The sequence below is a fragment of the Streptomyces capparidis genome (assembly GCF_054782095.1).
In genome coordinates, this window is sequence record NZ_BAAGTD010000007.1 from 115,343 (window position 1) to 173,013 (window position 57,671).

Annotated in this window: 40 protein-coding genes and 1 pseudogene (2 of these 41 running past the window's edge); 17 read left to right on the forward strand and 24 right to left on the reverse strand. The window is 76.4% G+C overall.

The window, feature by feature from the left end; translation table 11 throughout:
* Together ACYVO2_RS08500 and ACYVO2_RS08505 are read right to left on the reverse strand one after the other, a co-directional pair.
* Positions 1-1,939, reverse strand: partial view of a DUF4132 domain-containing protein gene (locus ACYVO2_RS08500; protein WP_461007011.1) — the 5' portion only. Its footprint begins 1,400 nt before the window's first position; 1,939 of the gene's 3,339 nt are visible here — the first part of the coding sequence; the start codon lies at positions 1,937-1,939; its stop codon lies beyond the left edge, outside the window.
* A 69-nt stretch (positions 1,940-2,008) separates the two neighbouring features.
* The gene (locus ACYVO2_RS08505) at positions 2,009-2,470 is read right to left on the reverse strand and encodes an ATP-binding protein (protein ID WP_461007012.1); all 462 of its coding nucleotides are present in this window, start codon (positions 2,468-2,470) and stop codon (positions 2,009-2,011) included.
* A 67-nt stretch (positions 2,471-2,537) separates the two neighbouring features.
* Between ACYVO2_RS08505 and ACYVO2_RS08510 the strand changes: the two genes are divergently transcribed.
* Positions 2,538-3,365, forward strand: coding sequence for a helix-turn-helix domain-containing protein (locus ACYVO2_RS08510; RefSeq protein ID WP_461007013.1), 828 nt, complete (start codon positions 2,538-2,540; stop codon positions 3,363-3,365).
* Between the two features lie 4 nt (positions 3,366-3,369).
* Positions 3,370-3,627, forward strand: a complete 258-nt coding sequence (locus tag ACYVO2_RS08515; RefSeq protein WP_461007014.1) for a DUF397 domain-containing protein — start codon at positions 3,370-3,372, stop codon at positions 3,625-3,627.
* Between the two features lie 33 nt (positions 3,628-3,660).
* Here the strand turns inward: ACYVO2_RS08515 and ACYVO2_RS08520 are convergent, their stop codons facing one another.
* A complete protein-coding gene (locus ACYVO2_RS08520) occupies positions 3,661-4,917 on the reverse strand; it encodes a multicopper oxidase domain-containing protein (protein WP_461007015.1) in 1,257 nt (418 codons plus the stop codon).
* Between the two features lie 330 nt (positions 4,918-5,247).
* Between ACYVO2_RS08520 and ACYVO2_RS08525 the strand changes: the two genes are divergently transcribed.
* Together ACYVO2_RS08525 and ACYVO2_RS08530 are read left to right on the forward strand one after the other, a co-directional pair.
* The gene (locus ACYVO2_RS08525; RefSeq protein ID WP_461007016.1) at positions 5,248-7,710 is read left to right on the forward strand and encodes a ThuA domain-containing protein; all 2,463 of its coding nucleotides are present in this window, start codon (positions 5,248-5,250) and stop codon (positions 7,708-7,710) included.
* Positions 7,707-9,359, forward strand: a complete 1,653-nt coding sequence (locus ACYVO2_RS08530) for an OmpL47-type beta-barrel domain-containing protein (RefSeq protein ID WP_461007017.1) — start codon at positions 7,707-7,709, stop codon at positions 9,357-9,359. The genes ACYVO2_RS08525 and ACYVO2_RS08530 overlap by 4 nt, the downstream gene beginning before the upstream one ends.
* Positions 9,360-9,962: 603 nt before the next feature.
* Here the strand turns inward: ACYVO2_RS08530 and ACYVO2_RS08535 are convergent.
* The 4 genes from ACYVO2_RS08535 to ACYVO2_RS08550 all read right to left on the reverse strand — a co-directional run bounded on the left by ACYVO2_RS08535 (position 9,963) and on the right by ACYVO2_RS08550 (position 15,255).
* The gene (locus ACYVO2_RS08535) at positions 9,963-10,529 is read right to left on the reverse strand and encodes a snapalysin family zinc-dependent metalloprotease (protein WP_461007018.1); all 567 of its coding nucleotides are present in this window, start codon (positions 10,527-10,529) and stop codon (positions 9,963-9,965) included.
* Positions 10,530-10,632: 103 nt separating this feature from the next.
* Positions 10,633-11,982 (reverse strand): GDSL-type esterase/lipase family protein, encoded by a 1,350-nt coding sequence (locus tag ACYVO2_RS08540; protein WP_461007019.1) that lies wholly within the window; start codon positions 11,980-11,982, stop codon positions 10,633-10,635.
* 188 nt (positions 11,983-12,170) lie between these two features.
* A complete protein-coding gene (gene recQ, locus ACYVO2_RS08545) occupies positions 12,171-14,072 on the reverse strand; it encodes a DNA helicase RecQ (protein WP_461007088.1) in 1,902 nt (633 codons plus the stop codon).
* A 193-nt stretch (positions 14,073-14,265) separates the two neighbouring features.
* Positions 14,266-15,255: a hypothetical protein gene (locus ACYVO2_RS08550; protein ID WP_461007020.1), complete on the reverse strand. Its 990-nt coding sequence runs from the start codon at positions 15,253-15,255 to the stop codon at positions 14,266-14,268.
* A 24-nt stretch (positions 15,256-15,279) separates the two neighbouring features.
* Between ACYVO2_RS08550 and ACYVO2_RS08555 the strand changes: the two genes are divergently transcribed.
* Together ACYVO2_RS08555 and ACYVO2_RS08560 are read left to right on the forward strand one after the other, a co-directional pair.
* Entirely contained in the window at positions 15,280-15,966 is a 687-nt protein-coding gene (locus ACYVO2_RS08555; protein WP_461007021.1) for a hypothetical protein, read from the forward strand.
* Positions 15,967-16,369: 403 nt separating this feature from the next.
* The gene (locus tag ACYVO2_RS08560; RefSeq protein WP_461007022.1) at positions 16,370-16,951 is read left to right on the forward strand and encodes an AAA family ATPase; all 582 of its coding nucleotides are present in this window, start codon (positions 16,370-16,372) and stop codon (positions 16,949-16,951) included.
* Positions 16,952-16,963: 12 nt separating this feature from the next.
* On the opposite strand, the gene ACYVO2_RS08565 is transcribed toward ACYVO2_RS08560, so the two are convergent.
* Both ACYVO2_RS08565 and ACYVO2_RS08570 read right to left on the reverse strand, forming a co-directional pair.
* Positions 16,964-18,298 carry a 6-phospho-beta-glucosidase gene (locus tag ACYVO2_RS08565; protein ID WP_461007023.1) on the reverse strand — a complete coding sequence of 445 codons (1,335 nt, stop codon included), beginning with the start codon at positions 18,296-18,298 and terminating at the stop codon, positions 16,964-16,966.
* Positions 18,295-19,053 carry a DeoR/GlpR family DNA-binding transcription regulator gene (locus ACYVO2_RS08570; RefSeq protein WP_461007024.1) on the reverse strand — a complete coding sequence of 253 codons (759 nt, stop codon included), beginning with the start codon at positions 19,051-19,053 and terminating at the stop codon, positions 18,295-18,297. Before ACYVO2_RS08570 ends, ACYVO2_RS08565 begins: the two co-directional genes overlap by 4 nt.
* Before the next feature lie 313 nt (positions 19,054-19,366).
* Between ACYVO2_RS08570 and ACYVO2_RS08575 the strand changes: the two genes are divergently transcribed.
* Positions 19,367-20,470 carry a carbohydrate kinase family protein gene (locus tag ACYVO2_RS08575; protein WP_461007025.1) on the forward strand — a complete coding sequence of 368 codons (1,104 nt, stop codon included), beginning with the start codon at positions 19,367-19,369 and terminating at the stop codon, positions 20,468-20,470.
* Between the two features lie 6 nt (positions 20,471-20,476).
* Here ACYVO2_RS08575 and ACYVO2_RS08580 read toward each other — a convergent pair whose 3' ends face one another.
* The 12 genes from ACYVO2_RS08580 to ACYVO2_RS08635 all read right to left on the reverse strand — a co-directional run bounded on the left by ACYVO2_RS08580 (position 20,477) and on the right by ACYVO2_RS08635 (position 35,041).
* The gene (locus ACYVO2_RS08580) at positions 20,477-21,886 is read right to left on the reverse strand and encodes a HEAT repeat domain-containing protein (RefSeq protein WP_461007026.1); all 1,410 of its coding nucleotides are present in this window, start codon (positions 21,884-21,886) and stop codon (positions 20,477-20,479) included.
* A 126-nt stretch (positions 21,887-22,012) separates the two neighbouring features.
* Positions 22,013-22,570, reverse strand: coding sequence for a DUF1062 domain-containing protein (locus ACYVO2_RS08585; protein WP_461007027.1), 558 nt, complete (start codon positions 22,568-22,570; stop codon positions 22,013-22,015).
* 217 nt (positions 22,571-22,787) lie between these two features.
* A complete protein-coding gene (locus ACYVO2_RS08590) occupies positions 22,788-24,056 on the reverse strand; it encodes an MDR family MFS transporter (protein ID WP_461007028.1) in 1,269 nt (422 codons plus the stop codon).
* 10 nt (positions 24,057-24,066) lie between these two features.
* The gene (locus ACYVO2_RS08595) at positions 24,067-25,962 is read right to left on the reverse strand and encodes an ABC transporter permease subunit (protein ID WP_461007029.1); all 1,896 of its coding nucleotides are present in this window, start codon (positions 25,960-25,962) and stop codon (positions 24,067-24,069) included.
* A 5-nt stretch (positions 25,963-25,967) separates the two neighbouring features.
* The gene (locus tag ACYVO2_RS08600; protein ID WP_461007030.1) at positions 25,968-27,458 is read right to left on the reverse strand and encodes an ABC transporter substrate-binding protein; all 1,491 of its coding nucleotides are present in this window, start codon (positions 27,456-27,458) and stop codon (positions 25,968-25,970) included.
* A gap of 160 nt (positions 27,459-27,618) precedes the next feature.
* Complete coding sequence (locus tag ACYVO2_RS08605; protein WP_461007031.1) at positions 27,619-28,152, reverse strand: GNAT family N-acetyltransferase; 534 nt, start codon at positions 28,150-28,152, stop codon at positions 27,619-27,621.
* 229 nt (positions 28,153-28,381) lie between these two features.
* Positions 28,382-29,893, reverse strand: a complete 1,512-nt coding sequence (locus tag ACYVO2_RS08610) for an FAD-dependent oxidoreductase (RefSeq protein WP_461007032.1) — start codon at positions 29,891-29,893, stop codon at positions 28,382-28,384.
* A 567-nt stretch (positions 29,894-30,460) separates the two neighbouring features.
* Complete coding sequence (locus tag ACYVO2_RS08615) at positions 30,461-31,936, reverse strand: SulP family inorganic anion transporter (RefSeq protein ID WP_461007033.1); 1,476 nt, start codon at positions 31,934-31,936, stop codon at positions 30,461-30,463.
* Positions 31,937-32,016: 80 nt separating this feature from the next.
* Positions 32,017-32,616, reverse strand: a complete 600-nt coding sequence (locus ACYVO2_RS08620; RefSeq protein ID WP_461007034.1) for a carbonic anhydrase — start codon at positions 32,614-32,616, stop codon at positions 32,017-32,019.
* Positions 32,617-33,098: 482 nt separating this feature from the next.
* A complete protein-coding gene (locus ACYVO2_RS08625) occupies positions 33,099-33,491 on the reverse strand; it encodes a hypothetical protein (RefSeq protein ID WP_461007035.1) in 393 nt (130 codons plus the stop codon).
* Positions 33,492-33,817: 326 nt separating this feature from the next.
* On the reverse strand, positions 33,818-34,555 hold the full coding sequence (locus ACYVO2_RS08630) for a Mut7-C RNAse domain-containing protein (RefSeq protein WP_461007036.1): 738 nt from the start codon (positions 34,553-34,555) through the stop codon (positions 33,818-33,820).
* 18 nt (positions 34,556-34,573) lie between these two features.
* Entirely contained in the window at positions 34,574-35,041 is a 468-nt protein-coding gene (locus ACYVO2_RS08635; protein ID WP_461007037.1) for an NUDIX domain-containing protein, read from the reverse strand.
* A gap of 84 nt (positions 35,042-35,125) precedes the next feature.
* Between ACYVO2_RS08635 and ACYVO2_RS08640 the strand changes: the two genes are divergently transcribed.
* Positions 35,126-35,977, forward strand: a complete 852-nt coding sequence (locus ACYVO2_RS08640; protein ID WP_461007038.1) for an aldo/keto reductase — start codon at positions 35,126-35,128, stop codon at positions 35,975-35,977.
* Between the two features lie 294 nt (positions 35,978-36,271).
* On the opposite strand, the gene ACYVO2_RS08645 is transcribed toward ACYVO2_RS08640, so the two are convergent.
* Positions 36,272-37,318: an ADP-ribosylglycohydrolase family protein gene (locus ACYVO2_RS08645; protein WP_461007039.1), complete on the reverse strand. Its 1,047-nt coding sequence runs from the start codon at positions 37,316-37,318 to the stop codon at positions 36,272-36,274.
* Positions 37,319-37,920: 602 nt separating this feature from the next.
* On the opposite strand from ACYVO2_RS08645, the gene ACYVO2_RS08650 reads away from it, so the two are divergent.
* From ACYVO2_RS08650 to ACYVO2_RS08680, 7 genes and pseudogenes are all read left to right on the forward strand, one after another.
* Positions 37,921-44,922, forward strand: coding sequence for an SDR family NAD(P)-dependent oxidoreductase (locus tag ACYVO2_RS08650; protein WP_461007040.1), 7,002 nt, complete (start codon positions 37,921-37,923; stop codon positions 44,920-44,922).
* Entirely contained in the window at positions 44,916-49,415 is a 4,500-nt protein-coding gene (locus ACYVO2_RS08655) for a beta-ketoacyl synthase N-terminal-like domain-containing protein (protein ID WP_461007089.1), read from the forward strand. Before ACYVO2_RS08650 ends, ACYVO2_RS08655 begins: the two co-directional genes overlap by 7 nt.
* A 64-nt stretch (positions 49,416-49,479) precedes the next feature.
* Positions 49,480-49,728, forward strand: a pseudogene (locus ACYVO2_RS08660) (acyl carrier protein); the annotation flags it as partial.
* An 84-nt stretch (positions 49,729-49,812) separates the two neighbouring features.
* Positions 49,813-50,643: an alpha/beta fold hydrolase gene (locus ACYVO2_RS08665; RefSeq protein WP_461007041.1), complete on the forward strand. Its 831-nt coding sequence runs from the start codon at positions 49,813-49,815 to the stop codon at positions 50,641-50,643.
* Positions 50,640-51,827, forward strand: a complete 1,188-nt coding sequence (locus tag ACYVO2_RS08670; protein WP_461007042.1) for a glycosyltransferase — start codon at positions 50,640-50,642, stop codon at positions 51,825-51,827. Before ACYVO2_RS08665 ends, ACYVO2_RS08670 begins: the two co-directional genes overlap by 4 nt.
* Positions 51,824-52,891, forward strand: a complete 1,068-nt coding sequence (locus ACYVO2_RS08675) for a class I SAM-dependent methyltransferase (protein WP_461007043.1) — start codon at positions 51,824-51,826, stop codon at positions 52,889-52,891. The genes ACYVO2_RS08670 and ACYVO2_RS08675 overlap by 4 nt, the downstream gene beginning before the upstream one ends.
* Before the next feature lie 117 nt (positions 52,892-53,008).
* Positions 53,009-53,563, forward strand: a complete 555-nt coding sequence (locus tag ACYVO2_RS08680) for a TerD family protein (RefSeq protein ID WP_461007044.1) — start codon at positions 53,009-53,011, stop codon at positions 53,561-53,563.
* 31 nt (positions 53,564-53,594) lie between these two features.
* On the opposite strand, the gene ACYVO2_RS08685 is transcribed toward ACYVO2_RS08680, so the two are convergent.
* On the reverse strand, positions 53,595-54,251 hold the full coding sequence (locus ACYVO2_RS08685) for a maleylpyruvate isomerase N-terminal domain-containing protein (protein ID WP_461007045.1): 657 nt from the start codon (positions 54,249-54,251) through the stop codon (positions 53,595-53,597).
* Between the two features lie 230 nt (positions 54,252-54,481).
* Between ACYVO2_RS08685 and ACYVO2_RS08690 the strand changes: the two genes are divergently transcribed.
* Complete coding sequence (locus tag ACYVO2_RS08690) at positions 54,482-55,456, forward strand: fibronectin type III domain-containing protein (protein WP_461007046.1); 975 nt, start codon at positions 54,482-54,484, stop codon at positions 55,454-55,456.
* Positions 55,457-55,759: 303 nt separating this feature from the next.
* A complete protein-coding gene (locus ACYVO2_RS08695; protein ID WP_461007047.1) occupies positions 55,760-56,563 on the forward strand; it encodes a helix-turn-helix transcriptional regulator in 804 nt (267 codons plus the stop codon).
* Between the two features lie 28 nt (positions 56,564-56,591).
* Here the strand turns inward: ACYVO2_RS08695 and ACYVO2_RS08700 are convergent, their stop codons facing one another.
* Positions 56,592-57,671, reverse strand: the 3' portion of a protein-coding gene (locus ACYVO2_RS08700) for a 2Fe-2S iron-sulfur cluster-binding protein (protein ID WP_461007048.1). It continues 60 nt past the right edge of the window; the window shows 1,080 of its 1,140 coding nt (coding positions 61-1,140); its start codon lies off the right edge, out of view; the stop codon is at positions 56,592-56,594.

A 57,671-nucleotide genomic window follows, 5' to 3' on the forward strand; every position in this document is an offset into this window, starting at 1 on the left:
GGTCGAGCATGTTCGTGGGGACCTTCTTCGGCAGCCGCTCCAGCGGATCCGCGTTCAGGACCTCCTCCAGGCCCGCGACCGCCGCCTCCCCGTGGAAGCGGGCCGCCGCCGCGACCTCCTCGACGTGCCCGGCCAGCACCAGCATCCGCAGCGCCGCGTCCGCCGCGTTCCGCTGCCTGCCCGCCTTGCCGAGCGCGGCCGGGACCAGCGCGCGGGCGGCGTGCGCCGGGTGGCGCAGGAACCACTCCCGCGCGACCTCCTTCGCCTTCTTCAGCCGCGAGAACCAGTCCGCCATCATCGTGGCGATCTCGGGGGTGAAGAACGGCAGGACCACCCGGCCGCCGTCGCCCGCCGGGTTGGCCTTGGCGAGCGGCAGCAGCGCGGGCACGGCGTCGAGTTCGAACCGGGCGGCCACCCGCTCCGGCACCCCCGTCCACCAGCCCTCGATGGTCATCAGGGGCAGCAGCGGACGCACCAGCTCCTCGGGGCCGTCACAGGCCAGTTCCTCGTCGCCGTGGTGCGGCAGGGAGCCTTCGCGCTTCAGCCGCTCGGCCATCTCCCGCCAGTCGCGCCGCCCGTCGTTCCAGCGCGCGCCCCGCTTGTCGAGCCACTTCTCGCGCTCCCCCGGCAGCCACACCACCGCCCGCTCCTCCGGAGCGGTCAGCCCCTTGACGACGACCGGCTTCGCCGCCTGCCGCCGCCGCGTCCACGGCGGCTCCACCAGCAGCCCGGGCAGGGCGTCCGCCGGGGCCACCGGCGCCCAGGTGGTGTCCTCCGGGGCGGCCTCCACCCGCCTGCGCGCCTCGCCGGGCAGCCCGGGCGCCAGCTCCCCGGCCAGCTCCGGGCGGGCCAGGACGTGGTCGCGCAGCAGGCGGCGGGCGAACCCCGCCCGCCGCGAGGTGCCCGTGGCGGCCTGCGCCAGCAGCCGCAGCGCCCGCGCCGGGAACCGCCCCATCGCCGTGATCGCCCCGGTGTGGAAGCCGCGCTGGTCCAGCCGGGCCAGCAGCAGCCCGAGCGCCTCGTCGGTGGGGAAGGCGGCGAGGGCGTCGATGATCTGGTGGTACTCCGCGCCGCCCCGGATGATGCCCTGGTCGATCAGGTCGGCCAGCACCGGGGCCAGCGCCGGGCCGACGGCCTCCGCCACCGTGTACGCGTCGTCCCGGATGCCCCACCAGGCGCGCTCCTGGTGCTCGCGCAGCAGCGCGACGTGCTGGACACCGCTCAGCACGCACGGCAGCAGGTCGGAGTACCGCGCCCGCTCCTCGCTCATCGGAGTGGCGAGGATCTCGTCCACCCAGTCGGTGCGCGTGGGCACCAGGTAGGAGACGATCACCCGCGCCAGCTCGGTGCGGCGCAGCCGGGCCAGCGCCTCGACCGCCGCCTCGTACTCGGCGTCGCCCGCGGCGGCCAGCATCGAGCGGACCCGCCGGGCGACCGCCTCGCCCCCCTGCGTGATGCCCGAGTTGTAGTCCCGCTCCCGCCACGGCCGCAGTCGGCGCGGGTCCTTCTCCTCCCCGTAGTAGTACCCGTGGACGTAGATCCCGCCCATCGCGACGGCCGCCTCGGCGGCGAACACCAGGCCGTGCTCCACCGCCCACAGGTCCGCGAACCCCCGCGACACCATCGAGCCCCGCCACCACTCCTCCTTGGCGCTGGAGAGGGTCGCGGCCACGGCCGCGCCCAGCGGGTCCGGCTTGCCGTCCAGGTGGGCGCGGGCCGCCTCGGCCATCTCCCGGTCGCTGTCCGGGTTCCCGACCGCTTCCTCGAGCTCCTCGCGTATCTCCGCCAACCGCTGCCGCGCCGCCTCCACCAGGGCGGGCACGGGCTCCGGTTCAAGGCCCGGAGCCCCGCCCCGCCGGGGATGGAGGTGCTCACGCCAGTGCTCGGGGACGACGAAGACGCTCTCGTCGGGCAGGGCGGAACCGCTGTCGTTTCGCATGGTGCTGGCCTTTCGGTCGTTCGGTGCACGGCACCATACGAGGCCGCTCCGACAGCGGTTGACGCGACGTCAGCCTACCGACGGCTGCACGCGCATCCGGAACCACACCACCTTCCCGCCGCCCTCGGCGGGCTCCGCGCCCCACTCGTGCGCCAGCAGGTCCACCGTCGCGATGCCGCGCCCCGACTCCTCCAGCAGCTCCGCCCGGCGCAGCGTCGGCAGCACCGGCGAGGAGTCGCGCACCTCCACCAGCACGCCCCCGTCCTCGCGGAACACCCGCACCGTGCACCTGCGGTCCGGCACATGCCGCATCACGTTGGTGACCAGCTCGGTGACGCACAGCTCCGCGTCGCCGGACAGCCCGCTCATGCACCACAGGTTCAGACAGGCCCGGACGAGTCTGCGCATGTGCCGGACGAAGTGCGGAGCGACGGTGAAGGACGCCCGGCAGGAGTGTCCGGGATATCCGTGGGGGGCGTGGATGAGGGCCTTGCGGGGGCCGGATGTCGGATTCACGCCACAAGAGTGCATCTGGCCAACTACCCTGTGCCATCAGGCGTGATCAACCCGTCATCACGTGAGAATGGAGGGGGCAGGCATGGGAAAGACACGCGAACTCGACCCGGGCTCCTCGGCGCTGGCGTTCTTCGGCGCGGAGCTGAGGCGGCTGCGCGAGGCGCAGGGGCTCGACCAGAAGCAGTTGGGCGAGATCATCTACTGCACGGGCTCGCTGATCTGCCAGATCGAGCGGGCCCAGAAGGCACCCACCCTGGACTTCACGCAGCGCGCGGACACGGCACTGAACGCGCAGGGGGCACTGCTGCGGCTGTGGGAGCTGGTGAGCCGGAGTGCGCTGCCGCCGTGGTTCCGCGCGTACGCGGAGCTGGAGGCGCAGGCGGTGTCGATCGCGACCTACCAGGCGCAGTTGGTGCATGGGCTGCTACAGACGGAGCAGTACGCACGCGCCGTGTTCAACGCCGTCCACACACAGGACTTGGAGGACCAAGTCGCCGCTCGCCTGGAGCGCCAGCGCATCCTTGCGCGCGAAGATCCCCCGGTGATGTGGCTCATCTTGGATGAGGCCATCCTGCACCGCCCGATCGGGGGCTGGGAAATCATGCGCGAGCAACTGGCCCGCCTGTTGTCGTTCCGCCACAACAGGCGAGTGCACATCCAAATCCTCCCGTTCGCAGCCGGAGGCCACGCCGGTATGCCCGGCTCTTTCACCGTCCTGCGATTCGACGACCACCCCGATCTGGCCTACACCGAGAGCTACACGCACCCGCACATGACCATCAATCCGAAGGAGGTGAGAGAGCGCACGCTTCGTTACGATCTCCTCCAAGCCGCCGCCCTCTCCATCGAGGACTCGGCGGACCTGATCGCCAGGGTGATGGAGGAACGCTATGGGGAAGAGCACCCCTAACCTGTTGGGCGCCCAGTGGCGCAAGTCCTCCTACAGCAGCGACACCGGTGGCGAGTGCGTCGAGGTTGCCGCCCTCAATGGCGCCACCTGGACCAAGTCCTCCCACAGCGGCTCCACCGGCGGCGACTGCCTCGAAGTCGCCGCCGCTCAAGGCGTCGTCGCCGTTCGGGACTCCAAGGACCCCGACGGCCCGGCGCTCACCTTCACCCCCGAGGCGTTCGCCGCCTTCGTGCGGGCCGCCGCCGACGGCGACTTCCGCTGACCGGACGGCCGCGCCCCGGCCGGGGCGGGGCCGTCAGGGGCTCGCGTGCCCCCCGTGCCCGCCGTGGCCTGCCATGTGGTGCCCGGCCGAGGCGGACGGGGAGGCGGAGGCCGAGGGGGAGGCCGACGCCGAAGGAGAGGCCGAGGCCGACGGGGAAGCCGACGAGGAGGGGGACGCCGACGCCTTCGGGGAGGCCGACGGGGTCGCCGACGGCGGGGCGGGGTCCGGTGCCGCCGGGGCGGCGTCGTGGGCCGCCGGGGAGTCGGCGGTCGCGTGCGACATCAGGTGGTGGGGGTCGTGTCCCGGCACGGTGCCGTTCTCGTCGGCGACCAGGAACAGCCCGGCCATGCCCATGTCCGAGTGGCTCTGCACATGGCAGTGGTACATCCAGGCGCCCGCGCCGACCCGCTCCCCGGCGATGACCTGGAAGCCGAAGGAGTGGCCGGGTCCGGTGACCTTGGTGTCGATCACGGGGCTGACGTCGTCGGGTCCGGAGAGCAGGCCGGTGCGGTTGTCGGCCCAGCGGTGCCCGTGCACATGGAAGGTGTGGAACATCTCGCCGTGGGTGATCACGACGAACTCCACCCGCTCCCCGATCGTCGCCTCGAACTGGGGCGCGGTGGCGCCGCGCAGGTTGTTGACCGACAGGTCGTTGAACACCACCGTGAACGTGCGGTCGGGCAGCGGGTCCCCCGCGCGCCGCACCACCAGGCCCCCGTACAGGCCCTTTTTGAGGCCCTCGGTGCCGTGGGCGGTGCCCACGGCGTGGTCGTGGTAGTGCCAGTAGCCCGCGCTGCCCGGCTCCCAGGTGCCGTCGGGGCGCCGTCCGGGCTTGTGGGTGCGCCAGGTGTAGGTGCGGCTGTCCCCGGCGGGGACGATGCTGCGGGCGAGGGCGGTGCCGTCGTTGTCGATGTCGTAGTCCACGCCGTGGACGTGGAGGCTGGCGGCCACGTCGAGGTTGTTGACCATCTCGATGTGGAGGGTGTCGCCCTCGTTCATCTCGATCAGCGGGCCGGGGACGGTGGCCGCGCCGGGCTCCAGGCCGTAGCCGAACTGCCCGTTCGCCAGTTGCTCCGCGTACAGCGTCAGATGGCGGATCTCCCCGCCCCCTGTGGCCGCCGACTTACTTGACTTGTCCTTGTCATCCTCGGGAGTGGTCCCCGCGGCCCGGGCCTCGACGGCGCCGGGGGCGGCGGAATCAGCCAGCAGCGCGGCGGTGGCGGCCGCCGCCCCCGCGAACGCCCGGCGGCTCAGGAATCTTCGAGGGGTACTGGGGGCTGGCTCGGTCATCGCTCTCCAATCAACGCCGGAACCGCCGCCTCGAGTGGGGCCGCACAGGGTTCACGGATGCTGCATCAGGCCGAAGATTGCCTCACCATAACCGCGCTGCCTGCCTTAATCCAGGAACGGGACAAAGCTTGTCGTGTCGAGGTCATAGCCATTGGCGGAACGGCGAAAGCGGTCTAGCGTCAATGGGCGTTGCCGCAACCGACAGGGAGTGAGTGGACGATGCGGATGACTCCGCGAGCACCATCCGCCAGACGGAGCGCCAGGATGTCCACCGGAAGAGGGACCCGCGCGCGGCGCGGGGCGTGGCTCACCGGACTGATTGGCATGGCCATGACTATCGCTGCGCTCGGTGCCGTGCCCGCCGCCTCTGCGGGTCCCGGCGGCGCGTCGCCCGGTGGCTCGTTACGCGTCCTGGACGACCCGCCGGGCGGCGCGGACGTGAAGGTGCTCGTGTTCCACGGCCGCGGCGCGGACGGCGCCCCGCCGCCGCTCGCGCGGGCCGCCGTGGACGCCGTCCGCGAGATCGGGCTCACCGCTCCGCTCAGCAGCAGGTTCACCACCGAGGCCACCGGCGACCCGAAGGTCTTCACCAGCCGGAAGCTGTACGACTACAACGCGGTGGTGTTCGCCGGGACCGGCGGCGACGTGCTCGACGACCGGCAGGAGCGCGCCTTCCGCGGGTACGTCGAGTCCGGCGGCGGCTTCCTCGGCCTGCACGACGCGGCCCGCACCGAACCCGGCTCGGCGTGGTTCACCGGCCTGCTCGGCACCCGGCCCGCCGCCTCGCCGCAGGCGCCGCAGGAGGCCGTGGTCGAGGTGGGCGACCGGGTGCACCCCGCCACCAGGGGGCTGCCGCTGGAGTGGAAGCGCTCCGACGTCTGGCTGAACTGGTCGCCGAACCCGTCCGGGGACGTGCACACCGTGGCACGTGTCAGGGAGGGCACCTACGCGCCGGGCGAGACCTCGAACGGCTGGGATCACCCGATCGCGTGGTGCAGGGACTACGAGGGCGGCCGGTCGTTCTACACCGGCATGGGCGGCACTGTGGCGAGCTACGCGGAGAAGGAGTTCCGGGCGCACCTGCTCGGCGCGCTCCAGTGGACCACCCGCATCGCCCGCGCCGACTGCCAGGCCACCATCACCGCCAACTACGAGGCGGCCCGGCTGACCGTCCCCAACCAGCCGGGCGAGGCCGACCAGATCGGCGAGCCGCACGGCCTGGCCACCGCGGCCGACGGCCGGGTGTACTACATCGGCCGGGGCGGCGGCTCCGGCGCCGACCCGGTGGTCACCGACTGGAACGACCCGGACGTGGGGCTCGGCCAGGGCACGGTGCACGTGTGGAACCCGGCGACCGGCGCGGCGAAGCTCGTCGGGTCGCTGGACGTGTTCGGCAACAAGGGCGGCGGCGGCGAGCTGGTCAAGAACGAGGAAGGGCTGCTCGGCATCGCGCTCGACCCGGACTTCCTGGAGAACGGCTGGATGTACCTGCACTACACCCCGCACTCCCGCGTCGACCGCGAGCGGCACCTCGGGGAGCGGCGGGTGTCCCGGTTCACCGTGGACCCGGCCACCGACCGGCTCGACCTGGACTCGGAGAAGGTCCTGCTGAAGTGGCCGGTGCAGATCCACAGTTGCTGCCACGCCGGAGGCGGCATGGCCTGGGACGCGGACGGCAACCTGTACATCGCCACCGGCGACACCAACTCCTCCGGCTTCTCCGGCGGCTACTCCGGCAACAACCCCGAGCCCGCCCACCAGGGCGTCTCCTTCGCCGACGCCCGCCGCACCGCCGGGAACACCAACAACCTCAACGGGAAGATCCTGCGCATCCACCCCGAGGACGACGGCACCTACACCGTCCCGGAGGGCAACCTGTTCACCGGTCAGGAGGGCGGCGGCGGCAAGGCCAGGCCCGAGATCTACGTCATGGGCGTGCGCAACCCGGCGCGCATCTGGGTGGACCGGCGCACCGGCAACCTGTACGCCGGATGGGTCGGCCCGGACGCGAGCGGGCCCAGCACCACCTGGGGCCCCGCCAAGTACGACACGTTCGCCGTCATCACCCACGCGAGCAACCGAGGCTGGCCGTACTGCGTGGGCAACAAGCAGCCCTACCGCGACCGCAACCTGCCCGACCCGGGCCAGCCGCTCGGCTGGTACGACTGCGACAACCTCAAGAACGAGTCCCCGCACAACGACGGCCTGGTGGACCTGCCCCCCGCCGAGCCCAACAACATCTGGTACTCGCCGCAGGGCGGCGCGCCGGACTACCCCAGGAACGCCGACGGTGTGCCGTCCTACGTCGCGGGCGAGACCCGGCTGCTGCTGCCGTGGCTGAAGGGCGGCGGGCAGGCGGCGATGAGCGGGCCGGTGTACCGGTACGACCAGCGGGTCTCGGCGCCCGGGCAGTGGCCGCGCTACTGGGACGGCAAGTGGTTCGTCGGCGACTTCTACGACGGTGAGCAGCCCCGGCACGCCGTCCTGATGGACCCGGCCACCGAGGGGAAGGGCGGGCTGCCGGTGCACGCCGAGAACCTGGACCGGATCATGCCCGGCGGGCAGGGCGGCATCCGCAACCTGATGGACTGGAAGTTCGGCCCGGACGGCGCCCTGTACGTCCTGGACTACGGGCGGGGCTTCTTCACCCTGGACGACAGCTCCGCGCTGTGGCGGGTGGTCTACACGGGCGGGCCGCCGACGCCGCTGCCGGAGAACCGGGTGACGGTGCGGACCGCGGACCGCGCCGGTGACGACGGGAGCCCGAAGCGGAAGAGGGAGGCGAAGCGGTGACGAAGCGACACGCGCCATCGGCGCTGGTTCCGGTGCTGGCCGTGCTGTCCGTGCTGCTCGGCACGCTGGCGCTGACCGCTCCCCCGGCGCAGGGCCGGGCCGGGGCGGCGGACCGGGCCGGGGCCGCCGCGGCCCAGGTGCTCACCTGGACCGCCGACGACGACATGACCAAGTACCGCAGCGCCCCCGCGACCGCCGAGGCGGGCCCGGCCACGATCGTGTTCGAGAACAGCGCCGCCACCGGCAACACCACCGGCATGACGCACACCCTCACGTTCGACACCGCGAGCCCCGGTCACAACACGGACGTGAGCCTGAACATCCTCGCCAGCCCGCTGGACTCCTCCGGCGGGCGGCACACCGCCGAGGTCGTGCTCACCCCCGGCACCTACCGCTACTTCTGCGCCATCCCGGGCCACGGCACGATGAGCGGGGTGCTCACCGTCACCGGCGGGGGCGAGGACACCACGCCGCCGCAGGTGACGGCGGCGGTGACGGGGCGGCAGGACCCGGGCGGGGCGTACCTGGGCAGCGCCACCGTCACGCTGTCGGCCACGGACGCCGGGTCCGGGGTGGAGCGGGTGGAGTACGCGCTGGACGGGGGCGCGTACCAGCCGTACACGGCGCCGGTCGCGGTCCACGCGGTGGGCGACCACACGATGGCGTTCCGCGCGGCGGACCGGGCGGGCAACGTGTCGGCGGTCAGGTCGGTGGCGTTCACGGTGGTGGAGCCGCCCGCGGGCGACGGTACCGCGCCGGAGGTGTCGGCGGCGGTGAGCGGCGAGCGGGACGCGGCGGGCCGGTACGTCGGCGTGGCGACGGTGGCGGTGACCGCGACCGACGGCGACTCCGGGGTGCAGCGGATCCAGTACTCCTTCAACGGCGGCCCGTACACCGCGTACACCGCGCCGCTCACCATCACCCGGGCGGGTGAGCACATGGTGAAGTACCGGGCGACGGACCGGGCGGGCAACACCTCGCGGCCCCGGACGGTGTACTTCGCCGTGGTCGCCGAGGAGGGCTACCGGACGATCTTCGACGGCTCGGCGGCGTCGTTCGCGGCGTGGGAGCACGTGGGCGGCGGCGCGTTCGCCCCGAACGGGGACGGGTCGATGACCAGCAGCGCCACCGTGCCGGGCATGGGGATGCTGTGGTACCCGGTGCGGGCCTACGGCGACTTCTCCCTCAAGCTCCAGTTCCGCGACGAGGCGCCCGGCGAGGGCCGGGCCAACAGCGGCGTGTTCGTCCGCTTCCCCGGCGTCCACGGCCATCCGGAGGAGTCCCGGCCGGAGTGGGTGGCGATCAAGTACGGCCACGAGGTGCAGATCCTGGACCGGCCGGACGGGGACGCCTACAAGACCGGCTCGGTGTACGGCTTCTCCCGGGTGGGCCTGGACGGCGCCGGGGTGACGCCGAAGGGGGCGTGGAACACCTATGAGGTGCGGGTGATCGGCCAGCGGTACTCCGTGTACCGCAACGGGGTCCTCCTGAACGAGTTCGACAACACCCCGGGCCTGGTCTTCTCCCCGCCCCGCGCGGACGACCCGGGGACGGACGGGCGCCAGGCGGCACAGGGGTACATCGGGCTCCAGACGCACGGGACCACTGACGTGGTGTCGTTCCGGAACGTGCGGGTGAGGGAGCTGTAGGCGGGGTGGGCGGCGGGGCGGATCCTCCGGGTCCAGGGGGCTCCGCCCCCTGGACCCCCGGGCGGGGGTTGTGGTGTGTGTGGTGGGGGGTGCTCCGCCGGAGGCCGGGGGGCTTCGCCCCTTGGATCCCCACCGGGGCTCCACCCCGGTCCCCAGGGGCGTAGTGGGGTGTTCCTCCGGAGGCCGGGGGCTTCGCCCCGGGCCCCGGGCCCCGGGAGTGAGGGGTTGGGGGCGTGTCCCGCCCGGGGGGCCGGAGGGCTCCGCCCCCGGCCCCCCGGGCGGGTGCGGTGTGTGGGTGGGGGCGGAGCCCCGGTGGGGGGCCGAAGGGCGCGGCCCCATCCGGCCTCCGGGGACCCGCCCTTCTCCACACCCCGGGGGATCTGGGGGCGGGCCCAGCGGGGGCCCCAGCGGCGAAGCACTCTGGCCTCGGAGGAGCAACCCCCGCCACACATCCCGCCCGCGGGGGGCTGGGGGCGGAGCCCTCAGTGGGGGTCCAGGGGGCGGAGCCCTCTGGCCTCCGGAGGAACACCCCCCACCACACACCGCGCCCCCGGGGCGCGGGGCGGAGCCCCGGGCCCCGGGGGCGGGCCCCGCGCGGGGGGCTCAGTCCTGGAAGGTCACCGGCTTGTCGAAGCCCTTCAGGGCCGCCACCCCGCCGGCGAAGTACCGTTCCACGGCCGCCTTCTCCGAGGTGTTCGGGTACGGGTTGGTGCAGGAGACGCCCGCGGTGGAGCCGGACATCAGGCTGGAGCAGGGGCCGGGCTTGATGTCGGGCAGGCCGAGGATGTGGCCGAGCTCGTGGGAGGCGATCCGCAGGGTGTTGTAGCCCTGGTCCACCGCCTGCCGCCCCATGTAGACGGTGCCGTTGCCGAGGCTGGAGGTGGAGGCCCGGGGCCAGCCGTTGTCCGCGATGACGCGGATGTTGGCCCGCTGCCCGGACTGCACCGGCACCAGCTCGACGTTGGCCACGCTGTCGTTCCATATCTGGGCACCCTGCCGCACCACCCCGGCGAACTCGGCGGCGGCGCTCACGTCGTAGGTGAGCACCCGGGCGGCGGCCCGCTCCTGCGCCTGCGGCGCGGTCGGCGCGGCGACGGCCTGCCCGCCCGCGAGGGCGAGGACCGCCGCCGCACCGGCGACGGAGGAGCGTACGAGAGTCCTGGACACCACGATCAGCCTCCTGACGAGGACGGGGACACGGTGCACTCAGGGCATGAGCATGACAGGTTCGTCAGGCTTCCGACAGTCCGCCCCGCGCCACCCCGCCCCGGCGTCAGGAGAACAGGCCGGTGTCGATCGCCGCCGCCATGGCCTCGTGGCCCTTGGCGTTCGGGTGGTAGCAGTCCGCGCGGTAGGCGTCGGCGATGACCGTGGGGTCCGCCGCGTCCCGCACCGCCGCGTCGAAGTCGATCACTCCGTCGAACACCCCGCTGGTGCGCACGAACGCGTTGACGGCCAGCCGGTTCGCCTCCTTCTCGCTGCCCGCCGCGTTGCACATCGGCATCAGCGTGCCGCCGATGACCTTCAGCCCGCGCGCGTGGGCCCGGTCGGCGATCTCCTGCATCGCGGCGATGACCTGCGCCGCGGACGCGGGCGCCGCCGACGCCCCGCCGCCGAGGTCGTTGGTGCCCTCCAGCAGGATCAGGTGCTTGGCCCCGGCCAGGTTCAGCGCGTCCTCGTCCAGGCGGTCGGGCGCGGGCGCGCCGCAGCACTGGCCGGTCGGGTCGTAGGGGTTGGCCTGGCGGCTGACGGTGTTGCCGGAGATCCCGGCGTTGGCGACGGCGAGCCGCTGCTTGCCGGGCAGCGCGTTCAGCCGGGCGGCCAGCAGGTCCGTCCACCGCTCGCCGCCGGTGGCGTTGTGCCCCGCGGTGTTGGAGTCGCCGAGCGCGACCACGGTCCCCGCGGCGGGCGACTTCGCGTCCACCACGTCGGTCCACCACAGTTGGCCCGGGTGGTAGCCGGGCTCCGCGGACAGGCCCTTGTCCGTCTCGGGGAAGTCGCCGTCCCCCACGTCCCGGGTGTGGTCGCCGGGCACGGACAGGAAGCTGGCGGGCGGGTTGACCGAGGGCGGCGGGAACGACACGTCGTTGACCGGGGCGCCCGGCGCGTACAGGCTGATCGCCAGGTTCCGCCCGGCGGCGACCCGCAGCGGCACCGGGTCGCTGTAGACCCGCTGGCCGGGCCGCAGCGTGACGGCGCGCCGCCCGCCGAACGTCAGCACCCGCAGCGAGCCCGGCTGGACGTCCGCCTCACCGACCCGGGTCTGGAGCCCGACCGTCGCAGAGCGGAAGGTGGCGGGCCGGTCCCCGTAGGGGTTGCCGATCCTGATCCGCAGCGAGGTGGCCGGGACCGAGACGCGGGCGATGTTGCGCACGGTGGTGTCCGGCGAGACGCCGTTCCTCCCGCGCAGGCTCGCGCTCCACACGGCCTCCCGCCCGTCCGCCCGGACCGCCTGGGCCCCCTGGGCCTCCTGGGCTGCCTGGGCCTCCTGGGCGGGCCGGGCCTGCCCGGCGGGCTCGGCGGACGCGGGCGGGCCCGTGAGCGCGGACGCCACGAGGGCGGCCAAGGCGCCGACCAGCAGCCCGGCTGAGATGCGGCGCCCTTGCGCCGACGCGGATGGCATCACGTGGTTCCCCTCACCCCGAAGGAGCAGCGGCTCTCAGGTTCACCCATGTGAAGAGGCTTCAAATGGGCAAAACCTTCAGGAGAGTAAGTTCGCCCTGGGACCCGGTCAATACTCCGTGAGGGCCCCGCCCCGCCCGCGCACCGGCCGGACCCTCGCCGCTCCCCCGCCTCCCCTGCCCCTCCCGGCTACTCCCCCGCCTCCCCCGGCCGCGCCGACGGCTCCTCCCCGTGCAGCACGTCCAGGATCGCCTGGCCGTACTTCGCCAGCTTGCTCTCGCCCACGCCGCCGACCGTGGACAGCTCCGCCAGGGTGGACGGCGCCCGGGTGGCGATCTCCCGCAGCGTCGCGTCATGGAAGATCACGTAGGCGGGCACGCCCTGCTCCTTCGCGCTGGCCGCCCGCCAGGCCCGCAGCGCCTCGAACACCGGCACCACGTCCTCCGGCAGCTCCGCCGCCGCCGTCCGCTTGGCCTTCTCCGCCCGCCCGGCCCGCTCCACCTTCGCGGCCCGCTCCGGCTCCCGCCGCAGCATCACCGCGCGCTGCCCGCGCAGCACCTCGGCGCTGGCGTCGGTGAGCACCAGCGTGCCGTAGTCGCCCTCCACGGCCAGCAGCCCCTGCGCCAGCAGTTGCCGGGCCACGCCGCGCCACTGCGACTCGTTCAGATCCGCGCCGATGCCGAAGACGGACAGCCCGTCGTGGTCGTGCTGGATGACCTTGGCGGTCTTGCGCCCCAGAAGGATGTCCACGATCTGCCCGGCCCCGAACTTCTGGCCCCGCTCGCGCTTGAGCCGCACCACCGTGGACAGCAGCTTCTGCGCCGCCACCGTGCCGTCCCACGCCTCCGGCGGCGTCAGGCAGGTGTCGCAGTTGCCGCACCGCTCCTCGCCGCGCTGGCCGAAATAGGCCAGCAGGTGCTTGCGGCGGCACTCCACTGTCTCGCACAGGGCCAGCATCGCGTCCAGGTGCGCGGCCAGCCGCCGCCGGTGGGCGTCGTCGCCCTCCGAGCCGTCGATCATCTTGCGCTGCTGCACCACGTCCTGGAGCCCGTAGGCCAGCCACGCGGTGGACGGCAGCCCGTCCCGCCCGGCGCGGCCGGTCTCCTGGTAGTAGCCCTCGATGGACTTCGGCAGGTCCAGGTGGGCGACGAACCGCACGTCCGGCTTGTCGATGCCCATGCCGAACGCGATCGTGGCGACCATCACCAGGCCGTCCTCGCGCAGGAACCGCGCCTGGTGCTCGGCCCTGGTCCGCCCGTCCAGGCCCGCGTGGTACGGCAGCGCCTCGACGCCGTTGCGCACCAGGAACTCGGCGGTCTTCTCCACCGAGGCGCGGGACAGGCAGTACACGATGCCCGCGTCCCCGGCGTGCTCGGTGCGCAGCAGGGCGAGGAGCTGCTTCTTCGGGTCGTCCTTGGGGACGATCCGGTACTGGATGTTCGGCCGGTCGAAGCTGGCCACGAAGTGCCGGGCGTCCTGGAGCTTCAGCCGCGCGGCGATCTCGGCGTGGGTGGCCTCGGTGGCGGTGGCCGTGAGCGCGATCCGGGGCACGTCGGGCCAGCGCTCGTGCAGCTCGGACAGGGCGAGGTAGTCCGGGCGGAAGTCGTGGCCCCACTGGGCGACGCAGTGGGCCTCGTCGATGGCGAACAGGGCGATGGTGCCGCGCTCCAGCAGGCGCAGCGTGGCCTCCACCCGCAGGCGCTCCGGGGCGAGGTACAGCACGTCGATCTCTCCGGCGAGGAACTCGGCCTCGACCATCCTGCGCTCGTCCGGGGCCTGGGTGGAGTTCAGGAACCCGGCCCGCACGCCGAGGGCGCGCAGGGCGTCCACCTGGTCCTGCATGAGGGCGATGAGGGGCGAGACGACGACCCCGACGCCCTTTCTGACCAGCGCGGGGACCTGGTAGCACAGCGACTTGCCGCCGCCGGTGGGCATGAGCACCAGGGCGTCGCCGCCGTTGATGACATGCTCGATGATCTCCTGCTGCTCGCCCCGGAAGGAGTCGTAGCCGAAGACGCGGCGGAGTGTGTCCAAGGCCTCCCCGGCCGGGCCGGAGGCGTCGGCGAGTTGGGCGTTACTGTCCGTGTGCAGATCGTTCCCCGAGATGACCACCCGGCCATCCTAGGAGCCCTCCGCACCTCCCCGCCCAGCCCGCCCCCCCGGCCTGTGGACAACTTGGGCGGGTTGGGGCCGATGGGGCCGCAGCGGCCCAGTGGGACCGAGGAGACGATGCCGATGCCGCCCTGGTACGAGGGGACGCGTGGGCGCGGGAACCCGGGCCGGTTCACCGTCTTCGTCTTCGGCGGAACCGCCGGTGGCGGAGGGAGCCCCGGGGCGGGGAGTCGCCGGGCGGGCGCGGGGGCGGGGCGGCGCGGCGGAGGGTGGCCCCCAGCTCCGACAGCAGCGCGCGGGACTCCTCGCTCGCGCCGCCGCCCCAGCCGTCCACCAGCAGCTCGGCCTCGCCCGCCTGCCGGGCCGCGCCGTCGGTGTCGCCGAGCCCGGCCAGGCACAGGCCCCTGAGGCACAGCGCCACGAGGAGGTGCCGGTGGCCGCCGTGGCCCGCCCGGATCAGCGCGGACAACTGGAGCACCGCGTCCTCCACCGTCGCCAGCGCCGACGCCGCGGTGGCGGGCGTGAACGGGTACGCCTCCCGGGTCAGCTCCAGGGCGAGCAGCCCGAAGTAGCGGCGGTCCGCGTCGCCGAGCCGTCCCGCGTCGTGGCAGGCCCGGTAGCGGGCCAGGGCCTCCCCGGCGACCGCCCGCGCCTCGGCGGCGTCGCCCAGCGCCCGCAGCGTGAAGCACCGCTGCCACAGCGCGCGGGCGAGCCCCGGCTCGTGGCGCGGGTCGCGGCGGGCCAGCCCGCGGTACGCCTCGACGGCCGCCGCCGACTCGCGCCGCGCCGACGCCCGGTCGCCGACCGCCGCGAGCAGCCGCCCCAGCCGCCCCTGCGAATCCGCCAGCAGCGGGGCGATCCGCTCCGGGTCGCCGGGCAGCAGCCCGCGGTAGGTCTCCTGGGCGCGCAGCGCCGTCTCCACCGCCTCCTCGGGCAGCGACAGCTCCTCCAGCACCACGCTCCGGTTGTACAGGGCGCCCGCGAGGACGAGCCGGATCGCCCGGTCCAGGGGGCTCGCCTCGTACAGCTCCTCCAGCGCGGCCATCTCCGCGTCGCTGAGGCGCTTGGCCTCCTCCGTGCGCCCGCTCATGCGCGCCAGGTGGACCCGGCGGCCCAGCCGGTTCACGTGCTCGTGCAGGGCGGCGCGCCGTGTCTCGGGCATCGTCATGGTTATAAGGTCCACCGGGTGAGCGAGTATCAGTACTACGAGTTCATGTCGGTGGACCGCCCGTTGGACAGTGCGGAACAAGCCGAAGTCCGCGCCCTGTCCGCCCACGCGGCCATCGACGCGACCGGCTGCACCGCCACCTACGAGTCAGGTGACTTCGGGGGCGACCCCGACCGCCTGGTGGAGCGGTACTACGACGCGCACCTGCACGTCACCGACTGGGGCACGCGCCGCCTCGTGCTGCGCCTGCCCGCCGACCGGCTCGCCCTGCCCACCGCGGAGGCGTACTGCCTGGGCGACGGCGTCTCCGCGTGGACGTCCGGACCCCACCTCATCCTCGACCTGCGCCACGACGACGAAGAAGCCGACTGGGACGAAACCGCCGAAACCACCCTCGCGGACCTGATCGCCGTCCGCACCGAACTGGCGGACGGCGACCTGCGCCCCCTGTACCTGGCCTGGCTGTCCGCGCTGGGCGCCTGGGAGCTCGAGGACGACGACGAGGACGCCTACCAGTCCGCCCCCGAACCCCCACTCCCACCGGGCCTGGACAACCTCACCCCGGCCCAGCGCACCCTGTCCGGCTTCCTCCGCGTGGACCCCGACCTCTTGGCGGTGGCGGCCCGCCGCAGCCGCACCGCCGCGACCCTCCTGGACGAGGCGGCCGTCCACCGGCAGGAACGCGGGGGGCGCTCAGTACGGTGACCCGGTGTCGCTCCGCCGCCCCGGCGCGATGTCCGCAGGTGGTCCGTGGTGGCCGCGGTGCTGGAGGAGGGGCTTCGCCACGAGGGGCGGTCGGCCCGCGGGCGACGTTGTCCCGACCGGACCCCGCGGTGCCGTCATCCGGCCGAACTCGCCGCTCAGCCGACAGCGACGGCCGATGAGGGCCGCTCCGGGAAGCGGCATCCGGGGCATGTGGGGCCGACGACCGCGAGCCCCGCGAGGACGCCGGAGTCCGCCGGTTCGATCCGGCCGGGCGCAAACCCGTTGTTCCGGTGGCGCGTCCATGGTTGGGTCGGTCGCCGGGCCGACTCGCGGCGATCTTCGTCCGCCCCCGTTCGGCGCAACGGCACGGCACGGCACAACGGCAGAAAGGCAGCTCAGCACCATGACCGCGCTCCCACCCCAGCCCTCCGCGCCCTCGGAACACCGGACCGGTGGGGGTGTCGTGCTGATCACCGGTATCCAGGCGGCGGGCAAGTCCACCGTCGCGCAGGCGCTGGCCGAGCGGCTGCCGCGGAGTGTGCACCTGCGGGGGGACGGGTTCCGACGCATGATCGTGGGTGGGCGGGTGGACATGACGCCCGACGCGGGCGAGGAGGCCTTCGGGCAGCTCCGGCTGCGGCATCGGCTGACGGCGGCCTGTGCGGACATGTACGCGCGGGAGGGGTTCACCGTCGTCGCCCAGGACGTCCTGCTCGGCGGGTTCCTCGCCGAGACGGCCGCGCTGGTGACCACCCGTCCGCTGGCCGTGGTGGTGCTGGCGCCCGACCCGGCCGCGGTGGAGGCGCGGGAGGCGGGGCGGGCCAAGACGGCGTACGGCCCCGACTGGAGCGTGCGGGACCTGGACGAGGAGCTGCGGGCCAACACCCCACGCATCGGGCTGTGGCTCGACACCTCCGGGCTGTCCGTGGAGCGGACCGTGGACGAGATCCTGGCCCGCGCCTGGACGGAGGGCGCCGTCGCCTGACGGTTTCGGCGTTCAGGTGAGCGCGGCGGCGGCGCCGGAGGCGGACAGGATGCGGTCGGCGACACCGACGGAGTCCACCAGCGGGTGCAGCGCCAAGGCGCGCAGGGCGGCACGGCGGGAGCCGGTGGACGCCGCCTCGATGGTGGCGCGCTCCACCGCCTTGACGGTCAGCATCAGGCCGAGCTGGTCGGGCGCGACCGGGTCGGCGGCCAGCGGCCGGGCGCCGGCCGCGTCCACCAGGCAGGGCACCTCCACCACGGCGTCGGCGTCCATGCCGGGCACCGCGCCGCGGGCCGGGACGTTGAGGATCAGGGTGGTGCGCTCGCCCCGGGCGATGGCGCGCATCAGGGCCAGGGCGACGCGTTCGTAGCCGCCGCCGTCCAGGTCGCAGGAGTCGCGCTCCCAGTTGCCGGTGGCCTCCCGGCTCTCGGCCATGTAGGTGGCCTCGCGCTCCAGCCGGGTGCGCTCCCACTCCGCCAGGGCGTCGCCGGGGTGGGCGGCGGCCCGCGTGTAGAAGCCCTCCTGCTGCCGGAGCAGGAACTCGCCGCGGGTGGCCGGCGCGCCGCGGACGGCGGCCACGGCCTCGCGGTTGAAGTAGTAGTAGTGCAGGTACTCGTTGGGCAGCGCGCCCAGGGTCTGCAACCAGCGGGCGCCGAACAGCCTGCCCTCCTCGAAGGACTCCACGGCGGCGGTGTCGGCGAGGAGTTCGGGCAGGCGGTCCCTGCCGTCCACGGTGAGGCGGCGCAGCCATCCGAGGTGGTTGAGGCCGACGTAGTCGTAGCCGGCGCGGTCCGGGTCGGCGCCCAGCGCCCGGGCGGCGCGGCGCACCAGGCCGACGGGCGAGTCGCAGATGCCGATGACGCGGTCGCCGAGCACCCGCCGCATGGCCTCGGTGACCATGCCCGCGGGGTTGGTGAAGTTGATGACCCAGGCGTCGGGGGCGAGCGCGGCGGCCCGCTCGGCGATGCGCACGGCCACCGGCAGCGTGCGCAGCCCGTACAGCACGCCGCCCGCGCCCACCGTCTCCTGGCCGAGCACGCCCTCGGCGAGGGGCACCCGCTCGTCGCCGACGCGGCCGGCGAGGCCGCCGACACGGATGGCGGAGAAGACGAAGTCGGCGCCGCGCAGCGCGTCGTCGAGGTCGGTGGTGGCGGTGACGGCGGGGGCGGTCGCGCGGCCGTGCGCCTGCTGGGCGAGGACGGCGCCGATGGCGGCCAGGCGGCGCCGGTCGGTGTCGTGGAGCACCAGCTCGGTGCAGCGGCCCGCCCGGTCGCCGGTGTCGTCCAGCAGGGCGCGGTGGACCAGCGGGACCCGGAACCCGCCGCCGCCCAGCACGGTCAGCCTCATACGGTGACTACCTCCACATCGGCCTCGCGGAACGCGGCGAGCGTCCCCGGGTCGGAGTTCTCGTTGGTGATCAGGACGTCGATGTCGCCGGGGCCGCAGACGCGGACCAGGCCCGACCCGCCGGGGAACTTGTCGGCGGTGGCCAGCAGCACCACCTGCCGGGCGGAGGCGAGCATGGCCCGCTTCACGGGCACCTCCACCTGGGTGCTGTCCAGGACGCCGCCGTCGGGCAGGACGCCGCTGGCGCCGAGGAAGAGCCGGTCGGCGTACAACTGCCGCAGGTTGGCCTCGGTGAGGAAGCCGACGACGGAGCGGTGGTCGCGGCGCACCCGGCCGCCGAGCAGCACCAGCGTCACCTTCGGGTCGTCGCGCAGCTCCTCGTAGACGGCGAGGTTGCTGGTGACGACGGTGACGTCCCGGCCGCGCAGGCGCCGGGCGAGCTGGAGCGTGGTGGTGCCGATGTCCAGGAGCAGCACGTCGCCGTCCGCGACGAGCCGGGCGGCGCCCGCGGCGACGGCGGCCCGGTCGGCCAGGGGCTGCCCCGCCGGTTCGGGGAAGGGCCGCTCCGCGCCGGCGCGGGCGGCCACGGCGCCGCCGTAGACGCGGGTGAGGCGGCCGGCCCGGCCGAGCGCGGTCAGGTCGCGGCGGGCGGTGGCCTCGCTGACGCCCAGGCGCCTGGCGATCTCCCGGACGGGCAGGACGCCCTCGTCTCCGAGGATGCGCAGCAGCGCGTCGTGGCGGGCCTTTTGCAGCATGGGCGCAATGTACCGCCGATGAGCGAGTGTGCGCGAGTATGATCGACCTCTTGCATTCGGGCGGGGGCGGGGGCAAGGTAGCGATCACACACACGCGCGTGCGTGGGCGGGCCGCGCCGGTCGCGGGCGGGTCGGCGGCGGGCGATCGCACGCACCGCGGCGGGACGGAACGGCAGCGCGGCGGGACGGAGCGGCAGCGCCGCGGCACGAGAGCACCACAGACAGCACGACGGACGACTGCACGACGGACGACTGCGACAGACGACTGCACGAGAGCACGGCGGCACGACAGCACGGCAAGGAAGGCGCGCTGGTGAGCACTGCGGAAGGCCCCGATCCGTTCGACCCGCTGGCGGCGGTCCGCGCCTGCGGCGACCCCGACTACGACGTGTACCTCACCGGCACGGTGTTCCTGGACATCATCTTCACGGGGCTGGACCACGCCCCCGTGCGCGGCACCGAGACCTGGGCGCGCGGCATGGGCTCCAGCCCGGGCGGCATCGCCAACATGGCCACCGCGGTGGCCCGGCTCGGCCTGCGCACCACGCTGGCGTCGGTGTTCGGCACGGACGTGTACGGCGACTACTGCTGGGAGAGCCTGTCGGTCAGCGAGGGCGTGGACCTCACCCCGTCGTGGCGGCTGCCGGGCTGGCACTCGCCGGTGACGGTGTCCATGGCGTACGAGGGCGAACGGACGATGGTCACCCACGAGCACCCGGCGCCGGCGCTGCCCGAGGGCTACGCGCCGCCGCGCTCACGGGCCTGCGTGGCGGCGCTGGAGGCGGGCCGCCACCACGAGTGGGTGCGCCGGGCGCACGACCAGGGCAGCAAGGTCTTCGCCGACGTCGGCTGGGACGACACCGGCCGCTGGGACCCGGCCGCGCTCGCCGACCTGGAGTACTGCCACGCGTTCCTGCCCAACGCCGTGGAGGCGCAGCGCTACACCCGCACCGACTCGCCGGAGCACGCGGTGCGGGCACTGGCCGACCTGGTGCCGGTGGCCGTGGTCACCAAGGGACCCGAGGGCGCGGTGGCGGTGGACTCCCTCAGCGGGGAGACCGCCGAGGTGCCGGGGCTGCTGGTGGAGGCGCTGGACCCGACCGGCGCCGGGGACGTGTTCATGGCGGGCTTCATCACCGGCACCCTCGCGGGCTGGCCGCTCGCCGAGCGCCTGGCCTTCGCCAACCTCACCGCGGCGCTGTCCGTGCAGCACTTCGGGGGTTCGCTGGCCGCGCCGGGCTGGCCGGAGGTCGCGGCCTGGTGGAACGAGATGACCTCCCTCGCCCCGTCGAAGCGCGGCGCCTGCGACGAGGCGGTGCTGCGCCGCTACCGCTTCCTGGACGACCTGATGCCCGCGGGCGTGCGGGAGTGGCCGCGGCTGCGGGCGCAGCCCACGGTGGGGTTCCGGGGGGCGTGAGCCGGTTCAGCGGGCGCCGGTGACGCGGTCCAGCGCCCACTCGGCCATGCGGAGCAGGTGGGCGTCGGCGCAGGGCCCGGTGTCCGCGCCGGCCCGCCGGGCCAGCTCGGCGAGCAGGGGCGCCGCCGACGGCTCGCGGAGCTTGCCGAGGGCTTCCACGCAGGCGGCGAGGCCGGGCCCGGGCCGGGGGTCGCGCATCAGCTCGCGCAGCGCCCGCACCAGGTCGGGCCCCGCCTCGCCGGCGCCGAGCCGGCCCAGCGCCCAGAAGGCGTGGTGGGCCTGGTCGAGCCGGTCCAGGCGGCGCAGCAGGGACAGCACGGCGGCCACCGCCTCGGGGCCCGGGCAGCGCGCCAGCGCCCGGGACGCCGACCAGGGCAGGTTCGGCTGGTCGGAGACGAGCCGGGCGGCGAGCGGCGCCGCGGCCCTCTGGTCGCCCAGCAGGCCGAGCGCGTCGGCGGCGGAGGCGGCGCTCCAGCGGCTCGCCGGGTCCGCCAGCATCGCGAGCAGCGGCTCCACGGCCGACCGGTCGCCGGTGCGCCCGCAGGCGAGGGCGGCCTCGCGCCGCACACCGGGGTCGGGGTCGCGCAGGGCGGGGGTCAGCCGCGGCAGCAGGCCGGGGTCGCGGAGCCGGCCGAGGAGTTCCAGGGCGAGGGCCCGCACATGCGGCACCCGGTCGGCCAGCAGCCACTCCAGCAGCGGCCGGTGCTCGGGGGACGGGGCGCGGGGCTCGTCGTCGCCGGGGCCGCCGTCGGCCGGGCGTCCGGCGAGCACCCTCACCAGGGCGCGCCGGGACGTGTACAGCCACCGGTCGCCCGACGGGGCGGCGGCGCGGAACCTCCGCAGCAGGGGCGGCGCGGCGGCCGGCTCCGCGAGCAGGCCCAGCCCGGCGGCGGCGTAGGCGCGGCTCCACTCGTCGCCGCCCTCCAGCGCCACCAGGAGCAGGTCCGGGGCGGGCAGGCGCCCGGTGAGCAGGTCGAGCCGGGCCAGGTCGTCCAGGGCGGCGGTGTCCGGCACCTCCTCGCCCCGGTTGCCGGTCCGCACCTCCAGGTCGGCGCGCAGCACCTCCGCCGCGTCGGGCCGCGCCGCCACCTTGGGCAGGCGCGCCCCGTACGGCTCGGACTCGGCCCGCCCCAGCACGGTGAGCAGCCCGAACACCCGCGGCGGCACCCCGGCGGCGCGCAGCTCCGCCCAGGTCACGTCGGTGTCGTCCCGCACCCGCCACAGCAGCGCGGCCGAGGCGAGCCGCGGGCCGAGCCCCCGCTCCGCCACCCGCTCGGCGGCGGCCCGCACCGTGTCCAGGTGGTGCGCCCTGCCCGGGTGGGCCCGCTCCCGGTACAGCCGCTCCACCAGCTCCGCCGACCGCTCCACGAGCAGCGCGCCGCCCGGGCCCCTGATCCCCCGCATCCCCGTCCCCATGCGGGGAGTCTTCAGGGCGGGCGACGGGGAGTCAACGCACGGGGGCGGGCGGCGCGGCGGCGCGGGAGTGGGACCGGGGCCCCGTCCGGCGGACCTGCCGGACGGGGCCCCGGTCCCGGGGAGGGCTCAGCGCTTGAGCGTGAAGGTGAAGTCGCCGGAGAGCCTGCCGCTCAGCCGGACCGCCGAGACGAGGCCCCCCTTCGTGATCAGTCTCTCCACCTCGGCCCGGGAGAGGCCGCAGCCCTCGGCGATCAGTCGCACCGGCCGGACGGGGATCCGGGCCGCGAAGCGCACCGAGACGTCGAGCACCTCGTGGTCCTCGTGGTCCTCGCGGTCCGGGCGGCCGGTGACCAGGCGCCAGGCGTCGTCCCAGTCGAGGGCGATGCGGTTGCGGCGCCGCACGACCGGGTCCCGGAGCAGCTCGGCCGCCAGGCCGGGGTCGTTGCCGTGCAGCAGGTCCAGCAGCCCGGGTCGTACGGAGCGCACGTTCACCCGCTCCAGGACCGTGAGCTTCGCCGTCTCCCCGCAGACGGTGCACAGCGCGAGGAGCCAGGCGTCGATGAGCTTGTGGTTGGCGTTGACGCGGAATTTGCCGTCCGTCCGGAAGCGCCGGGACGCGCACCCGCGGCAAGGGCGGACGACAAGGGGCAGGCAGGTGGGCGTGACCACCCAGTTTTCGAGCACAGGAGTACACCGGTTCCAGTGAGAAGTCCGCAGCGGAAAGCAGCGCGGCGCGGATGCGCGACGCGCGACGGTTCAGCACTCGGGAGGTCTCACAGGGTGTACAACGGCACGTCCTTGCCTGGGCGACTCGGTTCGGCGGCAGGCTAACGGCGCGGCGCGGCGCGGGCCACCGCTTTTCCGGCGCGGCGCTGACGGCCGGTCAGGGCGGTCGGGCCCGTCAGGTCCGGCCGTCCGCCGGTGTCCGGCGCGGCAGTACGAGGACGGCCGCGGCCGGGAGGGCGGCGAGGGCGAGCCAGGGGACGGCGGCGGCGGCGGGGCTGCCGCCCGCCGCGTCCAGCAGGGAGCCGGTGGCCGTGCTGCCCGCGAGGACGATCAGGCCGGACAGGGAGGACAGGGCGCCGGTGTACAGGCCGAGGCGGTCCTTCTCGGCGAGGTCGGGCACCCAGGCGCGGGTGGCCGGGGAGATCAGCATCTGGCCGAGGGTGAGCAGGACGACGAACGCCGCCGACGGCGCCAGGCCCGCCGCGCCCGTCCACGCGGCGGGGCGGGCGGCGGCCACCGCGGCGAACCCGGCGGTGATCAGCAGCAGGCCGGCCGTCATCGACGCCCGCAGGTCCAGGCGCCGCGAGACCCAGCGGGTGACGGGCAACTGCGCGGTGACCACCAGCAGCGAGGACAGCGCGAACAACCAGGCCAGCGGCGCCTGCGAGCCCGTGGCGCGCTCCACCTCCGCGGGCAGGGCGAGGTAGAGCTGGTTGTACGCCAGCAGGTAGGCGCCGTACGCCAGGCAGACGGCGAGGAAGCGCCGGTTGCGCAGCAGCGCCCGCACCGCGCCGGGCCCCCGCACCGGGGCGCGGCCGGGGATGCGCTGCGGCAGCAGCCGGGCGTGCCCGGCCAGCACCGCGACGAACACGGCGGCGCCCGCCAGGCACGCGGTGCGGAAGTCCACCGCCAGCAGCAGCGCCCCCAGCAGCGGCCCGACGAACGCCCCGGCCTGCCCGGCCACGGTGAACAGGGCCAGCACCCGGGTGCGCGGCCCGCCCCCGGCCTCCTCCCACAGCACCGCCTGCCGGGCGACCTCGGACTCCACCGCCGGGGAGAACAGGGCGGCGGCGAAGCCGACGAGCAGCACCGCGCCCACCACGGACCAGGTCTCGCCGGCGAACCCGAGCCACACGAACCCGGCGATCCGCAGCGCGCACCCGGCCAGCACCACCGGCCGCACCCCGTACCGGTCGGCGAGCGCCCCGCCGACGACGAACAGGCCCTGCTGGCTGAACGTGCGCAGGCCGAGCACCGCGCCGACCAGCCAGCCGGCCAGGCCCAGGGTGCCGCCGAGGTGCTCGGCGAGGAACGGCAGCACGGCGAAGAAGCCGACGTTGAAGGCGAGCTGGGTGGCGATGAGGAGCCGCAGCAGCCCGGGCAGCCGCGGCCAGAGTCGGTCGCGGGGCGCGGCGGGGGGTGCGGTGCGGGAGGCGAGGCGCATACGGGGGCTTTCAGCGGTGCGGGACAGGCTCGCCGCCGGCGCGGGCCGACGGCGCGGCGTCGGGCGGCGGGGCGCCGGGCAGTGGTGGGGTGTCGGGCGGTGGGGCGCCGGGCAGCGGTGGGGCGGGCGGCCGTTCGGGGGTGGCCGCGCGACGGGTTCCGGGGCGACGGGTGCCGGGGCGGCGGCCGGGGGTCAGGCCCGCCGCGGACACCGCGAACGCGCCCAGCAGGGCGAGCAGGGCGGCGGGGGCGAGGACGGTCCAGGGGGCGCGCTCCGCGTACGGGTGGTTCTCCGCGAGCAGCAGGCCCCAGTCGGGGGACGGCGGCTGGGCGCCGAGGCCGAGAAAGCCGAGGGAGGCCAGGGCCAGGGCGACCGCAGGGACGCGCAGCAGGGCGTGGCGGGCGACGGGCGGCAGCACGGCGGGCAGCAGATGGCGCAGGACCAGGTGACGGGGGCTCGCGCCGAGGGCGCGGGAGGCGGCGATGTGGGTGCCGGCGCGCTCCTGGCGCAGCAGGGCGGAGGTGTGCGCGGCCAGCGGCACCCAGGCGACGGCGGCGACGGCGAGCGCCGCGGTGTACCGGCCGCTGCCCGCGACCCCGGCGACGAGCAGTCCGGCGAGGACGGCGGGCACGGCGTTGGCGGTGTCCACCAGACCGGAGCCGACCCGGGGCAGCAGGCCGAGGGCGAGGCCGACGGCGAGCGCGGCGGCGGTGACCGCGCACGCCAGGGCGAGGGTGGTCAGCGCGCCGTGCCCGGCCCTGGCCAGCATGTCCCGGCCGAGCGCGTCGGTGCCGAACGGGTGCCCGAGGGAGGGGCCGCGCAGCCGCTCGCCGGTGTCCACGTGCAGCGGGTCGCGGAGCAGGCCGAGCGCGACGACCGCCAGCAGCGCGCCCCCGCACAGCGCGGGCAGCAGCGGCCGGGGCGGGGCGGCTTCGGGGGTGTGCAGGGTGGGCAGGGCGCCGTCGCGCAGCGCGGGCCCGAGCAGGGGGCGGGCGGCCAGGCGGGTGAGGGCCCCGGCGGCGGCGCCGAGCAGCACCAGGGCGAGGGCACCGGTCTGGAGGACGGGCAGGTCCTGGGCGAGCGCGGCCTGGAGGGTGAGGCGGCCCAGGCCCGGGATGTCGTAGACCTGCTCGACGGCGACGGAGCCGCCGGTGAGGCCGACCAGGAACAGGCCGAGGTTGGGCAGGACGGCCGGCAGGCAGCGGCGCAGCGCGTGCCGGGCGACGCGGCGCGGCGGCACGCCCCGGGCGTGGGCGGCCTTGGCCCAGGGTTCGGCGAAGGCGCCCGGCAGGGCGTCGTCGAGGATGCGCCCCAGGTAGGCGCCCGCGGGCAGGCCGAGGGCCAGGGCGGGCAGCACCATCCAGCGGGGTCCGTCCCAGCCGAGCGCGGGCAGCCAGCCGAGCTGGACGCCGACGAGGGTGGCCAGCACGGAGGCGAGCAGGAACTCGGGCAGCGCGGCCAGCGCCGCGGAGCCGGCGCCCGCGCGGCGCCGCCCGAGCCGCCGCCGGGCGCCGAGCCGCAGCGTGCGGGCGGCCACCACGGCGGCGACCGCGACCGCGACGACCAGGGCGGCGCCGACCAGGGCCAGGGACACGCCGATGGCCTGCCGGACGGCGGGCAGCACCGGCTCCTCCGACAGCCAGGACACCCCGGCGTCGCCCCGCGCCAGCCCGGTCAGCCAGCGCAGCAGCAGGTGCCAGGGCCCGTCGTCGAACCCGAACCGCTCCCGGACGGCGGCGAGCGCCTCGGGCGTGGGGTCGGACTCGGCGGACCTGGCGCGCAGCACGGTGCGGGCGGGGTCGGTGCCGGACAGCCACGGCAGCAGCCCGACGCCGCACAGCAGCGCGGCGGCCAGGGCGGCGCGCCAGCAGGCGGCGAGCAGCGCCGGGGCGGGCGGGCGGCGCACCGCGGTCAGCGCCGGGTGCCGGGGCCGACCAGGGTGCGCTCGAACGGGTCGAGCAGCACCGAGCGCGCCCGGGTCGACACGCCCTGGATGATGCGCTGGTGGACCAGCGGCACCACCGCGTCCCGGCCGAGGATCTCGGCCTCCGCCTTCATGACGGCGTCCTGGCGACGGGCGAGGTCGGCGGTGGCGGCGGCCGCGTCCACGGCGGCGTCCACCTTCTTGTCGCACAGGCGGGCCAGGTTGTAGGCGCCGTCGCAGGAGAAGTCGCTGGCGAGGACGGAGACCGGGTCGCCGGTGTCCAGGACGGTGTTGCGGGCGCCGAGGAAGGCGTCGAACCTGCCCGCGAGGGCGTCGGCCTCGATGCGGGAGTACTCGCGGACCTCCAACTTGACGGTGAACCCGGCCTTCTTCAACTGCTGTTGCAGCACCTGGGCGATCTCGGGCAGCTCGGGCCGGTTGTCGTAGGTGGCCAGGGTGATGGCGGTGCCGTCTGGCTGCGCCGCCCTCGCGCGGCCCTCGGGGGCGACGCGCTTGCTCTCGGCCCAGGTGAGGGCGGGCCCGAAGATGCCCCGTCCGGCGTCGGCGCGGCCCTCGTGGACGTCCTTCGCCAGGACGGAGGTGTCGATGGCCTCGCGGGCGGCGGCGCGCACGGCGGGGTCGGCGAACGGGCCGGAGCGGGTGTTGAGGAACAGGCTCGTGGTGCGGGCGGTGGGGACCTCGCGGGCGGTGCCCTTGGCCAGGGTGGCGGCCTGGGCGACCGGGACGGCCTCGGCGATGTCCACGTCGCCGGTGCGCAGGGCGTTGGCGCGGGCGGTGCCGTCGGCGACGAACCGGGCGTCGATGCCGGGGGCCTGGGCGCGGCCGCCCCAGTGGTCGTCGAAGCGCTCCAGGGTGGCGCGGCTGCTGCCGGTGACCTCGGTCAGGGTGAACGGCCCGGTGGCGGTGCCCTTGGGGTCGGCGGTGCCGCTCTTGCGGTACGCCTTCGGGGAGAGCACGGCGAGGCCGGGGCTGGACAGGCGCAGCGGCAGGGCCGGGTCGGGCTCGGCGGTGGTGACGCGGACCCGGTTCGCGCCCGCCGCCTCGACGGTGAGTTCGACGCCGGACAGGGCGGGCGGCACGGGGTCGTGGGCGGACGCGTGCGCGAACGCGCCGGCCACTGCCTGCGGGGTGACCTCGGCGCCGTCCTGGAAGCGGGCGTCGCGCAGGGTGAACAGCCAGGTGGTGTCGCTCTCCTGGGTCCACGACTCGGCGAGGGAGGGCGCCGCGGCGCCGTTGCCGTCCAGCCTGGTCAGGCCCTCGGTGACGCCGAGCCGGGTGAGGAGGGTGGCGTCGGCTCCGTACGGCGAGAGGTTCTCGGCGGGCGGGAAGGCCAGGGCGACGCGCAGCCGCGCGCCCTCGCCGCCGCCCTCGCCGGAGGAGCCGTCGTCGGAGGAGGAGAAGCAGCCGGTGAGCAGCGGCAGGAGCAGGAGGGCGGCGGCCAGGCGGGTGGTGCGCATGGTCCTCGTCGTTCTCTGTGGGGGTTCTCGTGGGGTGTACGGGAGTTGACTCGGGCGGGGCCCGGCACCGTGACGCGGCCACATTACATGACAATCATTTCCATTGCGCCCGAGGGCCACCTTCCCCGGAACGCCGCCGCGGGGCGCCCTCGAACCGCCGCTAGGCGAGGGGGAGTTCGAAGTGGACGGTGCTCTGGCCGCCCCCCTGCTCCTCGCGCTCGTCGCACACCACCTTGCCCAGCGACCGCCAGAACGCCTCGGCGCCGGGCACGGCCGGGTCGGTGTGCAGGTACGCGGCCCGGTAGCCGCCGTCGGCGATCGCGAACTCCAGCAGCTCGCGCACCAGCCGGCGGGCCAGGCCGCGGCGGCGGTGCTCGGGGCGCACGTACACCCGGCGCAACTGGGCGGTCTCGCCCGAGGGGTAACGCTCGGCGAGCCAGCGCGGGTTCGGCGGGTGCAGCGGGCCGCGGGAGTCCAGGGCGCCGGTCGCCACCACCGCGCCGTCGCGGCCGTCCACGGCGACGAGCAGGGTGTGGCGCGGCGGGCGCAGATAGGCGCCGTCGAGGTCGATGATGTCGGCGTGCCAGCGGGGGACGTAGCCGCAGCCGAAGTCGTGGTAGACGGTGTCGAGCATGACGCCGCGGGCCGCGTCGAGGTCGCCGCGGGTCGCCACCTTGATCGAGTAGTCGGCCACGGCCGTCCCTTCACCTCGTCACGTCGTCGCTTCGCCGCACGCCACGCCGCCGCACGCCACGCCGCCGCGTCGTCATGTCGCTTCGTCGCCATGGGGCCGAAACGTTCCTGCACCTACTTGCTGCACATCATATGCAGGTGCGATCGATGGGCGGGGAGAGGGGTGGGGCGGGTGCGACGGGGGCGGCGCCGCCCGGGTCGGCGGGGACGGCCGGGCGGTGCCGCCGCGGCTACCCGCGCAGGGCGTCCAGATAGGCGAGGACGGCGTCCACCCGCGGGCCCTCCTCGATCAGGGCGACATGGTTGTCGGGCCGGACGAGCACCAGGGCGTCGCCGTCCACGCCGTAGGCCCGCCGGGCGTGGCCCGCCGCGTCGCGCAGCCCCTCGGGCCCGGCGTCCACCGGGTGCGCGCGCACCAGCCCCTCGTCCACCCCGGCCGGCGCCACCCCGGCCAGCGCCGCCGCGGCGGACGGGCCGAAGGCGAGCAGGGTGAAGTGCGGGCCCGCGAACAGTTCGAACAGGCGGACCCCGCGGCCCGCCGCGTCGGCACAGGGCGCGTCCGGCGCGCGGTCGCCCGGGTGCAGGGCGCCGTTGCCCGGGCCCGCCGCTAGGGTGCTCCACCGGTAGCCGGGCGGGGCCGCCCCCGGCGCCGCCGCGTCCACCCCGCCGCCGGGGACCTTCACGGCCTCCAGCACCCGGGCGAGCCGGTCCGTGGTGATGCCCAGCGTCCACGCGGCCACCGGCAGCCGCTCCTCCTCATAGGTGTCCAGCAGCGCGGCGCCCGCCCGCCCCGCCACCGCGAGGGCCAGCTTCCAGCCCAGGTTGTGGGCGTCCTGGATGCCGGTGTTCATGCCCAGGCCACCCGCGATCGGGTGGACGTGCGCGGCGTCCCCGGCCAGCAGCACCCGCCCGACGCGCAGTCGGTCCACCATCCTGACGTTGACCCGCCACGTGGACAGCCAGGTGACGTCGCGCAGCCGCACCCCGGGCACCCCGGCGTGCCGGTCGAACTGGCGCTGGATGCCCTCGAGCGACGGCGGCACGGGCGCGCCCCGCTCGTCGGTCTCCACCCCGCCCTGGAACTGGAAGGCGTCGGTGCCCGGGATCGGCCACAGCATCACGCCGCCGTCCCCGGTGAACCACTGGTGCCAGTGGTCGCGGCCGATCCCGTCGGCCCGCAGGTCGCCGACCACCATCACCGGCTCCGGCTCCCCGCTCCCCTCGAAGCCCACCCCGAGCGCCTTGCGGACGGGGCTTCGCCCTCCGTCGCACCCGACCAGCCAGGCGGCCCGCACGGTGCGGCCGTCCGCGAGGACGGCGCTCACCCCGTCGTCGTCCTGGCTGAACCCGGTCAGCTCGGCGCCGTGCTCCACGGCCACCCCGAAGCCGGCGAGCCGCTCGCGCAGCACGTCCTCCACCCGCCACTGGGGGATGAACACCGCGCTGTCGTACGGGGCGTCCGGGGTGGGGCCGGGGCCGGCGAACGGGTCGGAGTCGCTGATGTGCCGGCCGTCGAAGTACTTCCGGTAGATCTGGTGGGCCACGCCGCCGTCCAGGATCCCGCGGACGACGCCCAGGTCCTCGAACACCTCCAGGCTGCGGGGGTGGAGGGTCTTGCCGCGGGACTCGCGGTGCGGAACGGCACGGCGCTCGACGACACGCACGGCCACGCCGCGGCGGGCGAGGTCGCAGGCAAGGGTGAGGCCGGTGGGGCCTGCGCCAACGATGAGTACGTCGGTCATGGGGTCCTCTCGTTGCTCGGGGCGGACCACTCAACCGGAGAGGGGAGGAAAATGCAACTCGGTAATGAAAGTGACTGGGTTGCCGTTTGGGTGTGGCGGGGGCGGCGGGTGTCGCGGGGAGGGCGGGGACGGGAACGCGGAGGCGAGGGGCAGAGAGACGGAAGCGCGGAAGCGCGGAAGCGCGGAAGCGCGGAAGCGCGGAAGCGCGGAGACGCAGAGACACAGAGACGCGGAAGCGCCGAGACGCGGGAGGTCGGTTGGCGGCGCGCTGGTGAGCGGCACGTTCAGGGCGGGCGGTGGGGACACCGTCGGTCGCGTGGCCACGGCAGGCGGGGGAAGCGCTCCCCGGCGTGGAAGGGGGAAGGCGGAGGGCCGGAGAGTTGCGGTGGGGAGGGTGCGAGCCCGGCCGGGGCGCGCCCGAGCAGGTCCGTCGGCGGCGGCGCCGCGGTGCCCGTGGGCTCGTCCTCACCTCGGCGGAGGAAGGGGCGCACCGGCGCGCGCCCCGTCAACCGCGCCCGGCCGCCCCGTCGGACGGGGCGGCCGGGCGGAGAGGGGGAAGGGGGCGGGTCAGGCGGCCTTTATCAGGGTGACCCCCTCCTCGGCTTCCTGGTTGTTGCGGCGGTCCGCCCAGGCGGTCAGGGCGGTGCCGCAGGCGTGGTCGAGGTGGCGGAGCTCGGTGAGGTGCAGTTCGACCGGGCGGTGGCCGGGCAGCCGCTCCAGCGTGTCGATGATCTTCGGCAGGCGCAGGAAGGTGGCGTTGCCGTGGAAGCGGACCCGGATCGGCCCGGCGCCGCTCTCCTCGATGTCGATGCGGACGTGCGAGGTCTCCCAGGCCGTCTTCACCACGGCGACGCCCAGACCGATCAGCACGCCTTCGAACATGTTGACGGCCACGATGGCCACGGCGGTGACCGAGAGGATGACGGCCTCGCCGCGGTGCTCCCGCCACAGCGCGGGCAGCTTGCCGAACGGCAGCAGCTTGAAGCCCGCGTGCACCAGCACACCCGCCAGCGCGGCCAGGGGTATGACGCCGATCAGGGCGGGCAGCAGCGCGGCGAACAGCAGCAGCCACACCCCGTGCAGCACCCGGGACGCCTTGGTCTTCGCGCCCGCGTGCACGTTCGCGGAGCTGCGGACGATCACCGCGGTCATCGGCAGCGCGCCCAGCGCCCCGCACAGGGAGTTGCCGACGCCCTGCGCGACGAGCTCCTTGTCGTAGTCGGTGCGGGGGCCGTCGTGCAGCCGGTCCACGGCGGCGGCGCTGAACAGGCTCTCCGCGGAGGCGATGAGCGCGAACGCCACGACGGTGCCGAGCAGGCCGATCTCGGCGAGGCGGCCGAAGTCGTCCCCGCCGGGCGGCTGGACGGAGCCGAGCAGGCCCTGCACCTCGACCTTGGCCAGGGGCAGGCTGAGCGCGGCGGTGGCGGCGGTGGCCAGGCCCACGGCGGCGAGCGCGCCGGGCACCACCCGTGCCCGGTCGGGCAGCTTCGGCCACAGCACCATCACGGCGACGGTGCCCGCGCCGACGGCGAACGCCTTCAGGGCCGTGCCGGAGGTGGCGATGTCGGCGACGAGCCCCGGCAGGCCGGTGATCTTGTCGATGCCGGAGGAAGGGGCGGGCAGGTCCGCCATGGCGTACAACTGCCCGGCGATGATGACCAGGCCGATGCCGGCGAGCATGCCCTCGACGACGGCGACGGAGATGGCCCGGAAGTAGCGGCCGAACCTGAGCAGGCCGAGCGCGACCTGGATGAGCCCGGCGGCGAGCACGATCACGCCGAGCGCGGACAGGCCGTAGGTGTCCACGGCCTCGTACACCAGGACGGTCAGGCCCGCGGCGGGGCCCGACACCTGGATGCTGCTGCCGGGCATCGACCCGACGATGATGCCGCCGACGATGCCGGTGACCAGGCCGAGTTCGGCCGGGACCCCGGAGGCGACGGCGATGCCCACGCACAGCGGCAGGGCGACGAGGAAGACGACGAGCGACGCTGTGAGGTCGGTGCGCAGGGCGCCCCGGAGCGACACAGTTGGGGAGATCATCGGTGTCCTTCGTGTGGGGGAGGGCACGGACGGTCGGAGCGACGGCGTGCGGGTGCCGTGGGGACCGGTGCTCCGCCGGGTTACAGCGCCTCGAAGCGGTCCGTGTCCGGCCGGTGGGTGAGGACTTCACCGGTTTCGACCGTGTAGTACCAGGCGTGCAGCCGCAGTCGGCCCTCGGCCAGCCGGGCGGCGACGCAGGGGTGGCCGCGCAGGTGGTCGAGCTGGTTGAGCAGGTGGCGCTGGGCGGCGTGGGCCGGGTCGGTGCCGTCGGGAACGGGCGCGGCCAGGTCGGCGGGGAAGCCGGAGCGGTCCAGCCAGCGGCCCATCAGCGGCAGCGACCGCACGGCCTCCTTCTGGAGCAGCCCCTTCACGGCGCCGCAGTGCGAGTGGCCGCAGACGACGATGTCGGGGACGCCGAGGGCCTCGACGGCGAACTCGATGGTGCCGGTGACACCGCAGGTGGCGTCCGGGCGGTACTCGGGAACGATGTTGCCCGCGGTGCGCAGCTCGAAGATCTCGCCGGGCCGGGCGCCGGTGATCAGCGCGGGGATGACGCGGGAGTCGGAGCAGGCGATGAACAGGGCCTGCGGGTGCTGGCCCTTGGCCAGCTCGGCGAAGTCGTCGCGCCGATCGGCGATCTTGCGGGAGAAACCTCGGGCATGGTCGATCAGGGACTGCATATCGGCCTCGCTCTCGGGTTGGTGTGGAGTTGTCGTGGGGGTTGGAGGTCGGGGAGAGGGCAGGTGGGAGGAGGCGCGCTCCGGTGGGGTGCGCGCGGGGAGGGGAGGGCGGACGGCGGTGCGCGCCGCCGCGGCAGGGGCCGCCGGCCCGTCGGGGACGCGGCCTCGCCGCCGGGTTCGGCGACGCGGGCCGGGGCGTCCCGGCCGCGCGGGGCGGGGGCTGCCTGCGGGAGCGGGGCGGGAGCGCCTGACCCGCCGTCCGGCCGCCCCGGCTCCCCCGCGGTGCCACGGGCCGGAGGCCGGTGGGTGCGGGGGCGGGCCCGGCCCGGTGCCCCGTCGAGGGTGACGGTGCGTGGGGCCGGCCGCGGGCAGGGGCCGGTGCCGTGCCGCCGCGGGCCGCGCAGGGGTGCGCGCCGGCGGTGCCGGTACGTCAGCCGGGAGGGGTCAGCGCGCGGTCGCGCACGCCGGATGCCCGCCGCCTGTCAGCAGCGGATCACCCGGAGGGCGACGGGCGTGGGGGTGAGCCCGGGGTGGGAGGCGTGTCTGTCTCTCACGGCGAGCGGGTCGGCGACGGCGGTGACGGCGGGATGGCCGGCCGCCGCGGGAGCGCCGCCGGGAGAGCCGACGGGCGCGGGCCCCGGCACCGCGAGGTGCGCGCCGCGGGCCCTCAGGCGCGGATCCTGGTCGCCGCCGCGGTGGGCCGTCGGGCAGTCCGCCCGGGTCTGGGGGGCGTCCAGGGACTCGCCCTGGCCTTCCACCCGCGACTGGGTGCGCTCGGCGGGGGTCGTGGTGGCGGCGGCGTGGTGGGGCAGGCCGAGATGGAGCACCAAGGCGGCCAGCAGCAGGGTGATGACCGCCATCGCCCGCTGCCTCATGGACACCCCTTGCTCTCACACGTACTCGTAACGTTACCGGCTCCGCCCCATGGAAACAGCACATCCGGTTTTTGTGTGACGACCGCCACAGATCGATACGGCACAGGTATTGACTTCTGGTGGACGGCTGCTTGACGGGTGGTGAACGGGGCCACTGACGTGCCCTCAGTGGTTCGCGGCGGCCCCGTGCCGCGCCGGCGATTCGTGCGAGCGCGCGGGCGTGTCGCGCGGGGTGCCGCCCACCGCGGCGGCGCGGTGGGCGGCACCCCCCGCCGCCGTCGGCGCGCACGGCGGCGGGGCGGGGGCCGCGAACGGCCCCCGGGCGGTCACACGGCCGCGCCGCCGAACTCCGCCAGCGCCTGCGCGACGATCGACTCCAGGTGGGCGTGGTGGGCGCCGCGCCAGTAAACGCGGTCGCAGGAGGTGCAGCGGGCGAAGACGTCGTAGGTGCGCCGGGTGCCTTGCTCCAGGCGGTGGGTGACCTGGTCCTTCTCCGCGGCGGCCAGGGCGCCGTTGCAGGCGGTGCAGCGAGTCCACGGGGCGAGCGGCGGGGCGAAGCGGCCGAGGACGTCGCGCAACTGCTCGTCCGGGCGGTCGCTGTAGACGTAGGCGCCCGACCACAGCTCCCTGCGCCGCAGCAGGCCGCGGTCGCGGGAGAGCAGCACCCGGCGCTGGGCGGCGGAGCGCGCGGCCAGGGCGGGGTCGCCGATGTCGTCGCGCTCGTACGCGGCGTCCACCCCGAGCAGCCGCAGCCGCCGGGCGAGGGTGCCCAGGTGGACGTCGAGCAGGAACCGCAGCGGCGCCCCGGGGACCCGCTGCGGGCGCACGATGGCGTGCACCTCCACGGACTCGCCGGGGCGCGGCACATGGGAGGCGCGGACCGGGCGGCCGTCCACCAGCAGCCCGCCGACCTCGGTGAGGGGCACCCCGAGCGACTCCACCAAGTGCCCGAGGGTGGACGTGCCGTCGATCGGGACGGCGGCGGCGCCCCGGCGGCGGTCGGCACCCGCGGTGAACAGGCGCAGCTCGGGGGCGAGACTGATGTGGATCTCCGGTGCGGTCACACCGCCAGGGTGCCACGGTCAGCCGACGCGCCGGGCCAGGCGGTCGAGGAACACACGCTGTCCGGCGACGAGCCTGTCCCGGGCCTCGGCGAGGGAGAACCACGCCACCTTGTCGATCTCCGGGAAGGACTGCACGCGGCCGGAGCCCCTGGGCCACTCCATGTCGAAGGTGCCGGGGGCGATGAGGTCGGGGTCCAGGTCGCCCTCCACCGCCCAGATGGTGACGACCTTGCCGCTGGGCTGGCGCGCCGCGCCGAGGTCGAGCAGTTCGCCGTCGGGCGCGGGCAGGCCGAGCTCCTCCAGGAACTCGCGGCGCGCGGCGGCCAGCGGCTCCTCGTCCGCCTCGTACTCGCCCTTCGGCACCGACCAGGCCGCGCTGTCCCTGGCCTCCCAGAAGGGGCCGCCCATGTGCCCGATGAGGACCTCCAGGCCGCCCGGCGGCCTGCGGTAGACGAGGATTCCGGCGCTGCGTCGTACGGCTGTCATCCCCCCAGTCTGCCCACCGGGCGCCCGGGCGGGGCCGAACCGCCTTGGTAGCGTTCGCCCCTCGATCGAGAGGCGGGGACGGGGATGGCGAACGCGACGTTTCGTGTCGGCGGGGACTTCGAGGTGCGGCGGCTGGGGTTCGGGGCCATGCAGCTCCCGACCGGGGCGGGGCCCGCCCGCCAGGAGTCCGTGCGGGTCGCCCGGCGGGCCGTGGAGCTGGGCATCACCCTCATCGACACGGCCCACCTGTACGGCGGGGGCGCCAACGAGGAGCTGCTCGCCGAGGCCCTGCACCCCTACCCCGACGGGCTGCTGCTCACCACCAAGGTCGGCGTCGCCCGGTCGCCCGACACCGGCGAGTGGGGGCTCGACGGGCGGCCCGAGGTGCTGCGCGGGCAGGTCGAGCAGGCCCTGCGCCGGCTGCGCGTGGAGCGGATCGAGCTGCTCCAACTGCACCGCGTCGATCCCCAGGTGCCCCTGGCCGACCAGGTCGGCACGCTGCGGGAGCTGCGGGAGGAGGGCAGCATCGCGCGGATCGGGCTGTCCGAGGTGTCCGTCGCGGAGCTGGCCGAGGCGCGGCGGATCGCCGACATCGCGAGCGTGCAGAACCGCTACAGCGTGCTCGACCGGGAGCACGAGCCGGTGCTCGACGCCTGCGCCGAGGCGGGCATCGCGTTCCTGCCGTGGCGGCCGGTCGCCGGGGCGGCGTCGGGCGGCTCACCGGAGATCGGCGCCGTGGCGGCGGAGCTCGGCGCCACCCCCGCGCAGGTCGCGCTCGCCTGGCTGCTGGAGCGGGCACCGGTCGTGCTGCCGATCCCGGGGACCGCCCGGATCGACCACCTGGAGCAGAACAGCGCCGCGGCGGACCTGCGCCTGACCCCGGAGCACCTCGCCCTGCTGGACGGGCCGGCGCGGCCGGGGGCCGGGGAGGGGTGAGGCGGGGGCGGTCCGCGGCGCCGGGGGGCCTCGGCGCGTGACGGTCCGTCCCCCGGCCGGGCGGCGCGTGTTCACCGGGTCGGGCGAACCCGGTGACCGGGCCGCGGCTCCGCCGTGCGCCGGGGCGTTTTGGCAGGTGAAAGGGGTTCCGGCGGGTGGGCGGGCCCGGGGATCACGGCATGCGGAACCTCCGGGGGCGCGTGATGATGGCATCACCCGTGCACGCGCGGGAGGCACTTCGGACGGAGCCAGTCAGGCATGGAGATGATGGGACCACCCCCGCACGCACGGGGGTCACGGCGAAGAACGCGCGGGCCCCGCGGCCCTTCCGGGACCGTCCCCGCACCCGCGGGGCGCGCTCTGCCCGGAGGGTCGGGCGGGCCTCCCCGGCGCCGCCCCTGCCCCCGAGCCCCACTCCCCGGGCAGCGGCTCCACGGCCGCCCGCCACCGCTCCGGGATTCCCCGCAGGCCGGTCCTGGCCGCCACCACCCCGCCCGCGATCGCGCAGGTGGTGTCCATGTCGCCGCCGCCGGTCACCGTCGCCCACAGGGCGGATGCCAGGTCGTCCGCGCGGGTGGCGGCGCACCACAGGGCGAACGGCACCGTGTCCTGGGCGGAGATGCGGTGGCCGGAGCCCAGGACCGCCGCGGCGTGACGGACCGTCGTGGACGCGGGCAGGCGGGCGGCGATACGCAGACCCGAGCGCACCTCGGAGGGCGGCAGGTGGCCCGCGACGGCCGTCAGGAGGTCCGCGGGGGGCGGGCCGCCACGGGAGCGGGCGGTGAGGGCGGCGGCGACCGCCACCGCCACGGCGCCCGCGGCGGCCTCGGGGTGGTGGTGGGTGACCGCCGCCTGGCGCCCGGCCTGCCGCGCCGTCTCGGCCAGGTCGTCCGCGAGCCAGGCGCCGAGCGGCGCCACCCGCATCGCGGCGCCGTTGCCGTACGAGCCCTGGCCCTCGAACTGGCCCGCCGTCACCCGGCGCCACGGCTCGCCCGCCCCGACGCGGCGCAGCACCTCGTGCATGGACCCGCCGTACTGGCGGTACGGGTCGGCCGCGTAGGTGGCGGCGAAGGCGAGGGCGAGGGCGTCCTGGTCCACGGCGGCGGGCGCGGCCGGGCGCTCGGCGGTGTCCGGGGCCGCGCCGGTGGCGGCGAGGTGGCGGACGAGGGTCAGGGCCTGGGCGGTGTCGTCGGTCCACGGCCACGGGCCGTCGCCCGGCGCGGCGCGGCGGGCCATGGCCCCCTCCCGGTCCTCGCGCGGCACGCGGAACCAGGCGCCGCCGAAGGCGTCGCCGAGGACGAGGCCGCGCAGCGAGTCGAGGGCGGCGGGCGGGATGCGCATCGCGCCAGTCTCGCAGTGGCCGCCGCGGGCCGGCACCGGGTTTTCCCCCGGGGGCGGGCGCGGTGTTTTCCGGCAACCGTGCGGGGGCCGGGCGGCGTCCTCCTTCCCGGGGCGGCACCGCGGAGCGCGGGCGGGCATTTCCCGGAAATGAGCGGCATGTGCGGGGACACGGCGGGAAAGCGCGACAACCGGGTTTTTTCGGCGTGTCACGGACCGCCCCGGGCCGGCGTTGCACCTTTTCCGGCCATGATCCGACCATGGACATGAAGATTTAACAACCTCGCAGCTTGACGACCCGCTCGCGCCATGCGCGCGAACCTGCCACGAAGCCCTCGGCCACCCTCGTGAACAGTGGCGCGATCCCGCCCCCGTGACCGGCCCGCGACCGGTGGCGCGAACATTTTCGGAGACGGCGGAAAATTGTCCCCGCATTCACCGGGGCGGCCGCGCGGCGCGGGAAAGCGGACCGGGCAGGTTGACCGGTCGGTAACTTCGTGGCTACTTTCGACGCTCGCGTCCCCGAATTAGCCGGGCAGCGCAAGTGGCATTTCTGCCCGTGTCCGGTTCTTCCCCTGCGCCATCGATTCTCTCGGAGAGAACCCATGTGCTCAGCGAGCCCCGGTGCGACAGTCATCGGCATCACTCCCCTCGGTGAACCGGACGCCAGGCTGGCCTCGGCCGTCAGCCGCGCCGGCGGGCTCGGCGTCCTCGACCTCGGCCGCGGCGACCTGCGGGCCCGCGAGGAGCTGGCGCGACTGCGCCGCTGGTCGTCCGGCGCCCGGTACGGGGTGCGGGTCGCCGCGGGGTGCCGGCTGGACCCCGGCGAGCTCGGCGAAGGCCCGTGCGCCGTGGTGCTCGGGGTGGACGCGCCGTGGCGGCCGAGCGACGCCGGGGCGGGCGGGCGCCGGGTGCTGGCCGAGGTCACGGATGTGGAGCAGGCGCTGGCCGCGGTCCGGGCGGGCGCGCACGGGCTGGTGGCGCGGGGCGCGGAGAGCGGCGGGCGGGTCGGCGAGCTGAGCACCTTCGTGCTGCTCCAGCACCTGCTGGGCGAGCCGCGACTGGCGGGGGTGCCCGTGTGGGCCTGCGGCGGCATCGGGCCGCGCACGGCCGCCGCCGCGGTGGCCGGGGGCGCCGCCGGGGTGGTGCTGGACTCCCAGTTGGCGCTGCTGGCGGAGTCGGGCCTGCCGGCGGAGGCCGCGGCCGCGCTGCGGTCCATGGACGGGTCGGAGACCGTCGTCGCGGGCGGGCACCGGGTGCTGCGCCGCCCCGGGGCCGGCCCCGCCCTCCCGGCGGAGGACGCCGACCCGGCCCTGGTGGCGGGCCTGCTCGGGGTGCGGGAGCTCACGGCGCGACTGCTGCCGGTGGGCCAGGACGGGTTCCTCGCGGCGTGGTTCGCGCGGCGGTGCGGCGACGCCGCGGGCGCGGTGCGGGCGGTGCGGGAGGCGGTGCGCGGCGCCCTCGGCGACGACGAGGCCGCGGCGGCCCTGCTGCCGGGCTCGGCGATGTGCCGGGCGCTGGGCACCGCGTTCCCGGTGGCGCAGGGGCCGATGACCCGGGTCAGCGACCAGGCGGGGTTCGCGGCGGCGGTGGCGGCCGAGGGCGGTCTGCCGTTCGTCGCGCTGGCGCTGGCCGGGCGGGAGCGGGCCCGGGAGATGCTGCGGGAGGCCGGGGCGGCGCTGGCCGGGCGGCCGTGGGGCGTGGGCGTGCTGGGGTTCGCGCCGGAGGAGGTCAGGAACGCCCAACTGGAGGCGGTGCGGGAGGCCCGGCCGTCCCACGCGATCGTCGCGGGCGGGCGCCCCGCGCAGGCCGAGGCGCTGGAGCGGGCCGGGATCGCCGCGTTCCTGCACGTGCCCTCGCCGGGCCTGCTGCGCCAGTTCCTCGGCGCGGGGGCGCGCCGGTTCGTCTTCGAGGGCTCCGAGTGCGGCGGCCACGTCGGTCCTCGGGCGAGCTTCCCGCTGTGGGAGGCCCAGCTCGCGGTGCTCGCGGACTTCCTGGACGGGCCGGACGGCGCCGGGCAGGCGGAGCGGGTGCAGGTGCTGTTCGCGGGCGGGGTGCACGACGCGCGGTCGGCGGCGATGGTGGCCGCGCTCGCCGCCCCGCTGACCCGGCGCGGCGCCGCCGTGGGCGTGCTGATGGGCACCGCGTACCTGTTCACCGAGGAGGCCGTGGCGCACGGCGCGGTCGGGCCGCTGTTCCAGCGGCAGGTGCTGGCCGCGCGGCGCACCGTGCTGCTCACGACCGCGCCCGGGCACGCCACCCGCTGCGTGGCCAGCCCGTTCGCGGACGGCTACCGGGCCGTCAAGGAGGAGCTGCGGGCGCGGGGCGTGCCGGAGCGGCGGATGTGGGAGGAGCTGGAGCGGCTCAACGTCGGGCGGCTGCGGCTGGCCAGCAAGGGCGTGGAGCGCGGCCCCGGCGGACGGCCCGCGCCGGTGGACGAGGAGCGGCAGTTGCGCGACGGGATGTTCATGGCGGGCCAGGTCGCGGTGCTGCGCTCGCGGGTGACGACCCTCGCGGCGCTGCACCGGGCGGTGGGACCGGAGGCCGCGGACTTCCTGGCCGCGCGGGCGGCCGGGGCGCGGGAGCGCGCGGACGGGCGGGACGGGCGGGAGGGGCGCGAGAAGGCCGCGCCCGCGCCGCTCGACGTGGCGATCGTCGGGATGGCCTGCATGTTCCCGCAGGCGCCCGACCTGGCGTCGTTCTGGGCGAACGTGGTCGGCGGCGTGGACGCCGTCACCGAGGTGCCGCCGGAGCGGTGGGACCCGCGGGTGCACTGCGGGGAGGGCGGCGCGGTCACGTCGAAGTGGGGCGGGTTCCTGCCGCGGATCCCGTTCGACCCGCTGCGCTACGGCATCCCCCCGGCGTCGCTCGGCAGCGTCGAACCGGTGCAACTCCTGGCGCTGGAAGCGGCGCGGCGCGCCCTGGACGACGCCGGGTACGGGGACGGCGGCCGGGCGTTCGACCGGGCCAGGACGTCGGTGGTGTTCGGCGCTGAGGCGGGCAGCGACCTGTCGAACGCGCAGACGCTGCGCGCCGTGCTGCCGTCCTACCTGAGCCGGGTGCCCCCCGCCCTGGCCGAGCAGTTGCCCGAGCTCACCGAGGACTCCTTCCCCGGCATGCTCGCCAACGTCGTCTCCGGGCGGATCGCCAACCGGCTCGACCTGGGCGGCGCCAACTACACGGTGGACGCCGCCTGCGCCTCGTCGCTCGCCGCCGTGGACGTGGCCTGCAAGGAGCTGGTGTCGGGCACCAGCGACCTGGTGCTGTGCGGCGGCGCCGACCTGCACAACGGCGTCAACGACTACGTGCTCTTCTCCTCGGTGCGCGCCCTGTCCCCGACCGGCAGGTCCCGCGCGTTCGACTCGTCCGCCGACGGCATCGCGCTCGGCGAGGGCGTGGCGTGCCTGGTGCTCAAGCGCCTGGCGGACGCCGAGCGGGACGGCGACCGCGTCTACGGGGTGATCAAGGGCGTGGGCAGCTCCAGCGACGGGCGGTCGCTGGGCCTGACCGCGCCCCGCCCCGAGGGGCAGCGGGCCGCGCTGGAGCGGGCGTACCGGGCCGCCGGGGTCTCCCCCGCCGACGTGGGCCTGGTGGAGGCGCACGGCACCGGCACGGTCGTCGGCGACCGGACGGAGCTGACGGTGCTCGGCGAGGTGTTCACCGCCGCCGGGGCCGCGCCCGGCACCTGCGCCCTGGGGTCGGTGAAGTCGCAGATCGGGCACACCAAGTGCGCCGCGGGGCTGGCCGGTGTGATCAAGGCGGCGCTGGCCCTGCACACCGGGGTGCGCCCGCCGACCCTGCACCTGTCCCGGCCCAACGCGGCCTGGGACGCCGAGCGCAGCCCGTTCGTCTTCCACACCGAGGCCGCGCCGTGGGCCGCGCCGGTGGAGGAACGATTCGCCGGGGTGAGCGCGTTCGGGTTCGGCGGCACCAACTTCCACCTGGTGCTCGCCGCGCACGACGGCGGCCCGCCCCCGGCGCACGCCCTGCACGCCTGGCCCGCCGAGCTGTTCTGCTTCCGCGGCGGCGACCGGGCGGCGGCGCTGCGCGCGGTGGAGGAGCTGCTGCGCCTGGTCGAGGCGGGCGAGGCGGCCGGGCGGCCGTGGCGGCTGCGGGACCTGGCGCTGGCCGCCGCCCGCCGCGGCGACGCCGGGCACGGGCCGGTGCGGGTGGCGGTGGTGGCCGAGGACACGGCCGGCCTGGCGGCGCTGCTGCGCCGGGCGCTGGCCGGCGAGCACGACCCGAAGGCGGGCCTGCGCCTCGCGGGCGAGGACGCGGACGCCCCGGGCCGGGTGGCGTTCCTCTTCCCCGGCCAGGGCAGCCAGCGCCCCGGGATGTTCGCCGAGCTGTTCGTCGCCTTCCCCGAGCTGCACCGCTACCTGGAGCTCGGCCGCGCCCACGCCGCCGCCCTGCACCCGCCCGCCGCGTTCGGCGAGGACGCCCGGTCCCGGCAGCGGGCCCGGATCACCGACACCCGGGTGGCGCAGCCCGCCCTGGGCATGGCGGGGCTGGCCGCGCACGCGCTGCTCACCGCGGCCGGGGTGCGGCCCGACATGGCGGGCGGGCACTCCTACGGCGAGCTGGTGGCGCTGAGCGCGGCGGGCGCCCTGGACCCGGCGGACCTGCTGGAGCTGAGCGCGGCGCGGGCCGAGGCGATCCTGGACGCGGCCGGGTCCGGCGCCGACCCGGGGGCCATGGCCGCGGTGGCGGCGGGGCCCGGCGAGGTGGAGCGGGTGCTGGCCGCGGCGGGGCTCGGCGGCGCGGTGGTCGTCGCCAACCGCAACGCGCCGGAGCAGACCGTGGTCTCCGGGCCGACGGACGCCGTGGAGGCCGCGGTGCGGGCGCTGAAGGGCGCCGGGCGCGGCGCCAAGCGCATCCCGGTGGCGTGCGCCTTCCACAGCCCGCTGGTGGCCGGGGCCGGGGAGGCGTTCGCACGGGCGCTGGCGGCGCGGCCGGTGCGGGCGCCGGAGTTCCCGGTGTGGGCGGGCCGCACCGCGGCGCCGCACGACCCCGACCCGGGGGCGCTGCGCGCCGAGCTGGCCGCGCAGATCGGCGCCCCGGTCCGGTTCGCCGAGCAGGTCGAGGCGATGTGGGAGGCGGGCGCCCGGGTGTTCGTGGAGGCGGGGCCCGGCACCGTGCTGACCCGCCTGGTGGGCGCGGTCCTCGGCGACCGCCCGCACCGCGCGGTGCCGTGCGCGGGGCACCGCGGCGACCTGCGCGGACTGCTGGACTCCCTCGCCGAACTGGCCGTCGCCGGGCTCCCGGTGCGCTGCGGCTGGATGTTCCGGGGCCGGGACGCCGTGGAGCCCGACCCGGCGCGCCCGCCGAAGCGGCCCGGCTGGACGGTGGACGGGCAACTGGTCCGCACTGCGGACGGGGAACTCCTGCCGGGTGCGCTGGCACCGGCCCGACGTATCGCGGAGGCGGTTGTGACGGAAGCGGACGGGGCGATCCGGGCGAGCGGAGCGACCGGAGGGGCCGGGGCGGGCCCGGCGGAGGGCGGCGCCGAGGCGCTGGTGCGGGAGTTCCTGCGGAGCAGCCGGGAGATGGTGGCGGCGCAGCGGGACGTGCTGCTGACGTACCTCGGGGCCGCGCCGAGCACCTCCCCGGCGGCCCCCGCCCCGCACGCGGGCCCGCTGCCGGTGGACGGGCGGGTGGTGCCGGGTGAGGTGATGCCCGGTGACGTGATGCCGGGCGACGCCGTGCCGGGCCGGGCCGTACCGGATCCCGCCGCGCGGTCCGCGCCCGGGCCCGCCGCGGCCCCGGGCGGGCCGGTCACCGCCGAGCAGGTGCTCCGCGTGGTCGCGGAGATCATCAGCGAGCGCACCGGCTACCCGGTGGACATGATCGAGCCGGACCTCGACCTGGAGGCCGACCTCAGCGTGGACTCCATCAAGCGGGCCGAGATCGCGGGCGAGCTCGCCGCCCGGCTGGGCGTGGCCGGGGAGGGCGCGGCGGCGCTCGGCGACGCGGACCTGGAGCAACTGGCCAGGGCGCGGACCGCGGCCGCCGTCACCGACTGGCTGACCGCCCGGCTCGCTCCCGCGGGACAGGACGCGGTGGCGCAGCCCGTACCCCCGTCCCCCGGTGAAGGGCCTCCGCCGGACGGCGGGGTGACGTCGGACGGCGGGGTGCCGCCGGTGGCCGGGGAGGCGCCGCGGCGGCTGCGGATGCGGCCGGTGGCGCTGCCGGAGCCCGAGGGCGACCCGGCCGCGGTGCTCGCGGGCGCGCGGCTCGCGCTGCTGGGGGACGGTGACGGCGCGGCGGACGCGCTGGCGGCGCGGCTCGGCGAGCTGGGCGCGCGGGCGGTGCCGCTCGGCGCGGGCCACACCCTGGGCGAGGACGACGGCCCGTTCGACGGCGTGGTGCTGCTGGACCCGCTGGCCGACTCCGGGCCGCCCGTGCTGCCGGGCGCGTTCCCCGTGGTGCGGGCGGCGCTGGCCCGCGGCCCGCGGTGGCTGCTGGCCGCGCGGCGCGGGCAGGCGCGGACGGCCGGGCTGCGCGGGCTGTTCCGGACGGTGGCCGGGGAGTACCCGGACCTGACCGCGCGGGTGGTGGACCTGCCGGACGCGGCGGCGCCGGGCGAGGTGGCCGGGGCGCTGGTCGCCGAGCTGACGAGCCGTGACCCGGCCCCGGTGGTGCTGCGCACCGGCTCCGGGCGGCAGGGCCTGGCGCCGGTCGAGGCGCCGCTCGGCGCGCTCGCCTCGTCCGGCGCGGGCCCCGCGGGCGACGGCGCCGCCGAGGCCGAGGCGCTCGGGCTCGGCCCCGAGTCGGTGGTGGTGCTGGTCGGCGGGGCGCGCGGCATCACCGCCCGGTTCGCCGCCGCGCTGGCCTCGGCCGCCCGCTGCCGCGTCGAACTGCTCGGCCGCACCCCGGAGCCGGAGGGCCCGGAGGACCCCGCGACCGCGGACGCCCGCGACGGGACGGCGCTGCGCGCGGCGCTCGCGGCGCTCGGCGGGCGCACGCCCGCGCAGATCCAGCGGGAGGCGGCGGCCCTCCTGGCCCGGCGCGAGGTGGCCGCCACCCTCGCCGAGCTGACCGCGCTCGGCAGCCGGGCGCGGTACCGGTCGGTGGACTTCCGGGAGCCCGACGCGGTCCGGCAGGCGGTGAAGGAGATCCACGCGGAGCACGGCCGCCTCGACGGCGTGGTGTACGCGGCCGGGGTGATCGAGGACAAGCTGATCGCGGAGAAGTCCCCCGAGTCCTTCCAGCGGGTCTTCGACACCAAGGCGGGCGGCGCCGCGGCGCTGCTGGAGGCGCTGGAGCAACTGCCCGGCGGCCCGGCGTTCACGGTGCTGTTCGGCAGCGTCGCCGCGGTGCTCGGCAACCGCGGGCAGGCGGACTACGCGGCCGCCAACGACGCGCTGGAGGAGCTGGGGGCGCGGTGGTCGGCGCGCACCGGCCGCCGCGCGCTGACCGTGCACTGGGGCCCGTGGGCGCCGTCCGGGGCGCACGGCGGGATGGTCACCCCGGAACTGGCCCGCGAGTACGCCCGCCGGGGCGTGCGGCTCATCGACCCCGAGGAGGGCACCCTGGCGCTGCTGCGCGAGCTGGCCTGGTCGCAGGAGCCGTCCGGCTCGGTCGTCTACACCGCGTCGGGCTGGTGAGCGTGGCGGGCGCGGCGCCGGTCGCCGTCGTCGGGATGGCGGTGCTGCTGCCCGGCGCCCGCGACCTGGACGCCTACTGGCGGAACCTGGTCCAGGGCCGGGACGCGGTCACCGAGGTCCCGGCCGGGCGGTGGGACCCCGAGTACTACGCGCCGGGCGCCGCCTCCGGCGCCCCCGACCGGGTGTACTGCCGGCGCGGCGGGTTCGTGGACGACATCGCCGAGGTGGACGTGGTCCGGTTCGGGATCATGCCCGCGTCCGTGGCGGGCACCGAACCGGACCAGTTGATCGCCCTGCACGTGGCGGCCGCGGCCCTGGCGGACGCGGGCGGCGAGGAGCGGCTGCCCGACCGGGACCGGGTCGGCGTGGTGCTGGGCCGCGGCGGCTATCTGACGCCCGGCCTGGCGCGCCTGGACCAGCGGGTGCGCACCGCGCGGCAGCTCACCCGCACCCTGGCCGAGCTGCTGCCCGAGCTGGGCGCCGACCGGTTGGAGCAGGTGCGGCGGGCGTTCACCGAGCGGCTCGGCCCCGACCGGCCCGAGGCGGCGATCGGCCTGGTGCCGAACCTGGCCGCGTCCCGGGTCGCCAACCGGCTCGACCTGCGCGGCCCCGCCTACACCGTGGACGCCGCCTGCGCCTCCTCGCTGGTGGCGGTGGACCAGGCGGTGGGCGAGCTGGCGTCCGGGCGGTGCGACGTGATGCTGGCGGGCGGCACCCACCACTGCCACGACATCACCCTGTGGAGCGTGTTCGCGCAACTGGGCGCGCTGTCCCCGAGCCAGCGCAGCCGCCCGTTCCACCGGGACGCCGACGGCATCCTCATCGGCGAGGGCACCGGCGTGGTGGTGCTCAAGCGGCTCGACGACGCGCTGCGCGACGGCGACCGGGTGTACGCGGTGATCCGCGGCACCGGCGTGGCCGGCGACGGCCGGGCCGCGGGCCTGGTCAACCCGGACCCGGGCGGGCAGGCCCGCGCCGTGCGGCGGGCCTGGGCCGCGGCGGGCCTGGACCCACGGGAGCCGGGGTCGCTGGGGCTGCTGGAGGCGCACGGCACCGCCACCCCGGCCGGGGACACCGCGGAACTGGCCACGCTCGCCGAGGTGTTCGGGCCCGCCGGGGGCGCGGGCGGGCGGGCCGTGATCGGCTCGGTGAAGTCGATGATCGGCCACACCATGCCCGCCGCCGGGGTCGCGGGGCTGGTCAAGGCGGCGCTCGCCCTCCACCACGGGACGCTGCTGCCCACCCTGCACTGCGACGACCCGCACCCGGGCCTGGCGGCCACCAGGTTCCGGGCGCTCGCCGCCGCCGAGCCGTGGCGGGTCCCGCCCGGCGGGGTGCGCCGGGCGGCGGTGAACGCCTTCGGGTTCGGCGGCATCAACGCCCATGTGGTGCTGGAGGAGCCGCCGGGTGCCCCCGCCCCCGCCGGGCGGCCCCGCGTCACCGTCACCGAGCCGGAGCGGGCCCTGACCCTGGCCGCGGACGGCCCGGAGCGACTGGCCGCGCTGCTGGCGGCGGACGACTCGGCGCTGCTCGCCCGCGGCGCCGACCCGGGGCACCCCGGGCCGGTGCGGCTCGGCGTGGTGGACCCCACGCCCAAACGGCTCGCCCTGGCCCGGCGGGTGGTGGCCCGGGGCGGCCCGTGGCGGGGCCGCAACGACGTGTGGTTCGCCCCGCGCCCGCTGCTGGGCGGCGGCGGCAGGCTCGCGTTCCTCTTCCCCGGCCTGGAGAGCGAGTTCGCCCCGCGACTGGACGGGGTGGCCGAGTACTTCGGGCTGCCCCGGCTCGACGGGGCCGACGCCCGGGTCGGCGACGTCGGGCGGCACGGCGTCGGCGTGTTCGCCGTCGGCAGGCTGCTGGACGCGGCGCTGCGCCGCATGGGCGTGCGGCCGGACGCGGTGGCCGGGCACAGCGTCGGCGAGTGGACCGCGATGGCGGCGGGCGGCCTGTACGCGGGTGAGGAGGTGGACGCGTTCCTCGCCTCCTTCGACCCGGACGCGCTGCACGTGCCCGGGGTGGTGTTCGCCGCGCTCGGCGCCCCGGCGGAGCGGGTCGCCGCCCGGCTCGCGGAGCACCCAGGCGTGGTGCTCTCCCACGACAACGCCCCCAGCCAGTGCATGGTGTGCGGCCCGCGCCAGGCGGTGGAGGAGTTCGTCCGGGCGATGCGCGCCGACGGCGTGATAGCGCAGGTGCTGCCGTTCCAGTCCGGCTTCCACACCCCGATGCTGGCGCCGTGTCTGGCGCCGATCCGGGCGGCGGCGGAACGGTTCCGGCTGCGCCCGCCGCGGGTACCGGTCTGGTCGGCGACGACCGCGGCCCCCTACCCGGAGGCCGAGGCGGACGTGCGGGAGCTGTTCGTGCGGCACCTGCTGGAGCCGGTGCGGTTCCGGCCGCTGACCGAGGCGATGCACGCCGCCGGGTTCCGGGCGTTCGTCGTCGTCGGCACCGGGCAGTTGGCGTCGCTCGTCGGGGACACCCTGGGCGCGCGCGAGCACCTGGCCGTGGCCGCGAACACGCCGCACCGCGACGGGCTGGCGCAGTTGCGGCGGGTGGCGGTGGCGCTGTGGGCGGACGGGGCGCGGGTGGACCCGGCGCTGCCCCGGCCCGGGTCGGCGCGCCGCGGCGGGGCCGCCCCGGCGCGACTGGACCTGGGCGGGGCGCTGATCGGCCTGGACGGGCCGCGCCTGGCGGAGCTGCGCGACGCGCTGCGGCCCGCCCCCGCGGCGGGGCCCGGCACCGGACTCGACGCGCTGGCCGGGAGCTCCCCGCTCGCCGCGGAACTCGGGGCGCTGCTGCGGGAGACGGCGGGCACCGCGGCCGAGCTGATCGCCGCGGGCGCGGGGCAGGGGCGCGCCGCCCCTCCCCCGTCCCCGCCGCCGTCACCGCAGCCGCCGTCACCGCAGCCGTCCCCGCCGGGTGGGCGGACCGTGCTGCGGGTGTCCACCGCCGACATGCCTCACCTGCGGGACCACTGCTTCTTCCCGCAGCGCGCGGACTGGCCGGACGAGGCCGACCGGTGGCCGGTGGTGCCCGCGACCACGATCGTGGCCCATCTGATGGAGGCGGCCGAGCGGGACGCGCCCGGGCTGCGGGCGGTGGCCGTGCGCGACGCCGGGTTCGGCCAGTGGGTGACGGCGTCCCCGCCGGTGGACGTGCCCGTCACCGTCACCCCCGCCCCGGACGGCCGCCGCGTCGCGGAGTTCGGCCGGGCCGCCCGCGCCACCGTGGAGCTGGCCCCCGCCTGGCCCGCCCCGCCCGCGCCGTGGCGGGCCGGCCCCGGGGAGCGGGCGCCCGAGCACACCGCGGCCGACCTGTACCGGGAGCGGTGGATGTTCCACGGGCCGGCGTTCCGGGGCGTCACCGCCCTCACCGGCATCGGCGAGGCGCATGTGCGGGGCGTGCTCACCGTGCCGCCCGCGCCCGGCGCGCTGCTGGACAACGTCGGCCAGTTGCTCGGCTACTGGATCATGGCCACCCGCGCCGAGCGGACCGTGGTGTTCCCCGTCGGCATGCGGCACCTGCGGTTCTTCGGCCCGCACCCGGCCCCCGGCACCGCGGTGGAGTGCCTGGTCAGGATCGTCTCCCTGGACGCCACCACGCTGGAGGCCGAGGCGCAGCTCGTGGTGGACGGCACCGTGTGGGCGGAGCTGACCGGCTGGCGGGACCGCAGGTTCGACAGCCACCCCGAGACCCGCCCGGTGGAGCGCTTCCCCGAGCGCAACACCCTCTCCCGGCCCCGGTCCGGCGGCTGGGTGCTGGTGCACGAGCGCTGGTCGGACCTGGCGTCCCGTGAGCTGATCATGCGCAACCACCTGGGCGGCCCGGAGCGCGAGGCGTACCAGCGGCACCCGCCGCGGGGCCGCAGGCAGTTCCTGCTCGGCCGGATCGCGGCCAAGGACGCGGTGCGGCGCTGGCTGTGGGCGCACGGCGCGGGCCCGGTGTTCCCCGCCGAGGTCCGCATCGGCAACGACGGGTCGGGCCGCCCTTACGCCGTCGGCGTGCACGGCAGGGCCCTGCCGCCGCTCGACCTGACGCTGGCCCACCGGGCGGAGGCGGCCGTCGCCCTGGTGGTGCCGCGCCCCGCGGGGCGGGAGGCGGGCGGGCCCGGCCCCGGCATCGACATCGAGGAGGTCAGGGAACTGGACCCGGCCACGCTCGCCGTCGCCTTCGGCCCGGAGGAGCTGGCCCTGCTCGACCGGGTGTGCGCGGCGGAGGGCGGTGGCCGGGCGCGATGGACGGCGGCGTTCTGGGCGGCGAAGGAGGCGGCCGCGAAGGCCGAGGGCACCGGGTTCCTCGGCCGGCCGCGGGCGTTCGCGGTGGAGGCGGCCGAGCCGGGGCGGCTGGTGGTGCGGGCTCCCGGGCCCGCCCGGCGCCGGCACGCGCTGCGCGCCGTGTGGACGGCCAACCCGCCCGGGCTGCCGGAGCGGGAATACGCCGTGGCCTGGACCCCAGGGGCGGCGCACGACGACGAGGAGAACACAGGTGACAAGAGCTGAGCCGACCGCCGTCGCGGACCCGGGCGCCGCGCTCCGGGCCACCGTCCTCGCGGAGATCGCCGGGATGCTCCGGGCGATGCTCGACGAGTACGGGCTCGACGACATCGACATCACCGCGGACACCCGCTTCACCGAGGACCTGGAGCTGGAGAGCGTCGACCTGGTCACCCTGGCGGGCAGGCTGGAGGAGCGGTACGGGCGGCGGGTGAACTTCGCCGAGTTCGTCGCCGGGCTGGAGCTGGACGAGATCGTCGGCCTGACCGTCGGCCGCCTCGTCGAGCACGTGGCGGCTTCCCTGGAGGCCGCGGAGGCCGCGGAGGGCACGGAGGCCGGGCGGGCCGCGGAGGCCGGGCGGGCGGGTCCTGCCCGTCCGGTGGCGGACCGGGAGGGCTGACGGGTGGTGATGATCGACACCGGCGGCCCGGACGGCGTCCGGCTGCACGCGCAGCGCTTGGCCCCGCCCGGCGGCGGACCGCCCGCCGCCACCGTCGTGCTGCTGCACGGCCTGCTGGTGGACAGCCTGGCCAGCTACTACTTCACCGTCGCGCCCGGCCTGGCCGCCGCCGGGCTGGACGTGGTGATGTACGACCTGCGCGGCCACGGCCGCAGCGAGCGCCCCGCGACCGGCTACCGGCTCCGGACGCAGGTCGCCGACCTGGCGCGGCTGCTCGACCGGCTGGAGGTCGCCGGGCCCGTGCACCTGGTCGGCAACTCCTTCGGCGGGACGATCGCGTTCGGGTACGCCGTCCTGAACCCGGAGCGGGTGGCGGGCCTGACGCTGGTGGAGTCGGAGCCGGCCACGCCCGCGTGGGCGGTGAAGCTGCGCGGGCTGCTGGGCCGGGTGGAGACCGAGCTGGCCGGGAACGAGCAGGCCGCGCTGGACTGGCTCGCCGCCACCCAGGGCCCCCATCTGGCCCGGGTGTCCAAGGGCGCGGCCAGGCTGGTGCGGGCGACCCGCATCGCGCGGGAGGTCCCCGACAGCGAGGTGCTCACCGAGGAGGAGATCCGCACCGTGCGGCACCCGGTGCTCGCGGTCTACGGCAGCGAGTCCGACCTGGGCGCGCAGGGCCCGTGGCTGCGGGGGCTGCTGCCGCGCTGCCGGACGGTGGTGCTGCCGGGCCTGGAGCACTCGGTGCTGGTGGACGCGCCCGGCCTGGTGCTGGAGCTGGTGCTGTCGTCGCTGCGCGACCACGGCGTGCCGGTGCTCGCCGGGGCGGGTGCCCGGTGAGCCGCTTCCTGTTCGTGGTGCCGCCGCTGGTCGGGCACGTCAACCCGGCCGTGGGCGTCGCCGCCGAGCTGGCCGGGCGCGGGCACGCGGTGGCGTGGGCGGGGATGCCCGAGGTGGTGCGCGGCCTGGCGGGCGAGGACGCCGTGGTGTTCCCGTGCGCGGTGCCCGGCGACGTGGCCGGGGTGGCCGGGCGGCCGCCGCAGGTGCGCGGCGCCGGGGCGCTGAAGTTCCTGTGGGAGGGCTTCCTGGTGCCGCTCGCCGAGGCGATGGCACCGGGGGTGCGGCGGGCGGTGGCGGCGTTCCGGCCCGATGTCGTCGTGGCCGACCAGCAGGCGTTCGCGGGCGCGCTGGTCGCGGAGGCGCTCGGGGTGCCGTGGGCGACCTCGGCGACCACCTCCGCGGAGTTCACCGGCGCCCTGGACGGCATGCCCAAGGCGGACGCCCGGCTGGCGGGCCTGCTCGCGGACCTCGCCGCCCGACTGGGCGCCCCGCCCGGGACGGACCCCCGCTTCTCCCCCCGCCTCACCCTCGCGTTCACCACCGCGGAGCTGGCCGGCGACGTCCCCCGCGCCCCGCGCGGCATCCGCTGGGTGGGGCCGTCCGTCGCCGCCCGCCCCCACGCGCCCGCCTTCCCCTGGGACTGGCTCGACCCGCGCCGCCCCGCCGTCCTGGTCACCCTCGGCACGGCCAACACCGACGCCGGGGCGCGCTTCCTGGCCGAGTGCCGGGAGCTGGCCCGCGCCAGGTCGGGACTGCTCCAGATGGTCGTCGTCGATCCCGCGGGCGAACCCCACGAGGACAAGGACCTGCTGGTCACGCCCGCCGTCCCCCAGCTCGCCCTGCTGGCGAAGGTGTCCGCGGTGGTCTGCCACGCCGGGCACAACACCGTGTGCGAGGCGCTGTGGCACGGCGTCCCGCTGGTGGTGGCGCCCATCCGCGACGACCAGCCGGTGGTGGCCGGGCAGGTGGTGGACGCGGGCGCGGGCGTCCGCGTCCGGTTCGGCCGGGTCACCGCGGCCCGGCTCGGCGAGGCGCTGGACGCCGTGCTGACCGGGCCGGGCCACCGCGCCGCCGCCGAGCGGATCGGCGCGTCCTTCCGCGCGGCCGGCGGCGCCCCCGCGGCCGCCCGCCACCTGGAACGCCTCGCCGCACCCATCCCCCACACCCCCAAGGCGGAACGATGAAGGACAGCACCTCCCGCGCCGCGGCCGTCGCCGCCGCGCGCCCCCGCTACCAGGCCGACCTCGCCGGCGGCGTCGAACGGTTCCGGCAGCCGCGCCGCCCCGACTGCCCGTGGTGCGGCTCCACCCGACTGCGGCAGCGCCTGCGCACCACCGACCTGCTCCAGCGCAAACCGGGCCGGTTCGTGCTGGACCGCTGCGACGACTGCGGCCACGTCTTCCAGAACCCCCGGCTCACCGCCGAGGGCCTGGAGTTCTACTACCGGGACTTCTACGACGGCCTGGGCGAGAAGAACCTCGAGGGCGTCTTCTCCGGCCAGGACCCGTCCTACCATGCCCGCGCCCGGTCCCTGCTCCCCCACGACGACACCCCGAAGAACTGGCTCGACGTCGGCACCGGCCACGGCCACTTCTGCGCCGCCGCCCGCGCCGTGCTCCCCGACACCCGCTTCGACGGCCTGGACTTCGGCGAGGGCGTGGAACTAGCCGCGCGGGCCGGGCGGATCGACCGCGCGCTGCGCGGCACCCTCGTCGAGCTCACGGACGAGCTCACCGAGAGCTACGACGCGGTGAGCATGTTCCACTACCTGGAGCACACCCCCGAGCCCAAGCGCGAACTGCTCGCCGCCCGGCAGGTGCTGCGCCCCGGCGGCCATCTGCTGATCGACGTCCCCGACCCGGAGAGCCGCTGGGCCCGGGTGCTGGGCCGCTGGTGGCTGCCCTGGTTCCAGCCGCAGCACCTGCAACTGATGCCGGTGGCCAACCTCAGGCGCGAACTGACCTCGCTCGGCTTCACCGTGGTCGCCGAGCAGCACGCCGAGGCGCACATCGCCGCGGACCTGCTGGGCGCCGTCTACCTCCTCCTCAACAGCGCGACCCCGCCCGAGGACGCCCCCTGGCACCCCCGCCCCGCGACCCGCTCCCGCCGCGCCCTGCGCACCGCCGCCTTCGTCTGCGGCATCCCCGCCCTCCTCGCCGCCACCGCCGCGGACCGCCTCCTGATCGCCCGCCTCGCCCACCGCCTCGGCCTGTCGAACGCCTACCGCCTGGTGGCCAGAAAGAACTGACCACCTCCCGACGACGCCGGGCCGCCCACCCCCTCCCCGCGAACCCCGCCCGGGCCGGGTCGCGGCGATATGCTGGCGGTTGGTCGTGGCCCGGGTGGGTGAGTGCGGGTCAGGTGGGTGTCGTGGGGAGGGAGTTGCGCGGTGAGTGGGCTGAACAAGGGGCTGCGGAAGGTCGAGGTGGGGCTCAAGTGGGACCCCAGCCCATTGGGTGCGTCCGCCAGTGACCTGGACATCATCGCGGGGACCTACCACGCGACCGACCCGTACGGGGAGCCGGGCTACCTGGTGCACTTCGACAGCAGGTCGCCCGACGGCACCATCATCCTCCAGCGCGACAGCCACACCGGCCAGGGCCTGGGCACCGACGAGTCCATGACGCTGGAGCTGGACCGGCTCTCGCCCGCCTACGCGCGGGTGGTGGTGGGTGTGGCGATCCAGCAGGGCAGCGGGCGCAGGACGTTCGGGGACGTGGCGAACACCCGGGTGCGGATCAGCGAGGGGTACGACGAGCTGGCCGTGGACGACTTCTCCGGGGTGGCGTGGGCCACGGCCGCCACGGTCGCGGAGTTCACCCGGGGCGACGGCGGGCAGTGGCGGATGCGGGCGGTGGTGCGCGGGTTCGACGCGGAACCGTCCGCGTTCGCCCGGGCGATGGGCGCCGACCGGCTCTGAGCGGGCGCCGCCGCGTCCCCCGGGGTCCCGGTCACCCGACGACGAGCGGCAGTCGCGCGGCGAGCCCGCCCAGCGCGGCCCGCTCCGCCTCGGTCGGGGCGCGCCGTCCGGTGCCGACCAGCAGCGCGTCCTCGTCGGAGAGCGAGGCGGGGAACGCGGCCCCGGCGATCGCCTCCAGCATCCCGCGGGACCGGGCGAGCCCCTCGGCGGGCGGCCCCGCCACGCCCGGGAGGTGCGCGACCAGGTCCAGGTGGTGCAGCGTCCACTCCAGGACGTACGCGGTCAGGTAGTCGCCCGCGGTGAGGACCTGGCCGCGGGTGCCGACCCGCAGCCCCGGGTCGGCGAGCGCGGCGGCGCGGCCGGCGGCGGAGCCCACGTCGTCGAGGTGGAAGGTGAGCAGCCCCGGGTCCTGGTAGGCGGCGGCCAGCCGTACGGTCAGCGCGTCGAGCGGGTCGTCACCGGTCGGCGGCGCGTCGGCGACCTCCCAGTAGGTGACGGCGTCCCGGGTCGGCTCCCCCTCCGCGGGGGTCGCCAGGGTGATCAGGACGTCCTGCGCGTCGATGACCAGGTGGCACACCAGGTCCCGCACGAGCCAGCCGGCGCAGCCGGACGGCTGGGCGAAGGCCTCGTCCGGGAGCCCGGCGACCGCCGCGCGCAGCGCTGTCCACGAGTGTGCGAAGAGATCCACACCGGCACGGTAGTGCGGCGCCGGAACGGTGGACAAGCGGATACGGACGGGCCCTCGGGGCCGGGGCCCGCTCCCGTGCCCGCGGCGGGCGGGCGGCGGGGCGCGGGCGGTCTCGGGGCGCGGTCGCGCGGGTTCCACCGGGGGCCTCCATGGTCTTGATGTGCACACGGCGGCTGTGTCATACAGGTCTGGGACATCGCAAGTGTGGGCCAGTGCTGTCGACGGAAGGCATGTCCGTGAGGCGCGTACCGGGGTTGGTTGTACTGGCGTCGGCCGTGTGCCTGCTGGCGGCCGGATGCGGGTGGACGGACGACGAGGACTCGAAGCCGCCCACCGCGCCGTCCGGCGTCACGGCGGACGCCAGCAGCTCCTCCTCCGTCCATGTGATGTGGCGGCGGTCCACGGACAACACCGGCGTGACCGGCTACGAGGTGTACCGGGGCGGGAAGAAGGTCGCCCAGGTGCCGGGCGGGGCGCTGATGGTGGACGTCACCGGGCTGAAGCCGGCCACGGACTACCGGTTCACCGTCCTGGCGAGGGACAAGGCGGGCAACCGGTCGCCGCGCAGCAAGGAGGTGCCCGTCACCACGCTGCCCGAGTCCAGCAACGACCGGAAGGCGCCCACCACGCCCGGCAGCCCGCGGGCGACCGCCGACGGCGAGCGGGGCGCGACGCTGACCTGGGGGCGGTCCACCGACAACAACGCGGTGACCTCCTACGACATCCACCAGGGGGACACCAAGATCCACAGTGTGGGCGGCGACGAGACCACCGCGCGGATCACCTGGCTGCGGCCCGGCACGAGCTACACCTTCACCGTCAAGGCGCGCGACAGCGCCGACAACGTCTCCCCGGCGAGCCGCCCCGTGGGCGTGACCACGGCGGGCGAGCCCGAGGACGGCGCGGGGACAGCGCCGGGCGGCTTCGAGGTCACCCCGGTCGCCGAGAGCGGGGCGAGCTATCTGAAGCTGGCGTGGACCACGCCGGATGTGGACGGCGAGGTGACGGAGTACCAGATCTACTTCAACGGCGAGTTCGCCACCACGCTGATGTGGGGCAGCCAGGCGCCCGCGGGCAAGGCCACCTACAAGCTGCCGGTGCACAACGCCAAGCCGGGCACGGTCTACACGGTGAAGATGCGGGCGAAGCTGCCGGACGGCGAGTGGGGCGGCTTCTCGGCCCAGCGGACGGTGACCCTGCGGTAGACCCGCGGGGGGTTCACGGCGGGTCCGGCCGGTGCGCGGCGCCGGGGTGCGCGGCGGCCGGGGGCGCGGGTCCGCGGCGGGGGCGCCGGGGCGCCGGCCGGGCCGAAGGGATGCCCGGTGAGCGGTGCGGTCCCGCTCCGCGGCGGGCGCGGGCGGCGGCCGCGGTCGCGGCGGGGAGGGTGCCTCGCTCAGACATCGCTGGAATATCGCTCCCGTCACGCTCCGTCGCTGCTCGACCCGGCCCCGCCACATTCCCTCCCTGCCGCCGCACCGGCGGCGTTCCCCCTGGGATGAGGAGCCGCCATGACGAGTGCCAACACCGGGACACCGACCGAGGGCCGGCACGAGACGGTCCGGGCCCTGATCTACCACGCGGCGCGGGTGGGTGAGATCGCCCGGGCGCTGGGCGGCCGGGACGGCACTCGGGAGGTCGCGTCGCTGAGCGCTCAGGTGGCGCAGGCGGGGGACGCCGACGCGGCCGTGCGCCGGCTCACCCAGCAGGTCCAGCGGCGGGCGGTGCGGAGCTGGCTGTGCCTGTCGCCGCGCGACGCGAGCGGGCGCCGCCCGGAGGTGGAGGCGCTGCACGCCGCCCTGCTCCAGGGGCGGGCGCGGCCCCGGCTCATCGTGCCGCGCGCCCTGCTGGTGGACGAGGCCGAGCGCGGGCTGCTGCGGCCGTACGCGGCGATGGGCGCCCCGGTGCGGGTGTCCGCGCTGAGCCTGCCGGAGATGGTGGTGGTCGACGGTGTGGTGGCGGTGCTGTGCGAGCCGGGCGTGCAGGGGGCGCCGGCGGTGGTCACCGACCGGCCCGTGATCAGGGCCCTGGAGGCGCTGCTGGACACGGTGTGGGTGCAGTCCCCCGACGCGGGGCCGCTCCAGGAGTTGGTGGCCGCGGCGCCGCGGGAGACCGAGGACGGCGGCACCACCCTGTCCCGGGTGCTGGAGCTGCTGACCGCCGGGTGGACGGACGAGGCCGCCGCCCGGGAGCTGGGCTGCTCGGTGCGCACCTACCGGCGGCACGTCGCCGACCTGATGCGGCTGCTCCAGGCCAGATCGCGCTTCCAGGCGGGGGTGCGGGCCGCGCAGCGGCGGTTGACGGCGGCGCTCTAGGCGCCGCCGTCGCGCGTGCGGGGGCGGGTCAGGCCACGTCGAAGTCCAGGTCCACCGCCGCGGTGGCGGGCGTGGCCTGGCAGGTCAGGACGTAGCCGTCGGCGACCTCCCGCTCGGTGAGGGTGCGGTTGCGCGCCATCTCGGCCCGGCCCTCGACGACGCGCGCCCGGCAGGTCGCGCACACCCCGCTGCGGCAGGAGAACGGCAGCTCGGGGCGGTCGGCGAGGGCGGCGTCGAGGAGGGTCTGGCCGGGCCGCGCGCGCACGGTGCTGGTCCGGCCGCCGTGGCGCAGCGTCACCCGCGCGCCCCGGCCCGGCGGTCCGGGCCGGGGCCGGGGCGGCGGCGCGGCGGCCTCGTCGTCGTGGAACAGCTCCGTGCGCACGGCGGGCCCGGCCGCGCCGTGCTCGGCGAGCACCCCCTCGGCGGCGCGGACCATGGCGGCCGGGCCGCACACGAACCACTCGTCGACCAGGGCGGGCGGCACCGGGCCCGTGAGGAGGGCGCGCAGCGTCCCGGGGTCGAGGCGCCGCCCCGGCGGGCCGATCAGGTGGGTCTCGCGGGAGAACAGCCGCAGCAGGTTCAGGCGCGGCCCGTGGCGGTCCTTCAGGTCGGCGAGCTCCTCGGCGAACATGGCGGAGGCCGCGGTCCTGTTGCCGTACACCACGGTGAACGCGCTGGCGGGCTCGGTCTCCAGGGCGGCGGCCACCAGGGAGAGCACGGGGGTGACGCCGGAGCCCGCCACCAGCGCGGCGTAGCGGCGGGCGCGGCGCGGGTCCAGCGCGGTGGTGAAGCGCCCTGCGGGCGGCGCGGCGTCCAGGGTGTCGCCCGCGGCCAGCGTGCGGGCCGCGTACGGGGAGAACGCGCCGCCCTCGACGGTGCGCACCCCGATCCGCAGCAGGCCGTGCTCGCGCAGCAGGCGCGGGGTGGAGCACACCGAGTAGGCGCGGCGCACCTCGGTGCCGCCGAGGCGGGCGCGCACCGTCAGGTACTGGCCGGGCGAGAAGGCGAAGCGGTCCCGCAGCGCCTGGGGCACCCGGAGGGTCACGGCGACCGCGCTGCCGTCGTCGGCGGCCGGGGTGACGGCGGTGACCGGCAGGGCGGTGAAGCC

What these genes read in the sequence shown, in the direction of transcription:
- ACYVO2_RS08505 (WP_461007012.1), bottom strand. Translation starts at nt 2,470, where the DNA reads ATGCACTCTTGTGGCGTGAATCCGACATCCGGCCCCCGCAAGGCCCTC.
- ACYVO2_RS08510 (WP_461007013.1), top strand. Translation starts at nt 2,538, where the DNA reads ATGGGAAAGACACGCGAACTCGACCCGGGCTCCTCGGCGCTGGCGTTC.
- ACYVO2_RS08520 (WP_461007015.1), bottom strand. Translation starts at nt 4,917, where the DNA reads ATGACCGAGCCAGCCCCCAGTACCCCTCGAAGATTCCTGAGCCGCCGG.
- ACYVO2_RS08525 (WP_461007016.1), top strand. Translation starts at nt 5,248, where the DNA reads ATGACTATCGCTGCGCTCGGTGCCGTGCCCGCCGCCTCTGCGGGTCCC.
- ACYVO2_RS08540 (WP_461007019.1), bottom strand. Translation starts at nt 11,982, where the DNA reads ATGCCATCCGCGTCGGCGCAAGGGCGCCGCATCTCAGCCGGGCTGCTG.
- ACYVO2_RS08550 (WP_461007020.1), bottom strand. Translation starts at nt 15,255, where the DNA reads ATGCCCGAGACACGGCGCGCCGCCCTGCACGAGCACGTGAACCGGCTG.
- ACYVO2_RS08560 (WP_461007022.1), top strand. Translation starts at nt 16,370, where the DNA reads ATGACCGCGCTCCCACCCCAGCCCTCCGCGCCCTCGGAACACCGGACC.
- ACYVO2_RS08565 (WP_461007023.1), bottom strand. Translation starts at nt 18,298, where the DNA reads ATGAGGCTGACCGTGCTGGGCGGCGGCGGGTTCCGGGTCCCGCTGGTC.
- ACYVO2_RS08570 (WP_461007024.1), bottom strand. Translation starts at nt 19,053, where the DNA reads ATGCTGCAAAAGGCCCGCCACGACGCGCTGCTGCGCATCCTCGGAGAC.
- ACYVO2_RS08580 (WP_461007026.1), bottom strand. Translation starts at nt 21,886, where the DNA reads ATGGGGACGGGGATGCGGGGGATCAGGGGCCCGGGCGGCGCGCTGCTC.
- ACYVO2_RS08590 (WP_461007028.1), bottom strand. Translation starts at nt 24,056, where the DNA reads ATGCGCCTCGCCTCCCGCACCGCACCCCCCGCCGCGCCCCGCGACCGA.
- ACYVO2_RS08600 (WP_461007030.1), bottom strand. Translation starts at nt 27,458, where the DNA reads ATGCGCACCACCCGCCTGGCCGCCGCCCTCCTGCTCCTGCCGCTGCTC.
- ACYVO2_RS08610 (WP_461007032.1), bottom strand. Translation starts at nt 29,893, where the DNA reads ATGACCGACGTACTCATCGTTGGCGCAGGCCCCACCGGCCTCACCCTT.
- ACYVO2_RS08615 (WP_461007033.1), bottom strand. Translation starts at nt 31,936, where the DNA reads ATGATCTCCCCAACTGTGTCGCTCCGGGGCGCCCTGCGCACCGACCTC.
- ACYVO2_RS08620 (WP_461007034.1), bottom strand. Translation starts at nt 32,616, where the DNA reads ATGCAGTCCCTGATCGACCATGCCCGAGGTTTCTCCCGCAAGATCGCC.
- ACYVO2_RS08625 (WP_461007035.1), bottom strand. Translation starts at nt 33,491, where the DNA reads ATGAGGCAGCGGGCGATGGCGGTCATCACCCTGCTGCTGGCCGCCTTG.
- ACYVO2_RS08635 (WP_461007037.1), bottom strand. Translation starts at nt 35,041, where the DNA reads ATGACAGCCGTACGACGCAGCGCCGGAATCCTCGTCTACCGCAGGCCG.
- ACYVO2_RS08640 (WP_461007038.1), top strand. Translation starts at nt 35,126, where the DNA reads ATGGCGAACGCGACGTTTCGTGTCGGCGGGGACTTCGAGGTGCGGCGG.
- ACYVO2_RS08645 (WP_461007039.1), bottom strand. Translation starts at nt 37,318, where the DNA reads ATGCGCATCCCGCCCGCCGCCCTCGACTCGCTGCGCGGCCTCGTCCTC.
- ACYVO2_RS08650 (WP_461007040.1), top strand. Translation starts at nt 37,921, where the DNA reads ATGTGCTCAGCGAGCCCCGGTGCGACAGTCATCGGCATCACTCCCCTC.
- ACYVO2_RS08675 (WP_461007043.1), top strand. Translation starts at nt 51,824, where the DNA reads ATGAAGGACAGCACCTCCCGCGCCGCGGCCGTCGCCGCCGCGCGCCCC.
- ACYVO2_RS08690 (WP_461007046.1), top strand. Translation starts at nt 54,482, where the DNA reads ATGTCCGTGAGGCGCGTACCGGGGTTGGTTGTACTGGCGTCGGCCGTG.
- ACYVO2_RS08695 (WP_461007047.1), top strand. Translation starts at nt 55,760, where the DNA reads ATGACGAGTGCCAACACCGGGACACCGACCGAGGGCCGGCACGAGACG.